Raw genomic sequence first — 55,841 nt, 5'->3', positions numbered from 1 at the left:
ATGCGCTCTTCGAACCCCTTCGCCTCGTCGAAGCGCTTGCGTGACGACGCATAATCCTGCTCGCGCTTCAGTTGCGCGATCTCCGCTTCGAGCTCCTGCATCTCGGGCGGGCGCGACTTCGAACGGATACGTACCCGCGCCGCGGCCTGATCGATAAGATCGATAGCCTTGTCCGGCAGAAAACGCGACGTGATGTAGCGATCCGATAACTCCGCCGCCGCGACGAATGCATCGTCGGCAAAGGTCACCTGATGATGTGCTTCGAGTTTGTCGCGCAAGCCGCGCAGGATCACGATGGTCTGCTCGACCGTCGGCTCGGGCACGAGCACCGGCTGAAAGCGCCGCTCGAGCGCCGCGTCCTTCTCGATGTACTTCTGATACTCGTTGAGCGTCGTCGCACCGATCAAGCTCAGCTCGCCGCGCGCGAGCGCCGGCTTCAGCACATTTGCGATATCGAGTCCGCCTTCGCCGCCGCCCTGGCCCGCACCGACGATCGTATGCAGCTCGTCGATGAACACGATCAGTTCATCCTGCTTGGCCGTGATCTCGTCGATGAGCTGCTTTGCGCGCTCCTCGAATTCGCCGCGATACTTCGCGCCTGCGACCATCGAATTGATGTTGATCTCGACGAGCCGCTTGTTGCGCAGATCCTCGGGCACGTCGTCGTTGACGATGCGTTGCGCGAGTCCTTCGACGATCGCCGTTTTGCCGACGCCCGGCTCGCCGATCAGCACGGGGTTGTTCTTCTTGCGTCGCGCGAGCACTTCGATCGTGCTCTCGATTTCCTGCGCGCGTCCGAGCACCGGATCGAGCTTGCCTTGCCGCGCCATCGCGGTGAGATCGCGGCCGAACTTGTCGAGTGTCGGCGTGCCGGTGGGTGTGTCGACGCGCCCGTCTTCCGCGCCCTTGCCGACGATTTTCACGACCTTCTGACGCAAGGCCTCGGGCGTAACACCGTATTTCTTCAGGAGCGTGCCCGCAATGCTGTCGGGCACGGAAGCAAGACCGATCAGCACATGCTCGGGACCGACATAAGAATGGCCGAGCTCGCGTGACGCCTGAAACGCGAACTGGAACGCCTTCTTGAGACGCGGCGAGATTGTCATCTTCTCGACCGGCGCGTCGGGCTCCGCTTTACCTTTCTGCGCGTGCTCGTCGATATAGCGCTTGATGTCGTCGGGCGAAAGCTTCATCTCCTTGAAGAGCGCCTGAACGACATCGGTGTCGGCGAGCACGTATAGCACCTGTTCGGTGTCGAGCTCGGTCTTCTGCAGTTCGTGCGCTTTTTCTGCGGCACGCTGCAGCAGTTCCATCGTTTGTTCGCTGAAGGCGTCGGTGACATCGACGGATTCGCGCGGCACCGAGGCCACCATGTCTTCGGTATCGTTCTCATCGCCGTGGTCGGGCATGCCGCCCATCAGGCGCGACAGGCCGCCGCCGCCCAATAGCGAGTCGAACGGGTTCAACATGCTCTGATGCCGCATCAACTGGCGGTAGTCGTACTCGCAAATCGACATCGACTTGCGTTGGCCGTTCTGCACGACGGTCACTTGCGCAACCGCGGGCCGGGCATGACAGATTTCGCAAAGGGCTGGCATGATCGAGTATCTCCATGTTCAGGACGGTCGATGTCCGGCCCGAACGATCACGCGCCACGCGATGCAATCGTCGACTCAGGCCGCACCACCGCCAGATGAGCAGTGCATTCCCCTTCATAGGTCTTTTATCGGCCATTCTTCTGATGCGGCTATTCGACGGCCGCGATCGAAACGGAGGCCTCGCTCGTCAACATAAGGAACGTGAGCGTTTCGCGCAAATAGAGTTGTACGGCTGTATCCGTATGGCTCGTATAACCGATCGACACGTCCTGTCCGATGTGCAGTTCATAATCGCCGCCGCGTGTCGAGAGCACGCAGCCGCCCTGAAGCGCGGGCGCCCATACGAGGTCGCCGCTCACGATGCGCTTGATGTGCTGGATGACCGGATATCCGTGATCGCTTGCTTCGGCGAGCGCGGTATAGGCATCTGCGCCGAGGAGCACGGAGTAGGGACCATCGACGCAGGCGAGCCGCAGTTTTTCGAGTGCCTGGCTGATCGCGGCGGGGTAGTCGGCCACATCCGCGGGCAGAAGCGTGGGGGCGTTCGAACTGCCTTCGCGAATGCCGGTGATGCCGGCGGCCGCGAAGCCGTCGAAGATCGCGGCGTCTTCGGCGAGTGCGAGCTCGTTCGCGGCGGTCTTCGCGGGTTGCCAGTCGCCGTCGTTCGAGCCGCGCTCCACGCTGTCGATAGCTTCACGCTGCAGCGTGAAGGGCACGGTGAGTTGCACGAGTTGCTTCACGTCGTAAAGGCTTGCCAGGACGCCTTTCTTCGGCGCTGCGATGTTCGTCTGATGTCCCGTGCCGATGCCCGACAACGCGACGCCGCCGGGACTCTTCACGTCGACGACGCGGCGGCCCGCGAGCGCGCGCTTGAAGGTGCGGGCCACTTCCGCTTCGATCTGCGACCATGCGGCGCCGGAGATCGGCGCAAGCTCTCTATGCAAGTTATTCATCTTGTGATGTTCCTCTGAGTGAGCCAATGTTCAACGTGCCTTCTCGCTCATCCTTTTGCTGGCCTTCGCCGATGGACGACGGCGCGGCGTCCGGGTTCCGGTCGGGAAGCTCGTCGAGCAAATCGCTGGACGGCACGAAGAACAGGCCGCCCGTGACCGCGCGGCTGTAGTCGAGCAGCCGGTCATAGTTGCCCGGTGGCCTGCCGACGAACATGTTCTCCATCATCTGTTCGATCGGCGCGGGCGTGCGCGCATAGCCGATGAAATACGTGCCAAACTCCTTCGATCCCGGCCGGCCGAAAGCCATGTTGTGCCGCAGGATCTTCACTTCCTTGCCGTTCTCGTCGATCGTCGTGAGCGAACTGTGCGAGCAGGAAGGCTTGATCGATTCGTCGAGCTCGACATCGGATAACTTTTCGCGTCCGATGATTCGCTCCTGCTGTTCGACGGTGAGGCCGTTCCATGCATCCAGGTTATGCAAATACTTCTGCACGATCACATAGCTGCCGCCGGCGAACTCGGGATCTTCTTCGTCGATGATCGTGTAATGCGCAGCGCTCTTGCCCGTCGGATTTTCGGTGCCGTCGACGAAGCCCACCATGTCGCGCAAATCGAAGTAGCGAAAGCCATGCACTTCATCGACGACCGTGACTGCATCGCCCAGCTTGTTTAGCATTTGCGATGCAAGCTCGAAGCATAGGTCCATGTGATCGGCGCGGATATGCAGGAGGATGTCGCCGGGCGTTGCAATCGCGCGGCGATCGCCCTGGCCGAACTCGCGAAACGGATGCAGCGATGCGGGACGCGGTGCGCCGAAGAGAAGGTCCCACGCATCGGCGCCGAAGCCGCATACGCATGACAGGTTCGCGGCAGGCGCACGCGTGGCGACCGCGCGCACCAGCGCCGCGATATCGCCGCACCATGAGCGCACGACATCGGCTTTGTCTTTGCCGCGGGCCACGGTCGCGACGATGAAGATCGCGCTTCGGGAAATCGGATTACAGACGGCTTGTGGTTCGGGTGTGTTGTTGGGCATCTGAAGAGTTCGATTGCGTGAGGCGGTTGGTCAAAACGATTTGCAAGTCACGGCGCGCGTCGCTTTTTGAAAAGCGACGCGCGCAGGATCCCAGCGGAGGCACCGGCGCCTTGGAAAAGAAGCATCCGGCTCGAGCGAATGTCTTATCGACCGGGCGTAAAGGTGTGCCCGGAAAGTCGTTCCGTTTCGGTGGTGAACCATGTTTGGGCGTGCCGGCGCGTGGCAACCCAGGAATGATGGGCGCGGTCGTCGAGGTGCTGCCTGATCACGCGCCGGGCCCGTTCGATGCCGTCGCGTATCGCCTCGTCCGGTGTGCGCCATTCCGGTTGCACGGTCTCGGGCCAGGGAGCGAGCACGGGCTTGCCATCGCGATTCACCGACAAGTCCGCGACCCATGCGCCGCGTTCGTTGCGTCGCGCCGCAACCGAGATTTCGAATCCCGCATAGACGTCAAAGGCAGATTCCATCTGGTCCTCCGATGCGGATCAAGGCTGCGATAAAGGCAACCTGAAGATTTATACGATTATATGCTCACGTATTCCACGCGCTTTGAGCGAAAGCAGTGGACTGACGATACACCAACTCGATGCAACGAACACTTCACAAGGCATGGCTTTGTAACATCAGGCCGAGCGCGACGCTGTGATCCTTAGCATCCTTTTGACTGACAGGAGCGACTGTGAAACTGACCGACTTCGACACACTGACGTTCGACTGCTACGGCACGCTGATCGACTGGGAAACGGGAATTTTCGAAGGACTGCGCCCGTTGCTGGAGCGCGTAGCGCCCGCATTGACGCGCGATCAGGTTCTGGAAGCCCATGCGCGTCACGAGTCATCGCAACAGAAGTACACGCCGGGCAAACGCTATCAGGCGCTTCTGGCCATCGTCTATAAGCGGCTGGCCGAAGAGTGGGGCGTGCCCTTCACTCAGGAAGAATGCATTGCCTATGGTCGCTCGATTCGCGAATGGCCCGCCTTCGCGGATTCCGCCGATGCGCTCCGATATCTGAAGCAGCATTACAAACTCGTGATCCTGTCGAATGTCGATAACGAAAGCTTCGCCCATAGCAACGCAAGACTACAGGTGGATTTCGACGCGATCATTACGGCGGAGGATGTCGGATCGTACAAGCCTTCGCCGCGCAATTTCGAATACATGCTGGAAAAGCTAGGCGCACGCGGTATCCGGAAGGAAAAGATTCTGCACACGGCCGAAAGCCTTTTCCACGATCACAAACCCGCGAACGGTTTCGGTCTTGCGTCGTGCTGGATCTATCGCCGTCATTCAAAGCCCGGCTTCGGCGCGACGATGGACCCAGGTTCTCAGCCGAGAATCGACTTCCGCTTCAACAGCATGGCCGAACTGGCGGACGCGCATCGCGAGGCGCTGCACGGAAAGTAACGTCATCGCTAGGGATCGGCACGGCGCGATATAGCGCGTGCCGAATCGAATAAATCGGAAGACTAACTATTATTCGTTTCTCACGCAACTAACTGTCTCTCATTCGCGCCGCCTTCAAACGGAATATGTCATCGCCACAATTCGGCCAGTCATGCGACGAGCCGCCAAAAGACGGCGACTTGCCGCTAAAATTCGAAGATTTTCGCTAGCGTTTCATTTTCTTGTCGTCAAGGCGGCAACAATGCCTATACTCGGAGCTATCCCGTGCCCGTGACCGTCGGCATAATGTGGACCATCAAATGAATATCGCAATACGATCGGCAACCGCAAACATATGAGCGAACAACGAGCAAAACGAGACCCGGAAGGCACGCGACGGCGCATTCTCGAAGCCGCCACCGAGCAATTCACGAAATTCGGCCTCGCGGGCGCGCGGGTCGACGCCATCGCCACGGCGGCGGGCACGAACGAGCGCATGCTTTACTACTACTTCGCAAGCAAGGAAGGGCTGTACGTCGCCGTGCTCGAATCGATGTACGCGCAATTCGCGCAGCGGGAGCAAAGCCTCGAACTCACCGCCATGCAGCCGGCCGATGCGATCCGCGAGCTGGCGCAGTCCATCTGGGCGCATTTGCGGGAAAACCCGCAATGGCTGAGCCTCATCAATAATGAAAATCTGCACGAAGGACGCTATCTGGAGCGTTCGAACCACTTGCGCGAGACCATCTCGCCGGTGGTCGACCTGCTGCGCGTCACGCTCGAGCGTGGCGCGGCAGCGGGGCAGTTCCGTCAGGGCGTCGATCCGCTGGACTTCTACGTGACGCTGGTTGGCATGGGCTACTACATCGTGTCCAACCGCTTCACTATCGATATGTTCACGGGCCGGAATTACGTCGAGCAACGCCATCAGGCGTCGATTTCCGCCATGCATCTCGACATGTTGCTCGCGTACCTGCGTCCGGTGAACTAGGCGGCGGCGCGCGGCTTACCTGATGAAGCCGAGCTGCGCGCTGATCCTGTCGAGAACGGGCTTCTTCTTTTCGTTGAACGCGGCCTTGTTCTGCTGAATCAGGTTGTTGCCCTTCGTGTCGATGGAAATGATCAACGGCCCGAATTCGCGGACGCGATTGATCCACAGGGTTTCGGGCATGCCGAGATCCTGCCACTCCGCGCCTTCGATTTCCTCGACCAGCGTCGCTGCCAGCACTGCGCAGCCGCCGGGAAAAATGGCGTGCACCGCCTTGTGCTCCTCACATCCCGCAGCCGTTTCAGGGCCCATTCCGCCTTTGCCGACGATCAGCTTCACGCCGGTCTGCTCGATGAACTCGCGCTCGAACTTCTCCATCCGCATGCTCGTCGTCGGGCCGATGGACACCATTTCGAAACTGCCGTCGTCCTTCTTCCGGACGATCGGACCCGCGTGAAAGATCGCACCGCCTTCGAGATCGACAGGCAGTTGCCGGCCCTGTTCGATCAGTCGCCTATGCGCGACATCGCGGCACGTCACGAGCCGGCCCGTCAGATAGACGACATCGCCGACCTGGAGATCCTCGAGATCTTCGCTCTTGATGGGGGTCGTCAGAATCTTTTTCACAGCACCACTCCTTCGTGGGAAAGGATTTCATAGGACAGGTCGGCATGAATGCGGATCTTGCCGCGCCGGTGCGCCCAGCAGCCGGTATTGATGGCGACGCCGATGGTCGATGGATGACGCGCCGACGACTCGATGTTGACGCCCATCACGCTGTTATTGCCCTTCAGGCCTTGCGGGCCGATGCCGATCTCGTTGAGTCCGTCCTCCAGCAATTGCTCCATCAGCGCGGCGCGGGGGTTGTCGCTCTTCGAATCGACCGGCCGCAGGATCGCCAGCTTGGACAGGCGCGCCGCGGTCTCGACCGAAGTCGACACGCCGATGCCGACCAGCAGCGGCGGACACGCATTGACGCCGCGCTCCGTGATCACATCCATCACGAATTCGGCCACACCTTCGTAGCCCTGTCCCGGCATCAGCACCTTGGCCGCACCGGGCAGCGTGCAACCGCCGCCGGCCATGTAGACGTCGATGGTGCAGCTATCCTTTTCCGGGACGATGCGCCAGTCCAGCCACGGAATCTGTGTGCCCGTGTTGGTGCCGGTGTTCTTTTCGTCGAACGTCTCGACGGCGTTGTGGCGCAGCGGCCCCATCCGCGTGGCGCCCGCGGTGGCTTCGCGCAGGATTTCCTCCAGCTCGCCGAGCAGCGGAAAGTTCGCGCCGGCCTCGACGAAATACTGAATGACGCCGGTGTCCTGGCAGCTCGGGCGATCCAGCTTGTCGGCCGCTTCCTGATTGCCGTCCATCGAGTCGTAGATCGACTTGGCGAGCGGATTGGTTTCCAGCGTGCGCAACTCGGCGAGCTTTGCCGTCACGTCGCGGGGCAGACGCTTGCCGATATAGGCGGTGAATTTGGCCATCGTGTCCGTCACGGACTGAATGGCGAGTTCCTTATCCATGTTGCATTCCTCTGACAACGTAACGAGATTGGGGGAGGCGTGTTTTCAATGCGCGGCCGCATTGCCGGGCGCGACCGGCGATTTCTGCGTGCGGGCCAGCAAGAGCGTGAGCACGGCGGAGAGCATGAGCAGGCCCGCCACGAAATAGAGTCCGCCGGTGAAGCTGCCGGTCTGATCTTTCACCCAGCCGATCATCGCCGGGCCGGCGAAGCCGCCGAGATTGCCGATCGAATTGATGGTGGCGATGCCCGTCGCGGCCGCGGCACCCGAGAGGAACATCGTCGGCATGGTCCACAGGGGCGGCTTCGCGCAACTGATGCCGATATTCACGAGCGTCAGCGCGGCGATGAGCCCGACGACGCTGTTGGCCATAGCCGCCACCACGAGGCCGATCGCCGCCGCCACGCACGCCAGCACGACGTGCCAGGTGCGCTCGCCGGTGCGGTCGGAATGGCGCGACCAGAAGATCATCGCGACTACGGACACGATCGGCGGAATCGCGTTGAGCAGGCCTGTCGTCATCGACGAAACGCCGAGTTGCCTGATGATCTGGGGCGCCCAGATGCCGAGCGTGTAGAGGCCCGCCGACGTGCCGAAGTAGATCAGCGACAAAGCCAGCACACGCGGATTCGCAAGGCCGCTGATGATGCCGTGCGCGGCGCCCGCCGTGGCTCTGCTCGCGGTTTCCGCATTCATCACGTTGACGAGCCATGCGCGCTCGTCGTCCTTCAGCCACTTCGCCTTTTCGGGCCTGTCGGTCATGTAGAAGAACACGACGACACCCAGAATGAGCGCGGGCACGGCTTCGAGAATGAACATCCATTGCCAGCCGCGCAGACCCATCACGCCGTTCATTTCGAGCAAAGCGGCGGAGAGCGGCGAGCCGAGCGCCGTGGAGATCGGCGCGGCGGCCATGAAGAATGCCGTCACGCCCGCCCGATGCCGCGCTGGAAACCAGTAGCTGAGATACAGGATGATGCCGGGGAAGAAACCCGCTTCCGCCGCGCCGAGCAGAAAACGTATGACGTAGAAGCTGGTCGGCCCTTCGACGAAGGCCATCGCCGCGGAAATGACGCCCCACGTGACCATCACGCGGGCTATCCACAGTCGCGCGCCGACCTTGTGAAGAATGATGTTGGAGGGCACTTCGAACATGAAGTAGCCCCAGAAGAAGATGCCGGCGCCGAAGCCGAGCATCGAGGCGGTGAAGCCCAGGTCCGTCTTCATCGTGAGCGACGCGAAGCCGATGTTGACCCGGTCGATATAAGCGACGAAGTACAGCAGCATGATGAACGGCACGATGCGCCAGGTGATCCTGCGCAGGGTGCGTTTTTCCAGATCGATATCCATCGAATGTCTCCTTGATTCCGATGACCAGTCGAATGTCTTAGCCGTCTTTTGCGGCCTTGCTCTAGTCGGAACCAAGGTTAAAACCGATGGAATCGCGTATGAATCGATCTAGACTAAATACATCCTTGCAAAAAAATCACGAATGAACATGGACTCGGAACTGGGCTTCTTCTGCCTGCTCGTGAAGCAGGGCAGTCTGGCCGCCACCGCGCGCGAGTTGAACCTCACGCCGCCCGCGGTTTCCCGCCGGCTTTCGGCGATGGAAGATCGTCTGGGCGTGCGCCTTCTCAACCGCACGACGCGGCGGATCAGCCTGACGAGCGAGGGCGAGGTCTATTTCGCGAATGCGCAGCGCATCCTGAGCGACATCGACGACATGGAACAGCTCGTTTCCAGCAGCCGGGCCGCGCCGAAAGGACTGCTGCGGGTGAATGCGCCGCTGGGATTCGGGCGCTCGTATATCGGTCCGTCGATCTCGCTGTTCAGCCAGCGTTTTCCCGATGTCGAAGTGCAGTTGCATCTCACCGACCGGCCCATCGGCCTGCCCGACGAGAGCATCGACGTGTCCGTGCGTTTCGGCGAGATGCCGGATTCGCGACTCATCGCGAAGAAGATCGCGTCCAACCGGCGGCTGCTGGTGTCGTCGCCGGGTTATCTCCGTGGCGCGGGCGAACCCGCTCATCCGCATGACCTGACGCATCATCAGTGCATCGTGCTGCGGCAGAACGAATCCGCCTATGGCAACTGGCGCCTGAGCCGCGGCGGGCGCACGGAGACGATCAAGGTGCACGGCAAGCTGAGCACCAACGACGGCGAAGTGGCGCTCAACTGGGCGCTGGAAGGACACGGCATTCTTATGCGCGCGGAATGGGACGTCGCCAAATACCTTCGCAGCGGTCGTCTGGTGCAGGTCCTGAGCGACTACGACACGCCGCCCGCCGACGTCTACGCCGTCTATCCGGAACGCCTGAATCTCTCGGCCAAGGTCGCGTGCTTCGTCGATCACCTGCGCGACTATCTGGGCCAGCATGCCGACGGCCCGACGCGCGTCAGTTCGAACTGGTAGTCCTCATTCGTGCACAAAACTTAATAATGCTTTAAGTTTCGCGCCGGTTTCCGCGCCCGGATGTGAGTAAAGTCCGGTGACATACCCATCTGGAGGACGGAGACATGAAGACCTATCGCATCGCGACCATTCCTGGCGACGGCATTGGCAAGGAGGTCGTGCCCGCTGGCCGTCAAGTGCTGGAGGCGCTGGCACGCAGCACGCATGATTTTGCATTCCAGTTCGAGAATTTCGACTGGGGCGCGGACTACTACCGCGAGCACGGCGTGATGATGCCCGCCGATGGCCTCGACGCCCTTCGCGACAAGGACGCGATCCTATTCGGCTCGGCGGGCGACCCGGACGTGCCCGATCACATCACGCTGTGGGGCCTGCGTCTGAAGATCTGCCAGGGGCTCGACCAGTACGCCAACGTGCGTCCGACGCGCATCCTGCCGGGCATCGACGCGCCGCTCAAGCGCTGCAAGCCGGAGGACCTGAACTGGGTGATCGTGCGCGAAAACTCGGAAGGCGAATATTCGGGCGTCGGCGGCCGCGTGCATCAGGGCCATCCGATCGAGACCGCGACCGATGTTTCGATCCTCACGCGCGCCGGTGTCGAACGCATCATGCGTTTTGCATTCAAACTCGCGCAGGCGCGTCCGCGCAAGCTGCTGACGGTCATCACGAAGAGCAACGCGCAGCGTCACGCGATGGTCATGTGGGACGAGATTGCCGGCGAAATCGCGAAAGAATTTCCCGACGTCAAATGGGACAAGGAACTGGTCGACGCATCGACCGCGCGCATGGTCAACCGTCCCGAGTCGCTCGATACGATCGTCGCCACGAACCTTCATGCCGATATTCTCAGCGACCTCGCCGCCGCGCTCGCGGGCAGCCTCGGCATCGCGCCGACTGGCAACATCGATCCGGAGCGCCGCTATCCGTCGATGTTCGAGCCGATTCACGGTTCCGCCTTCGACATCATGGGCCACGGCCTGGCGAATCCGGTCGGCACGTTCTGGTCGGTGGTGATGCTGCTGGAACATCTCGGCGAATTCGACGCCGCGAAACGCGTGATGCAGGCGATCGAAGCCGTGACCTCCGACAAGTCGCTGCACACGCGCGACCTCGGCGGCGTCGCGACGACCGCGCAAGTGACCGATGCCGTGTGCGCGCTGATCGGCACGAGAGCGGCTCACGCCGCCTGAAAGGAGCCGGGGCCGCGAGCAGAACGCGCAGACGGACGGGGCCCGACTCACGAAGTACCGCTACCCCTTCGAAGCCGGCGCTAGCCGGAGTAAACTGTTTTTGCGGTGTGCTTGCCGCGAAAGGAGGTTGCGATGAGATTCGCCGACATGTTCAAGCGCCCGAAACGCGGCGCCACGGCTGCTCACACCGGTGACGCGGAGCCTCACCACGAGGACCACGCGAAGTCGGTGCAGAAGCAGGCGCGCAAGCTGTGGGACGCGATCGGACGCAATCGCCATAAGAGCGCGAAGTGGTAGTAGCAAGGCGGGCCCGGGAACGAAAGTCCCGGGCCCGAAACGTCTTCAGGCTTTTAGCGCCCTCACCACGACACGCCGACTTTACTCTTGCGTAAAACCCGCGATATAAAGGGATTACTCTTGAATTAAAGTCAACGATGAAAGTCACTCTCGACGAGCTTCAAACCTTTGCGACGGTAGTCGACACAGGCTCCATCACGGCGGCGGCGCAACAACTCGATCAGACGGTATCCGGTGCGAGCCGCACGCTCGGACGGCTCGAAGAGAAGCTGCAGACGACGCTACTGCGCAGAACCACGCGGCGTCTCGAGCTGACGGAGGAGGGCAAGAGCTTCCTGCAGAGTGCGCGCGAGATCATCGGCGCGGTGGAAAGCGCCGAGGAACAGATCGCCGCGCGCCGCGAGCGGCCTTCGGGGCTGCTGCGCGTCGATGCCGCGACGCCGTTCATGCTGCATGTGATCGTGCCGCTCGTCGCGGGATATCGGGAGCGCTATCCGCATGTCGAGCTCGAGTTGAACAGCAATGAAGGCGTGATCGATCTGCTGGAGCGCCGCACCGATGTTGCAATTCGCATCGGCAGGCTGAAGGATTCGACGCTGCACAGCCGCCCGATCGGCAGCAGCCGCATTCGGGTGCTCGCGACGCCGCGGTATCTCGAGACTCACGGTCTTCCGAAGCGCGTCGACGAACTCGCGAATCACTCTCTGCTCGGCTTCACGCAGCCCGAATCGCTCAATGTCTGGCCGCTTTCGGGGCACGACGACGAGCCATACCGGATCACGCCGAGCATCGCTTCATCGAGCGGCGAGACGCTGCGGCATCTCGCGCTGGAGAGCGCGGGCATCGTGTGTCTGTCTGACTTCATGACGCTGCGCGATCGGCGCGACGGCAAGCTCGTGCAGATCCTCGCGCGTCAAACGCAGGAAGTACGGCAACCGATCAGCGCCGTCTACTATCGCAACACGGCGATCTCCGCGCGCATCGCGTCGTTCGTGGACTATCTTGCCGAAGCCGTGAAGGCCACAGAATTCGCGCCGACGGGCCGTCGCTGACGCGTCAGTCTTCCTCAAGCCGCGAACATCGCCGGGTCGATATCAGGGACCGCCTTGAACGCAGGCCTCGCAAAAAAATAGCCCTGCATCAGCGTCACGCCGTTCGCTGCGAAGAAATCTCGCTCTCCACGCGTTTCGATCCCTTCGGCAATGACCCGGATTCCCAGGTCGCGGCATATTGCAAGCACGCCGCACGCGATCCGCTGGCGCACGAAATCCGTGTCGATTCCGCGCACGAGCTCCATGTCGAGCTTGATCAGATCGGGTTGAAAGTCCGCCAGCAGGGTGAGGCCGGAATAGCCCGCGCCGAAGTCGTCGATGGCGGTCTGGAAGCCGAAGCGCTTGTACGCGCGGAATATGTCGACCAGATGCGGCCGGCTGATGATGTTCTCGCCCTCGACCGTCTCGAAGATGATCCGCTCGATCGGAAAGCCGTGCCGCTCGGCCGCCTCGAGCGTGCTGCGGATACAGGCTTCCGGCCGGTAGACGGCGTTCGGCATGAAGTTGATCGACAGAAACCCGTCCATGCTCAACGCGGCGGCCTGGGCGATCGCGGTTGTCCGGCACCGCTGGTCGAAGTGATAGCGATTGGTCGCGTCGACCTGCGCGAGCACCGATCCCGCCGACTCGCCGTTCGGCCCGCGCACGAGCGCTTCGTGCGCGTATGCGCGGCCGGCGGCCATATCGACGATCGGCTGGAAGGCGAATGCGAACTCGAACGGCGTGGCTGTGTCGCTTTTGCAACCGGCACAGCCACGGTTCGGAGCCAATATTTCAGGGATGCTTGCGTCGGACGTCTTCGTCATGCGTGGTGCTCGATCAGTGCAACGAGGGAACCCGTTGTGCGGGCCTGCTCCTGTTTAACGGACGACGCACGCGGATCTTGAGCCCGGCACGAACGGCAAGGCAGCAAGCCCATGCGCTTCGTGTTGCACGCGCTCACTCGATGAGTCGCGGCGAATCAGCGAGCGCATGGGCCGCGCGAGCCGTGTCTCAAACCTGAGCCATGCCGCCGTCGATGAAAAGTTCGATGCCGTTGATGAAGCTCGCCGATTCGGATGCGAGGAAGGCGACTGCCTTGCCGATTTCCTCGGGTTCGCCGAGGCGGCCGAGCGGCACTTGCGAGGCGAGCGCGTCGTACAGGCCTTGACGCGCTTCATCGGGCACGAGACCGCCCAGGCCCGGCGTCCGGACGGGTCCGGGGCTGACGACGTTGACGCGGATGCCGCGATCTTTCAGATCGAGCGCCCACGACCGGGCGAAATTCCGGACTGCCGCCTTGCTGGCGCTGTAGACGCTGAAGCTGGCGGTCCCCGTGACGGACGTGATCGACGAAGTCAGAATGACCGATGCGCCGTCGACGAGCAGCGGCAACGCCTTCTGCACGGTGAACAGCACGCCGCGCACATTCGTGTCGAAGATACGATCGAAGTGCTCTTCGGTGATCGCGCCCAGCGGCATCATGTCTCCACCGCCCGCATTGGCGAACAGGACATCGAGCTTGCCCGCTGTTTCGGCGATTTGGGCGTACACGGCATCCAGGTCGGACAACACCGATGCATCCGCGCGAATCGCGGTGGCCGACGGGCCGATGGCGGCTACGGCTGCATCCAGTTCGGCCTGACGGCGACCCGTAATGAATACGCGCGCGCCTTGCTCCACGAGTTCCTTTGCCGCCGCGAGACCGATGCCCGTGCTGCCGCCGGTGACGAGCGCGATCTTTCCGTTCAGTTGCGTGTTCATGACTTGCTCCAGTTCGAAGTTTTAGAAAGTGCCAGGATTTGCCCGTTGCGTCGCGCCTTCAAGGTCTTCCGATGCGAGTCGCGTTGGGCATGGGTGAACTTTAGCGGCGGTGAGTTTTTTGATAAATGGTGAATAATGAATTGACTATGCACGCGTATGTATAATCGGCGCGGATCATCTACGGGACGCGAATCGAATGGATCAATTGCTGGCAATGCGCGCTTTCTCCCGCGTGGTCGAGGCGGGCAGCTTCACGCGCGCGGCGGACTCGCTCGATATGCCCAACGCGACGATGAGCAAGCTGGTTCAGGAACTCGAAGCGCATCTGGGCGTGCGGCTGTTACAGCGGACGACGCGACGGGTCACGGTAACGCCGGAAGGCCAAGACTATTACGCGAAGGCGACGCGTATTCTCAGAGACCTCGAAGATATCGACTCGTCGTTCAGTGTTGCACGAAGCAATCCGCGCGGCCGTCTGCGCGTCGATGTAGGCGGATTGCCCGCGCGAAACGTGCTGATTCCATTGCTTTCGGATTTCATCGCGCGTTATCCGGACATCAGGATCGATCTGGGCGTGTCCGATCGCCCGGTGGACTTGATAAGCGATAACGTCGACTGTGTCATCCGTGGCGGGCCGTTGGACGACTCGTCGCTCATCGCGCGTCATATCGGCGATGCCGTGATGGTCACATGCGCCACGCCGAAATATCTTAAGCAGTTCGGCGTTCCCGCCTACCCCGAGGAACTGAAGAACGGGCATAAATTGATCAGCTACCTGTCACCGCAAAACGGCAAGGCAATGCCATTCCGGTTCGAGCGTGACGGCGACAGGATCGAGATACAGGCGCAGCGTCATATCGGGATCAACGAAAGCAACGCGCATCTTGCGGCTTCCATCGCGGGACTGGGCATCGTTCAAACCTTTGCCTACGCCGCCAATCCGGCTATTCGCGATGGGTCGCTCGTGGAGATCCTGAAGAAATGGCGTCCGCCGCCTTATCCGTTCCATGTCGTGTATCCGAACAACCGTCACGTGACACACAGGCTTCGGGTGTTCGTCGACTGGCTGCTGGCGTGCTTTCCCGCCGGGGTGCGCGGTACGGACCGGCGCTAGCCTGATTCGACGATCGTTGCCGGCCACGACGCGGCATCCTTTTTGCGCGGGGAGGGTTACGCCTGCATATTGCGGGCATATCGGAGAGCGATCATGAATGAGGATCAGGTGAAGGGCGTCGGGGAGAAGGTCAAAGGTAAGATCAACGAAGGCGTCGGCAAGGTGACGGATGACCCCGTGCAGGAGGCAAAAGGCGACGCCCAGCAGGTCGAGGGCGAAGCACGCAAGGATCTCGGTGACGCCAAAGAGGATCTGAAGGACGCCACTGACGACACGGCGAAGCCCTGACTTGCCGGCCCGTGAAGCCGGGCCGCGTCGATGGCGCGGCCCGGCGCAGCGTGAGCGCCCGCTTCCCGCGGGCGTTTTTTTACTTTCGGAGCGCTGTCAGCCGCCCGTATTCACACGATGAAAGGCGAGACGGTGGCGAGAGACTTGCTTGCACAGTCGCCAACTCCCTCAGCGTTCAGGCTCTTCATGCCGCGACCGTCGTTCTCGACTCAGCTCTTCGCGCTCTGGATTCTCGTCGCCATTTTGTGCGGCCTCCTGACGGCGGTCGTGTGGCTCATGCTTTCGTCAGCGCTCGGCGAGCGCGTCACGACCGCGAAGCAGCAGGCGGCTGCGGCCTGCACGGCGGTCGCATCGCGCTACGATCTGTCGATGCAGCGCCCCGGCGAAACCAACATCGATCTCATGCACGCCGTGCTTGATCTCGTGCTGATCCGCACCGATGGCATCGAAGGCGGTTTCTGGAACGGCACGGCGGCGGCCGGCACGCCCAGCGGCTTTCTGGCCTATGCGTTTCCTACCTACGAAGGCAGCGGCGTGAAGCGCGATATTCCCGAGGCCGAGACGCCGCTCATTCTGCGCACGCTGAGGAAAGCGGGGGGCGCGGGCCAGATGCAGGTCGATGTCGTATCGAGCGGTGCGGATGCCGTCATCGCCGTCGCTTGCCCCGTGCCGCGCCACGCGGGCCTGCTGGCGTGGATGCTCACGCGCGCGCGGCCGCCGCTCGGACCGTACGGCGAGCGTGCCGCGACCATTCTGGTCGGGGTGCTCGCAATCATCGTCGTGCTGGCGTTGTTTCTGGCCGTAGCGCTCAGGCGCTGGAGACGCAACCTCGCGCGGCTGGAACAGGCGCTCGCGCCCGATGGCGGATTCGAGCAGGGCAGGCGGCTCGAACGGCTCGGCGAGCGCGATCTGGACCTTATCGTCGATGCGCTCAATCGCTATGTCGAGCGCGCCGAGCGCCTCCAGCGCGAGGCGAGTGCGCTTGGCACGCAGCTGGCGCAGGCCGAACGATTCGGCGCGCTCGGCAAGATGGCCGCGCAGATTGCGCACGAGATCCGCAACCCCGCGGGCGCGATGCGTCTCAAGGCAGAAAACGCGCTCGCCGGCGACAGCGTGCGCCGCGAAGCCGCGCTGCGAACGATCATCGAGCAGGTGGGGCGCATCGAGGCGCAGGTGACCAGTCTGCTCGCGCTCACGCAGCCGGTGACCGTGAACGCGCGCGCAGTCGATCTGCACGCGTGGCTCGGCGACATCGTGCATACGCATGAACCGGGCGCGGCGAACCGCGACATAGCGTTGCGGGCGGTGATCGAAACGGGCGCGATGCAGCCCGTCTTCGATCCCGCGCAACTGGCGCGTGCGCTCGACAACCTGATCGTGAATGCGCTGCGCCACGCGCCGCCGGGCGGTCACGTGACGGTGCGCGCGACGGGCGCACGATGGACAGAGGGCGAACGCCTCCGGCTGGAAGTGATGGACGATGGTCCCGGCGTGAGCGCAGCCGAGCGCGAGCGTATTTTCGAGCCTTTCGTGACGGGCCGGCCCGATGGCTCCGGTCTCGGCCTCGCCGTGGTGCGCGAGATCGCGTCGGCACATGGAGGCCGCGCGTATCTCGCCGAGGATTCAGAGGTGACATGCTTCGTGATCGACTTGCCATGGCGACCATACTGATCATCGACGACGACGATGCCTTTCGCGAAGGCCTCGCCGAAACCGTGCAGGATCTCGGCCACACGCCGCTCGAAGCGCGCTCGGGCGAAGCGGCGCTGGAACACTTGCGCGAGCGCGGAGCGCCCGACTGCATCTTTCTGGACTTTCGTCTGCCGGGCGCGGACGGTCTCGCCGTGCTCGAATCGCTGCGCGGCATGGAGGGCCTGCAGCACGTGCCTGTCGTGATGCTGACCGCGCATGCGACGAGCGACAACACCATCGGCGCGATGCGGCTCGGCGCGTTCGAGCACCTGACCAAACCCGTCGGCCGTGACGAGATCGCGGTGCTGCTCGGACGCATGCTCGCGGCGCATCCCGATGCGCCTGTCGCCGCAACGTCGGCCTTCGCGGACGAACCGTCGTCCTGCGAGCCGCAACTGCTCGGCGTGAGCGATGCCATGCGCGACGTGCAAAAGCGCCTGGGCCGCGCGGCGGGAACCCGCTCGACCGTGCTCATCACCGGGGAGACGGGCACGGGCAAGGAAGTGGCGGCGCGCGTGCTGCATCGCGCATCGGCGCGGGCGGGCAGGCCGTTCGTGGCCGTGAACTGCGCGGCGATACCGGAGGACTTGCTCGAAAGCGAGCTCTTCGGGCATGGCAAAGGCGCGTTCACCGGCGCACATGCGGAGCGGCGAGGGCGTTTCGAGGAGGCGCACGGCGGAACGCTCTTCCTCGATGAAGTCGGTGACATGCCGCTCGCCATGCAGGCCAAGCTGCTGCGCGTGCTTCAGGAACGGCAGGTCACGCCGCTCGGCACGAACCGGCCCGTCGCTGTCGATGTGCGCATTGTCGCCGCGACGCATCGCGATCTGGCGGCGATGGTCGCGGCGGGAACATTCCGGCAGGATCTGCTGTATCGGCTGAACGTGATCCCGCTGCACTTGCCGCCCCTGCGAGAGCGCGTAGCGGATATCCTCCCGCTCGCGGAGCATTTCCTGTCTACTCCGGGGGCATCGCCCGATGCGGCGCACAAGCGGCTCTCAGCCGATGCGCAGCGCATGCTCGTCACCTTCGGCTGGCCCGGCAACGTGCGTGAACTGGCGAACGCGATCGAGCGGGCGAGCGCACTCGCGCCGGGTGCGTTGCTCACGCGCGAGGACTTCGCTTTCCTCGTCGACACGACCGCCGGCGGCAATGACGCAATCCCAGTCAGCCTCGCCGAACTTCCGCTCAACGACGCACTCGCGCAACTCGAACGCGCGTTGATTGCGCGCGCCCTCGCGCTCACCGACGGCAATCGCGCCGAGGCGGCACGCAGGCTCGGCATCAGCCGTCAATCGCTCTATACGCGGCTCGCGAGCCTCGGGATATCCGGCGCCGATGCCTGAGCGAGTGTCAAGCGATCGGACACCTGGCGTCCGATCGCTTGACACCATTCCTTGCCTCATCCCGCCGATTCCTTGACCAGCAACGTTTTTCGTCCCATGGCATAGCCTTTGCACATCCCTCCACGCCATGTGAGGGAGTGAATCATGCAATCGACATCGACGAAGCGAGTCCGCCGCGACACCGCACGCGTCCTGAGCGCGATCAATCTCGTCGCGCTGCTGGCGACGAGCGCGGGCTGCGTTGCTCAGACTGAACCGCCTGTTGCGGCAGCGGGCTTGGCGCCGCCGCCTGCGCCCCGCATCGGCGCGGCTCCGCTCGTGGAAGGGACGGCCGTCAGCGCGCAAGCCACGGTTTCGCGCTTTCTCATCAACCCGGACGGCGATGTCGACGGCTTCCTGACCGGCGACGGCGCGCTCGTTCACTTCCCGCCGCATATGAGCGCCCAGCTCACGTCGGCGATACGCCCGGGTGACAGCGTGCAGATCGACGGATGGCGCGTTGCGGGCGGCAATCTCGAGGCGCAACGCATCACCGATGCACGCAGCGGCCAGCAACTCACCGATCAGCCGCCCTTGCCGGGCACGCTGCCGCGTGAGCTGCGCGGCGCCGGCCTTTCACGCCTGAGCGCGCAGGGACAAGTGGCGCACATCACCACCGCGCCACGCGGCGAGCCCGACGGCGTGATTCTCGCGGATGGCACCGTCATCAAGCTCACGCCTCCCGTCGCCCAGCAATTCCCGAGGCTCGTTCAATCGGGCGCGCGCGTGTCCGCGCAAGGCTACGGCACGCGCAACCAGTACGGCACCGCGCTCCAGGCGACGTCGTTCGGTTCGCCGGGCAACCTGACCCGGCTCTACGACCGCGTTGCGCCCGGCCCATGAGCGCGTCGGCTGCCGACACGCTTTCATCGACATCAACCGAGGATCAACGACATGCATTGGATCGACCCCGAAAGCCTTCCCGAAACGCGCGGCACGGTGACGCGTTTTCTATTGAACCCGCACGGTGAAATCGACGGGATCGTACTCGGCGCGCGGCAGGCGCTGCAGGTTCATTTTCCGCCTCATCTGTCGCCACAGATCGCGCGACAGGTCGCCGTGGGCGACGAGGTTCGCGTGCGCGGCGTGAAGCCGCGCGGCGCGGACATGATCGCGGCGGTCTCGCTCGCGACGAAGAACGGCAAGGTCATTCTGGACGAAGGCCCGCATCACGACGGCGAAAAGCATCACAAACCGTACGTCGAACACAAGCCGATGGACGCGCTCGGCGAAGTGGTGCTGTCGCTCTTCGGGCCGAAGGGCGAGCTGCGCGGCGCGTTGCTCGACGAAGGCACATCGCTGCGGATGCCGCCGCATGCCGCCGCCGAACTCGCGGCGTATCTCGCGCCGGGCGCGCACGTACACGCGTGGGGGCACGGCATTCGGAACCGTCATGGGCGGACGATCGAAGTGGATGAGATCGCCGAGCTCATCGACGCACCGGTCGCCGGCTGACGCAACACAAGCTGCCGGCCGTGAGCGCGTCCGGGGGCAACCCGAAGCAAACAGGCTTGCAACTCGAGCCCGACAAGAACAGACGTCGCGGATGACCGGCCCATGAATCCTCTCTATGCACTCGAAGGACTCAACTTCTTCATGGCCGATGTCCAGGCGGGGATCGGCCCTTTTCTCGGCGTCTTTCTGCAGGCGCAGGGCTGGCATCCCGAGTCGATCGGTACGGTGATGACCCTCGGCGGCATCGCCGGCATGCTCACGACGTCGCCGGCGGGCGCACTCGTCGATGCGACGCATCACAAGCGCCGCCTCATCGTGGCTGCGGGCGTCATGACGACGCTCGCTTCGCTCGCGCTGTGGGTGTCGCACGACTTCTGGATGGTCGCCGCCTCGCAGGTCCTCACGGCGGTGACCGGTGCCGCGCTCGGGCCGGCGGTCGCGGGCGTGACGCTCGGCATCGTGCGCGAGCGCGGCTTCGACCGGCAGTTCGCGCGCAATCAGATGGCGAATCACGCCGGCAACGTCGTGGGCGCGGCGCTTTCGGGCTGGCTCGGCTGGCGCTTCGGATTCGGTGCGGTGTTCGCGCTCGCGGGCGTATTCGGTGCGATGACGGTCCTCTCGACGCTGCTCATCAGCCGGGATTCGATCGATCACGACAGCGCGCGCGGCCTCGTCGCCTCGTCGTCTTCGTCGTCTTCTTCGGAGCATGAGCACGCGAGCGGCTTTCGCATGTTGCTCGCGTGCAGGCCGTTGCTGTTGCTCGCCGCCGCGCTCGCGATGTTCCACCTCGGCAATGCGGCCATGCTGCCGCTCTATGGCCTCGCCGTCGTCGCCGCGCATCAGGGCGATCCGAGCGCCTTCACCGCGCAGACGATCGTGGTCGCGCAACTCGTGATGGTCGCCGCGGCATTCTTCGCGAACCGGCTGATTCAACGCGCCGGCTACTGGGGCGTCATTTTGATCACTTTCCTTGCGCGGCCGCTGCGCGGACTCGTCGCGGCGATCTTCATCACGGCATGGGGGGTGTGGCCCGTGCAGGCGCTCGACGGCATCGGCGCGGGGCTGCAAAGCGTGGCTGTTCCCGCGCTCGTCGTGCGTTTGCTGCAAGGCACCGGGCGCGTCAATGTCGGGCAGGGCGTCGTGATGACGGTGCAGGGCATCGGTGCCGCGCTCAGCCCCGCGCTGGGCGGCGCGCTCGCACAACATTTCGGCTATGTGAGGGCGTTTCTCGCACTGGGCGCCGTATCGACGGGCTCGCTCGCGCTGTGGCTCTGCTTCGGCGCATCGCTCAAGAAAGCGTGCGGCAATTGCCGCGATTCCGCCAACGATCCGTCGCTTGCCACATGAATCCGATTTTTCTCGCGTGCTTGCCGTGAACCGTGCGAAAGGCTCGCCGCGCAAGCTCTTCTTGCTGATGCATCTGGTTCGCCGTGCGCTTTCGAACGGCAAATGAAACGCGAGCACGGGCGGTGACGCCTTCGTGAGTCGATCGCCTGGCGTGTCGTGCCGCTCACGGCTCCGGTGACGTCGCCGCTTCAGTTGATGGCCAATGCCTGAACCCGTCAACGCGTTCTCCCGCACTAAAGTTTTCCGTCGATCTTCCGTTATCTCATTGTCGGCGCGTCCCGAAGGGTTGCGGCCTGAACACACTCCGAATACCAAAAACACGCCATGAAACTCGTATCGAAGCTCACGCTGCTCGCTTTGCCGATACTCGCTGCCTGCGGCGGCGGGAATGACGACCAGACTTGCGTGTCCGACCTCAGCAATCTGAAGAAAACTTGCGTCGCTACGACTTCCCATGCGTTGCCGGAAGGCGTCTGGTACGGATCGGTGAATTCGTCGCAGTCGGTTGCGGCGCAGACCATCGTTCTCGAAACCGGTCAGTACTACAGCATCTTTACGCAGGGCGGTTCGTTTGTCTGGCTGATCGAGGGCATCATGACGGCAACCGACGGCGCATTCAGCGATCCGGCGACCGTCGGCTTCCACACACTTGGCGCGATTCGCGCTGGATCCCTCTCCGGCAACTTCACCACGAAGAGCGCGCTCACGGCGACCACGAGCCTCTTCGTCGCGCCGGATACGACCGCCACGAACTTCAACGGCAACTACAATGCGACGTACGACACGCCGATCGCCATCAGCGACGTCGCGCGCACGTGGAACAGTGGGGCGGGCGTTGCGCCGGTCTCAACTATCACGTTCGCCACGGACGGCACAGCGAAAGGCGCGCAAAGTGCCTGTACGTTCACCGGCAGCTTCAAACCGCGATCGACGGGCAAGCACCTGCTCGACGGCACGCTGAATTTCGCGGGTTCGTCGTGCGCGCTCAATAACGTGTCGATGTCCGTCGAAGCGACCGTCATAAACGGCCTGCTCACGGTCGTCGGCGTAACCCCGCAACGAGACCAGGCGTTCTATCTGTCGGCCCAGTGAGCGGCGATTCGCTGGTTCGGCCGGCCCGGCGGATTTGCATCTGATCCTTCAGGCAAGCGGAATGCGCGCATCATCGAGCGGGCGCAGCTTGCCCGGATGCACGACGCGGCACAAGGCTTCGACAAAGAAGAAGTCACCGAACATGGTTGCGCCGTCCACGCCGATGTTATGCGGCTTCGAATAGCACGAGTTATGCAGCAGGCCATGTTGGCCGTCCTTCGTGAACTCGTCGCGGCACAGTGCTTCGAGCATCGCCACACCGTGACGCTGCCACTTCGCGGCGGCTTGCGCATCCGGATGCAGACGCGCCATTTCCAGCAGCGCCGATGCCGTTACCGCAGCAGCGGCCGTATCCTTGATCTCCGCATCGCGGCCCGTCGCGTCGAAGTCCCACGGCGGCACCTGGCGGCCATCGAGGCGGCGCAGGTAGTAATCGGCAAGACGCTCGGCGAGATCGAGATACGTGCGCTTGCCCGTCTCGCGCGCGGAGTTGACATAGCCGTAGATCGCCCATGCCTGGCCACGGCTCCACGCGGATTCGTCGAAGGCGCCCTGAAACGTGTAGCCGCGCTTGCGTGCGCCGCTTTCCACGTCGTATTCGACGGCGTGATAAGTCGAGTCGTCATTGCGCACGAATGCGCGCGCGGTCATCTCGGCATGAGCATCGGCGGCGTGCCGGTAGCTGCCGTCGCCGGCGTGATTTGCGGCCCAGTAGAGCAAGGACAGATTCGCCATCGTGTCGATCGCGGACGCGCTTCGGCCGCGCGCATCGGAAAGCGGGCCCCATGACGCGAGATACGCGCCGTCGCGTGTCGTCACGAGCCGCGCACGCAGCTTGTCGGCCGCTTCGAGCGCGATGCGCGCGAACCGTTCGTCGCCCGTGATGTGATGCCCGGGCACCGCGCTGCTGTCGAAGATGAAGCCGATATCGTGCGTGTTCGGGTCCTGTGCGCGCTGCTCGACCAGCAACATGCGGGCACGCGCCCATTCGAGAAAACGCGTCTCGCCCGTATGCAGATACGAGGTCAGCAGGAGCCCTACCCAGAAGCCGCAGAACCAGTTGCCGTGGCTCCATGCGTCGCCGTCGTAGCCTGCGGAAAGCGAGGCGGGCAGACGCACCCATTGGCCATCGGGGCCGGTCACTTGCGGAAATTCGACGCCGAAGGTCAGCTCGTCGGCGGCGACTTTCTGCGCGGTCTTATCGAGAGTCTGGCGAAACAGTCTCGTCTGTTCGTCGGAAAGCGCCAGCGTTTGCGTTGCGTTCGACACGGTGTCTCCTTGAGTTCGTCATGCGCAGGACGATTGTAAAAAGCCCCTGCGCAACGGCGTTAGGATGAAACGCGTGAACTGTTGGACATTTCCGCACCGGCGCGGCGCGCGTGACGAATCAGATATGCAGCTTCTCGAGGCTGCGCCGATAGTCGATCGGTGAGCGGCCGGTGTGCTTGCGAAAGCAGCGGCTGAAATAGGCAGGATCGTCGAAGGAGAGCATGGCGGCGATCTCGGCGACATTCACTTCGGAGTGCAGCAGCAAACGCTTTGCCTCGAGCATCACGCGCTCGCGGATCAGTTTGGGCGCCGTGCTGCCGAGCGCCTGACGGGTCGACTCGTTGAGCGCGCGTTCGGTCACGTTGAGCAGGCGCGCATAGTCCGCCGCTTCGTTGACCGATCGAAAGTGCTTCTCGAGCAGGCTCTTGAAGCGACGAGACAGCAGCACGCTGCGCGATGCGGCGGCATCGCGCATGGCGGCGGCATCGCACATGCGCGCAACCTTGATCAGAAATACATGCAGCCAGGCCCAGATCGCATCCGTGTAGCCGACCTGCTCCTCCTGATACTCCTGGCGGATGCCGTCCATCACGCGCGTCAGTTCGCGCACCTGTGCATCGCTCAGATGCAGGCAGGCACCGAGTTGCTCGAAGTCATAGACGGGTACATCGGTCGCGGTATGACGGTTTTGCACCCGAAACGCAAAGAACTCGGACGAAAAGCTGATCGAATAGCCGAGCGTGTCGGCGGACAGGTCGAGATCGTGGATCTGTCCGGGCGTCATGAAATAGAGCGTATGCGGGCGCACTTCGTAGCGCACCGAATCGATCACGTGAGAGCCGCTGCCCGCGATCACCCACATGACGTGATAGAAGTCATGGCGATGCGGATAGACGAGCGTTGATTTGAGCGCTTCGATCGGCGCGAGATGAAAGTCCGGCGTCTTGACGTGCGCGCCGTATTCGTAGTCCTCGATCCTGATGACCGGAACGTGGCAGCAACATGCGGTATCCAACTGTCTCCTCCTCGTCGTCGGCGATGTGTCTTCGCGCCTGCAGCATGCCCGCGCGATCGCGGGCCGCTGCACGAGTGTAGCCGCGCAGCCAGCGGGGCGTAATTGGCACTTACACCATGCGACGCGCGACGTGCGAGGTCATGCCGCGACGTTGCGCGCCATCATTGCTTCGTCGAAGCGCAGTTCCTTCAACGCGGAAAGCCCGCTCAACACCACGTGGCCGTGCTGATTTCGAACGGTCGTGTCCATCACGAGAATATGCTTGGCGGGCTTTTTCTCGACGACGCAGACGTTGATCGTCGCCGTATCGCCGATATACACCGGCCCGAGAAATCGCAGCTCCTGTCCGACATACGCGAAACCCGGCCCCGTCAGTTCCGTATGCGCCGCCGACACCAGCGCCGCCGTCAGAAGACCATGCACCACGCGCCGGCCGAAGGGCGAGCATTCGGCGAACGCGTCTTCCATGTGCAGCGGATTCAGGTCGCCGGACAGATGCCCGAACGCGTTCACTTCGGCTTCGGTGACCGTATGCACGACCACCTGCGTGCGGCCGATTTCGATATCGTCGAAGCGCAGGAGCGCCGGCCAGTTGTTCGGTTGTGCGCTCATGCGTCTCTCCTCGAAGTCAGTGCAATGCGCCCCTCGACAAAGGCGTCGATCTCTTGCGGCGTATATCCCAGTTCCGCGAGCACCTCGCGGGTATGTTGTCCGTGTTTCGGCGGATGCCGGCGCAGAGGCGGCGCCTCGCCGTCATAGCGCACCGGATGCGCCAGCACGCGCACCGGGCCGGCCTGCTCGTGCTCGAACGACATGATCATCTGATTGTGCGCGACTTGCGGATCGTGCTCGACCTGTTCGTAATCGTTGACCGGCGCGAACCAGATGTCGTGTTCCTCGAAGATGCGCATCCATTCTTCGGTCGTGCGCGTCGTGAGCGTGTCGTAGACAAGGCGGTTGATTTCCTCGCGGCGCATGACATTGTCCTTCGGATGCGTGAACCCGGCGAGTGCGGGACAAGACAGCGCACCGGCGAGCTTCTGGGTCGGCGTGAGCGACATCGCAATGTAGCCGTCCCGCGTCCGGTACACGCCATACGGCGCCGGGTGGAAACGGCTGCCGGTAGGCGGATGCGTGCGCGGCCACAGCGGCCCCTTGTTCATGTAGTACGTGAACGGCTCGATCTGAAGATCGAGCGCGGCGTTGAGCAGGTTGCTCTCGACGCGCGTACCGACGCCCGTGCGCTCGCGCGACTGCAACGCGGCGACCACGCCGAACGCGGCGAGCACGGCGGCATGCTGATCGACGATGGCTGAGCCGACCGGCGTGGGCGGCGACTCCGCATCGCCGGAAAGCATGGTCATGCCGCTCATCGCCTGAAGCAGCAAGTCCTGGCCCGGACGCTTCAGATAAGGTCCGGACGAGCCGTACCCCGTGCACGAACAGTAGACGAGACGCGGGTTGGCCTCATGTACCTGCGCATAACCGAAGCCGAGCTTGTCGAGCACGCCCGGCCGATAGTTTTCGATCAGGACATCGGCCTCACGAATCAGGCGCCAGACGATCTCGCGCGCGGCTTGCTCGCGAAGATCGAGCGAAATGCTGCGTTGATTGCGGTTGCCGAGCAGAAAGAAGACGCTCACGCCTTCGACGAACGCATCCGCCCCGGTCCAGCTACGCTCGAATGCGCCGCCGGGCGGCTCGATCTTGATCACGTCGGCGCCGACATCGGCGAGCATCTGCACGGCGGCTGGGCCTTGCAAGAAGTGCGTGAAACTCAGTACCTTGATGCCTTCCAGCATAAACACTCCCCTCGATGTTTCAGCGCGAATTCACGCGAGCAGCGTGCGCGCGATGATCATGCGTTGTATTTCCGACGTTCCTTCGACAATCTCGAGCACCTTCGCATCGCCGAACGCGCGTGCGACCGGAAACTCGGCCATCACGCCGTAGCCGCCGTGGATCTGCAAGGCCTGGTGCGCCGCCGTCATCGCGTGTTCCGAGGCGAAGAGCTTCGCCTGCGACGCCTGCGTATCGAAGGGCGCGCCCGCATCCTTGAGCGCGGCCGCGTCGTAGAGCATGAGGCGTGCAGCATGCGCATGGGTCGCGATGTCGGCGACCTTGAATTGCAGTCCCTGAAACTCGGCCAGGGGCCGCCCGAACGCGCGACGCTCCTTCATGTATGCGATGGAACGATCGAGCGAGCCTTGCAAGATGCCGAGCGCGAGCGCGCCGATGAGAATGCGGCCCGTGCTGATCTGCGCGAGCGTCTGACGCAGGCCCGCGCCGCGTTCGCCGAGCAGTTGATCGGCGGGAATCGCGCACTGCTCGAAGAACAGCTCATGCGTGATCGAAGCGCGCCAGCCGATCTTGCGCAGCTTGCGGCCCTTGCTGAACCCCGGCGTTCCCTGCGGCACGACGAAGTTGGAAATCTCCTTGCGGCCATCGGGACGCGTGCCCGTCACCGCCGCGATCACCGTGGGGCCGCCTATCTCCGTGCCCGAATTGCTGATGAACGTCTTCGCGCCATCGATGACCCAGCGCTCGCCGTCGAAACGCGCGCGCGTGGCGATGTTGGCCGCATCCGATCCGGCGTCCGGCTCGGAAAGGCCGATGGCCCCGATCTGCGTGCCATCGAGGATGGGCTTCAGGAAGCGCTCTTTCTGAGCGCTCGTGCCATAGTTGGTCAGCAGGCTCGCGACCGTCGCATTGGCCATCAGCGCATTGGCGACGGCGCAATCCACGCGCGCGAGTTCCTCCAGCACGATGACGAACGACAGCCAGTCGCCACCGCCGCCGCCGAATTGTTCGGGATAGGGCAAACCCGTGAAGCCGAGTTCGCAAGCCTGACGCCATAGCGTGTAGGGAAACGCCTCCTGTTCCCAGAGCGTTTCCGACTGCGGCGCGATTTCCTTTTCGGCGAAGCGTCGCACCGCTTCGCGGATCATCGCGTGCTGTTCGCCGAGCCAGTGCGGCTGCTTCAGGCTTGTCATCATGGTGTGAGCGGTGCCGGGTTGGGGCGCGCCGTGCGCCGGGTGAGCTTCTGTTCCATGAATTGGCGCAGCCCGGCGCGCGCGCCTTCGCTCGAAAAGTTGACCGCGTATTGCGCGGCTTCGAAATCGAGTCCCGCCGACAACGGCATGTCGCTCGCGCGATTCAACGCGCGTTTGGCCATCTCGACTGCGAACGGATCGTAGGATGCCAGCGTCGCAGCAAGGGACTGCACCGCATCGAAAAGCGCATCGGGGGCCGCAAGCTCATGGATGAAGCCGAACGCCTCGCATTGCGCCGCGGAAAAACGCCTGCCGCTCATGATGAAGCGCTTGGCGCACGCGAGCCCCATCTTGGCGACGGCGAGTTGCGTGCCGCCCCAGCCGGGCATCGTGTTGAGCGTGATCTCCGGAAACGCGAAGCTCGCATGATTCGATGCCACGATGAAGTCGCACGCGAGCGCCAGCTCGAAGCCGCCGCCGAGCGCATAGCCGTTGACCATCGCGATGGTCGGCTTCGCGCACTCGTGCAGGCGCAGCAAGGCGCGCTGACCGGCGACCATGTCGCGATAGGCGGCGACGCCATCGAGCGAGACGAGCCGTTCTATATCGTTGCCGGCCGCGAATGCCTTCGCACCGCGGCCGGTGACGGCGATCACGCGCGTGGCGTCGTCGGCCGTGGCGTCGTCGATTGCGGCCGTGAGCGCGGCCAGCATCTCGGGCGTGAATGCGTTGAGCTTGTCGGCCCGATTGAGCGTCAGGAGCCGCAAGGTGCCGTGCTGCGAGGCGAGGACGGGGTCCGTGTTGTTCTCCATGGCCTTCACAGCACTTTCAGGTAAGTCTTGCCCGATGCGACGACCACGCCGTCTTGGCGGGTCACGTCGGCGGCGAACACGCACACGTTGCGTTCCTCGTCCTTGTCCTCGAGCGTCAGGCGTGCGGTAACCGTATCGCCGATGAACACCGGTGCGTTGAAGGTGATGTCATAGCGATACGAAACCGCGCCGGGGCTGGGCGCTTTCTGCGCCATCAACCCCATCACCGTCGACAGAAATCCGACCGACAGGCAGCCCTGCGCGATACGCTTCTCGAAGCGCGTGCTCTTTGCATATTCCTCGTTGAGATGCACGGCGTAAAAATCGCCGACGATGCCGGCAAAGCCGTAGATGTCGTATTCGGAGACGGTCTTGGCGAAATCGGCGGTGTCGCCGATTGCATAGCAATCCATATGAGGACGTTTGGCCATGTCGATGAGTCTTCGTTGTCGGTGGAGATGAACGTGACACGGTGCGTTCCGGCACCGTGCCGCCAGCATGGAAGTCACTTTAAAGAGAGGCCACGGCGAACCGGTAGGACGGTTCGCGCGATCTTTTGGACTTTTTTGCAGCGCTTCGCACGAGGCGCGAGCGCACCGTTAAAAAGTCCAAGAAATTCGAAGACTGGTCCTAACGCATCATCGCCACGATCACAAATACTTGCCTCAACCCGCCGGCCTGTGAAAGTTCATCGTCAGTCAGCATCGGGGCGATGCACGTCACACGCGAGGCGGTGTCCATATCGAGCAAGGAGACAACATGAGTTCGCTTTTCAAAGCGCAGAACATGCTGCGCGTGGCGATGAGCGCAGCGCTCGCCGCGATGTGCGTGGCCGCATCGTCCAGCGCGATCGCGCAGGACAAGGTCGTGATGAAACTCGGCCATACGCTCGCGCCCGACAATCACTATCAGCTCACGGCGCAGGTGTTCGCGAAGGAAGTGGCGACACGCACGCATGGTCACATCGAGATCCAGTTGTTTCCGCAGTCGCAGCTCGGCGGCGAAGTGCAGATGGCGCAGGCATTGCGCACCGGCACGCAGGACCTGATGATTTCCGCGCAGGCGCCGATCGACAACACCATCAAGCAATGGCAGATCTTCGACATGCCGTATCTTTTCTCCGGCATGGACGAAGCCAATCGCGTGCTGCAAGGTCCGGTCGGCCGCAAGTATCTCGACATGATGAAGCCGGTGAACATGATCGGACTCACCTGGCTCGCGGTGGGCGAGCGCAACCTCTTCACGACCAAGCGCCCCGTCACCTCGCTTGCCGATATGAAAGACCTCAAGGTGCGCGTGATGCAGAGCCCCGGGTATATCGCGGGCTACAAGGCGCTGGGCGCGAATCCGACGCCGCTCGCCTATAACCAGTTGTTCCTCGCGCTCTCGCAAGGTCTCGTCGATGGCGCCGACACCTCGCCCGAGCAGTTCGTGCAGGACAAGTTCTCCGATATCGCCAAGCATTTCTATGTGACGCACGTGAACTATCTGCCGGTCGTGCTCGCGATGAGCAAGGCGTCATGGGACAAGCTGTCGCCCGCGGATCAGAAGGCGTTCCAGGAATCGGCGAAGATTGCGGCGGACTACGACCTGAAGGAATACAAGCACGAATACGACGACGCGATCGCCACGATGAAGTCCAAGGGCATACAGGTGACGGTCGTCGATACCGCGCCGTGGGCGCAAGCCACCAAGGCCGCGCGCGACGAACTGGTCGCGAAGATTCCGGACGGCCCGGCGCTCTATCAGGAGATCAACACGGCGAGGCAAGCGTCCGCGGTCGCATCGAAATGACGGACGCGAACGACGGTCGAGGCTCGAACCCGGCATCGGAGATGACACGCATGGAAAAGCTCGCGCGCGGCTTGATGTCGGTCGACGACATCGTGCTGAAGATCAATCTGTTCGTCTGTAGCTGCCTGCTGCTCGGGGCGGTGATCGTGGCCGGCCTCGGCGTGATCTTCCGCTTCGTGCTGCACGATTCGCTGTCGTGGTCCGACGAGGTCTCGGCCTATCTGTTCGTATGGCTCACGTGCCTCGGCGCGGCAGCGGGCGTGAAGCTGCGCGCGCATCCGGAAGTGCGCGTGCTGGCCGATCGCGTGCCGGCCGCGTTCGCGCCGTTGCTCAAGGACTTCACGGATTGCGCGATTCTCGCGCTCGGCGCGGTGTTCATGCTGTACGGCACCGACATGCTGGCGCTGATGGGCACCGAAACCGCCGCGTCGATTCCGATCTCGATGGTCTATCCGTACCTCTCGATTCCCGTGTGCGGAGCGCTGCTCGCGTTTCACTCGCTGGTGCGCATCGTCGTCTCGCATCTCGCGCCGCAGGCGCAGACAGACGCCACGCTGGTCGAGGGCGTGTCGGAACATCTCTAGGATAAACATCATGTGGGCAATCGCTTTTGGAGCAGGACTGCTCGGGCTCGGCGTGCCGGTGGCCATCTGCATCGGCATTGCGGCGACGCTCGCGCTGTCGATCAACGGCACGCCGCTGCTCGTGATTCCGCAGCAGTTGTTCTCGAACCTGAACAACGTCGGTCTGCTCGCCATTCCGTTTTTCATGCTGACGGGCGCGATCATGGACTCGGGCGGCGTGTCGAAGCGCATCATCGAGTTCTCGCAGGCACTCGTGGGCTTCATGCGCGGCGGGATCGGTCAGGTGACGATCGTCGCGAGCATGTTCTTCGCGGACCTCTCCGGCTCGGCCACGGCGGACACAGCCGCGATCGGCTCGGTGATGATTCCGGGGATGGTGAAGAAAGGCTATAACCGCGCGTTCGCGGTGGCGCTGCAATCGGCGGCGGGCTCGCTCGGGCTGCTTTCACCGGTGTCGATGAGCATGCTCGTCTATGCGTACACGGCCAACGTTTCGGTCGGCACGATGTTCATCGCCGGCATCATTCCGATGCTGCTCGTCGTGGCGTCGTTCATGATCGTCAATTACGTGACCGCCGTCAGGAACGACTACAGCGCAGTCGAGCCGTTCGATGGGCGCAAGCTGTGGACGACCTTCCGCGAGGCTTTCTGGGCGCTGCTCACGCCGGTCATCATTCTGGGCGGGATTCTCGGCGGCATCTTCACGCCCGTCGAGGCGGGTGTGGTCGCGGCGGTCTATGTGACGCTCGTGAGCGCGTTCATCTTCCGTACGCTCAAGCTCTCGCATTTCAAGGACATTCTGGTGCGCACCTCGGTGAACACCACGCGCGTGTCGTTCCTGCTCGGGCTGGCGTTCGTGCTCGGGCGCTATCTGATCGAGGCGCAGATTCCGCTCCACGTGGCGAACAGTTTTCTTGCAATCACGACGAGCGCAATCGTGTTGCTGATCCTGATCAACCTGTTCCTGATCGCGGCGCATACCGTGCTCGAAACGATCTCGAGCATCGCGGTGGTGATTCCTGTGTTTCTGCCGCTCGTCGTGCAGATGCATATCGACCCGATCGTGTTCGGCGTGATCGTGCTGATCAACTCGGCCATCGGCATCAATCTGCCGCCGATCGGCTTCTGTCTGTTCACGGCCGCGTCGATCGGCGGCGTATCGGTGGAGAAGGCAACACGCGCGATCCTGCCGTTCATCCTGGCGCTGGTGATCGACTTGTTGCTGATCATCTTCTTCCCGCATATTCCGCAGTTCCTGCCGCATCTGCTGGGCGCGAAGTAAGCGGATCACATTCCACGCAGCGCACGCAGGCGCTGCGCCTCACGTCCGTCCGCGCGGCGCTTCGATTTCGAAGCGCCGCGTTTTCACTCGTTACGCAAGCGCAACCACCGCAATCTCGACCAGCAGATGAGGCGCTGCAAGTCTCGCTTCGACGGTCGCGCGCGTCGGCGCGCAGCCTTGCGGCACCCACGCATCCCAGACTTCGTTCATGCCGGCGAAATCGCGCGTGATATCCGCGAGCCACACTTGCGCGGATACGAGGCGCGTCTTGTCGATGCCGGCTTTCTCCAGAAAGCCGTCGATCTTCTCCAGCACTTTCGCGGTTTGCAGCTTCACATCGGGCGTCGGATCGGCGCAGGTCTGCCCGCCGATGAAGACGAGGCCCGCCGCCTTGACGACGCGGCTCATGCGCTGATTGGTGTCGATGCGAACGATATCGCTCATGAAAATCTCTCCGATAAAGGAATGAAAGCGCCGCACGGGCCGACCGGTCCGCGCGCGGCAAGAAGAAAACGGGTTCAGTGAGTGACGAGTTGCGAGCCGCCGACATCCGACGATGCGGTGTCGAGGCCGAAGCGATCGATGGCGAAGGCATCGATCGAAATCGACGGCGCGCCGTCGACCATCAGTTCCGACACGAGCTTGCCGCAGCCCGGCCCGAGCTGAAAACCGCTGCCGCAATAGCCGAACGAGTAGTAGAGATTCGACGCCCGGCGGCTTGCCGAGATCACCGGCAGTTCGTCTTCCGTAAAGGCCTCGACACCGGCCCATGCGCGATTCACCCCGAGATGGCGCAGATGCGGAAAGAGCTCCGTCACGGTGCGCGCGCTCTTCACGAGACGGATGAAATCCACTTCGCCGTGACGATGTGCGAGATCCGCAATGCCGATCAGCTTGCCGCCGATCACCACGGTGCCGTTGTCGAATTGCTTGAACGAGAGCGGCCGGCCGGTCGCGCCGAGCGTCGCGCGGCAGAACGGCGCGACGCGATGCGTGACCATCAGCATCAGGCCTTCGGGATGCACCGGGACCGGTTCGCCCACTTGTTTCGCAAGCTCGCCGGACCAGGCGCCCGCCGTGACGAGCAGCTTTTCCGCGCTGAAGGTGCCGCGCGGCGTGTGCGCGAGCCAGCGCGCACCGCGCTGCTCGATGCGGCGCGCGGGCGTGCCTTCCAGAAAGCGCACGCCGAGCTTCTGCGCGGCGAGGCGAAAGGCGGTCGTGGTTCTGAACGGCAGCGCGTAGCCGTCGCGCTCGACCCAGATGCCGCCCGTGACGTGCCGCGCGAGTGCGGGTTCGAGTTCGAGCACGGTTTCGCGGTCGATTACTTTCTCATGCGTGAAGCCGTGCGATTCGAGCAGCGCGACGCGCGCGCGGCACGCTTCGAGTTCGTCATCGGTTTCGGCGATCTTCAACTGGCCGGAGGCAACGAAGCCGCCGTCCTCGCCGATCAGATCGGTCATGCCGTGCCATATCTCGCGCGACATCAGCGCGAGCGGAATCTCCGGCACGGGGCGCCCGAGCGTGCGCACGCCGCCCGCATTGACGCCCGACGAATGACGCGCGACGTAATCGGCTTCGAGCACGATCACCTTCGCGCCGCGCCGCGCCAGGTGAAACGCGCTGCTCGTGCCGTGCAGCCCGCCGCCGATGACGAGCACGTCCGCTTCCTGCGATTCGGTTGCGTCATTCACCGGCGAGTTCTCCGAGCGTGAGCGGCTTGATCGGCGGACGAATGCGGTAATAGCCGACTTCGGCGGGCGACACCTGGCGCGCATCGGCGATGACTTCCGTCACCGTGAGGCCGCACATGCGGCCCTGGCACGGTCCCATGCCGCACCGTCCGAACGATTTCGCCTGATTCGGTCCCACGCAACCCAGTTCGACGAACTTGCGCAACTCGCCCGCCGTGACTTCCTCGCAGCGGCACACGATGGTCTCGCTGCGCGGAATGCGGTTGACGTCGCGCGGGCGATACAGGCTGTCGAGAAACGGGCGGATGCGCGTGACATCCGCGAGCGCGCGGCGCAGTCCGGCCGCTTCGGCATCGCGCTTCGCACGTTCGACCGCGCCCAGTTGCGCCGCCGCCGCGAGCCCCGCGAGCGTGCCCTGCAGCGCCGCCGCCTGCGCGCCGCCGATGCCGGCGCCATCGCCCGCGACGAAGATGCCGGGTACATCGAGCTCGCCCCACGCATCGACGTTCGGCGTGAAGCACAGCTGGGCGTCGTCCCAGCGATGCGACGCGCGCAACGCCTGCGTGAACTGCGTATTCGGCACGACGCCCTGATGCAGCAGTATCACGTCCGCCTCGATGCGGTGCGCCGTGCCCTGCGTCGTGAAACTGAGCGCCGCCGCATGTTCGACCCGATCCGCGCCGAGGCGCGATTCCACGCGCAGATCGTCGGCTGCTTCGAAGATCGGCACGCCCGCCTCGCGCAGCGTACGGATCAGTTGCAGGCCCTTCGAGAGAAACGGCCACGCGCGCAGCGCCGAGAGCAGGTGGCGCTTCGCGCGCCAGCGGTCTTCGTGGCGCGTGGTATCGACGAGCGCGCGGATCGGCACGCCGGCGCGCACGTATTGCCAGCCGAGCAGATACAGGAGCGGGCCGCAGCCCGCGAGAACCGGCGGCGCGGCGGGCACTTCGCCCGCGCTCTTCAAAAGGATCTGCGCCGCGCCCGCGGTCAGCACGCCGGGCAGCGTCCAGCCGGGAATCGGGAAGGGGCGCTCGAGCGCGCCGCTCGCCAGAATCACGCGCTGTGCGTCGAAGGAGCCGATCTTGCCGTCTTTCAGGAAATTGACGCCGCGCTCGCGCGTGACCTGCCAGACGCTCGCGTTCGTGAGGTGACGCGCGCCGGATGCGGCGAATGCTTCCGCGATGGCGGCGCCCGCCGCGTAGTCCGGCCCGAGAATCTCCTTGCGGCGCGCGTCCGCCTTGCCGATCGCCCGATAAATCTGTCCGCCGACGGCGTCCTGCTCGTCGATCAGCACCGTTTTCAGGCCCGCGCGGGCGGCGCGTGTCGCGGCGCTCATGCCGGCGGGACCGGCGCCGATCACGACGACATCGACGGCTTCCGAAGCGAAATCAGCGGCCATGCGCGTTCTCCAGCGAGGCGTCGATGGGCGCCGCGGGCGGCAGATCGCGTGCGCCTTCCTGCGAACGCACGCGCATGCCGGCTTTCACTTCGACCATGCAGCTCTGGCGGCTCGGCACGCCGTCGATTTCGACGAGGCATTCGAAGCACGCGCCCATCATGCAGTAGGGTGCGCGCGGCGCACCGGAGACGGGCGTCGCACGAAAGCGCGAGATGCCCGCCGCGAAGAGCGCCGCCGCGACGGAGCGGCCCGCGGCCACGGTGAGCGGTCGGTCGTTGAACCAGATTTCGATGGCTGCGGCGCCTTGCTCGCCCGGCAGCGGTTTGAAGAGCGTATGGATCGTCTGGGAAGTCATGGCGAATTCAGTGAGCGGGAGTCAGTTCCGCGGCGTTTTCAAAGCGGCGCGCGGAGAAGCTGGGCAGTTCGTCGGGCATCGGCGCGCCCGAAATCCACGGCGCCACGCGCAGCGCATGCGCGGCCGCGAGCGTCACGCCGCTGTGGCAGGTGACGACGAACGCACCCGGATGCGTCTGCGAGCGGTCGTAGATCGGAAAACCGTCGGGGCTGTAGACGCGCAGCGCGGCCCACATGCGCACGAGGCGCACGTCCTTCAGCATCGGGAAGGCACGCACGCCGCGCCGGGCGATGTCGGAGAGCACGTGCGTCGTCGTGAAATCGTTGAGGCCGACTTCTTCCATCGAATCGCCGAACTGCACGCTGCCTTCGTCGGTCTGGCGCACGTTGAGGGTCGGATAGTGGAGAAACGGCGCGACGCGCTCGGTCACCAGCACCTGGCCGCGATTGGGCGCGACGGGCGCATTCAGCCCGACGAACGGCGCGAGCGCGCGATTGCCGAGGCCGGCGGCCAGCACCACGCGGGCCGCGCGATATGTCCCGCGCCTCGCGTGGACCGTGAAGCCGTTCGCGTCCGGCACGATGCGCTCCGCGCGCTCGCCCGGAACGAGCCGCACGCCGCGTGTCTGCATCGCGGCATGCAGGCCGCGCAGCAGCTTGAGCGGATTCACGTGACCGTCCATCGGCGTATAGCTCGCGCCGATCACGGCCGGCCCGACCTGCGCAATCCGCTCGCGCACTTCGGCGGCGTCGAGCATCTGATACGGGTAGTCGCCAAGCTCGGCATTGAGCGTCGAAAGGCGTTTCTCGCGATCGGCGAGTTCCGCTTCGTTGAAGCAGAAGTGAAAGCCGCCCGGCTGACGCAAGGCCACGTCGATGCCCGTTTCCGCGAGCAACGCATCGGCGAAACCGGGCCAGCGCACGGCCGACGAGCGCGACCAGCGCGCGTAAGGCGAGAGGCCGTAGCCTTTGCCCTGAATCCACACGAGGCCGAAATTGCCGCGCGAAGCGCGAAAGCCGCCGTCGTCCTCGTCGAGCACCGTCACGCGCGCGCCTTCGCGGGCGAGTCCGTAAGCGACGGCCGAGCCGACGAGGCCGCCGCCGAGCACGAGCACGTCGGGGCTGGCGGAACTTGAAAGGGTCATCGGGCTTCTCCGATCAGAATGCGATCCAGCCCGACCATGCGGTCGAGCAGCATCATCAGCAACACGGTGCCGACGATCAGCACCGCCGACACCGATGCGACCAGCGGATCGATCGTCTGCGCGATCTGGTTGTACATGGCGACGGGCAAGGTGGTGGTGCCGGGCGTCGCGACGAAGATCGTCATCGTCAGCTCGTCGAAGCTCTGGATGAACGACAGCACCCATCCGCCCGCGACGCCGGTGCGGATCATCGGCAGGACGACGCGGCGAAACGCGGTGAAGCGGCTCGCGCCGCACGAGAGCGCCGCGCGCTCGGCATCGCGATCGAGGCCGACTGCCGACGACAGCGCGAGCCGCAGCGCATACGGCAGCACGATGATCACGTGCGCCGCGACGAGCGACCAGAACGAGCCGGACAGATGCAGCAGCGACAGGAAGCGCAAAAACGCGATGCCGAGCACGACGGCCGGAATCATCATCGGCGAAAGGAAGAAGCTCGTGAGCGCGGCGCGGCCGGGAAAGCGGTAGCGCGCGATGGCGAGCGCGGCGGGCACCGCGAGCAGCACGCCGATGGTGGCCGCGGCGAAGGCAAGACGGACCGACAGCCAGAACGCAGAGACGATGTCGCCGTTCTCGACGATCGCGCGGAACCAGCGCAGCGACGCGCCGTCGAAGGGCATCGAAATGAAGCCCTTGTCGGTGAAAGCCACGAGCATCACCACGACCAGCGGCGCGAGAATGAAGGTCAGGAAGCAGGCGTTGAAAGTGAGCCCGAGCCAGCCGTTTTCTTTCATGTTCGTTCTCCGCTCAATCGAAAATGTGCCGGAAGCGGCGTTCCGCGAGGCGGCTGCAGCCCATCACGATCGCGACGTTCGCAATCAGCAGCAACACCGCGATGCTCGCGCCGAGCGGCCAGTTGAGCGTGCCGAGGAATTCGTCGTAGGCGGCGGTCGCGACCACTTTCAAGCGTCGTCCGCCGATCAGCGCCGGTGTCGCGAACGCGGAAGCCGACAGCGCGAATACGATGATCGACCCCGAGAGCACGCCCGGCATGATCTGCGGCAGGATCACGCGGCGAAACACCGCGAGCGGCGAGCCGCCGAGCGAGCGGCCGGCCCATTCCATTTGCGGGTCGAGCTTTTGCATCGTCGCCCAGACCGACATCACCATGAAGGGCACGAGCACGTGTGTCAGCGCGATGATGACCCCGGTCATCGTGAAGACGAGGCGCACCGGCTCGTCCGTGATGTGTAGCGCCTGCAGCACGTTGTTCAGGACGCCGTTGTTACCGAGCAGGATCTGCCAGCCGAGCGTGCGCACGACCACCGAAATGAGCAGCGGGCCGAGCACGATCAACAGACACAGCGATTGCCACGGCCGCTTCATGCGCGCGAGCACGATGGTTTCCGGCACGCCCAGCACGATGGACAACAGCGTGACCGCGAAGGCGAGGCCGGCGGTGCGCAGGAAGATGGTGCCGTAGTACGGGTCGCTCACCACTTCCCAGTAGTTTCCGAGCGTGAAGCTCGGCAACACGCCGGCCGTGTCGCTGAACACGCGAAACGACAGCAGCAGCGTGAGCAGCAGCGGCACCAGCAACAAGCCGATGAACAGCAGCAGCGCGGGCCCCGACAACAGCCACGGCGCGGCGCCGGGACGGGCGTCGTCAAGCGTGGCCATTCGCGTTCTCCCGGATATCCTGCGTGAGCACGCGCAGATCGTCATCGGTCCAGTCGAGGCCCACTTCGTCGCCTTCCTCGGGCGGCGGCGCGCCATGATTCGGCTGTGCGACACGCAGCTTGCCGAGCCCGGTTTCGACTTCGAGCAGCCATTGATTGCCGACGAAAACACGCGTCGCGATGCGGCCGCGCACGCGGGCGTTCGCCCCATTGCCGTTCGCAAGGTGGACCTTCTCCGGGCGGATATAGACGTTCACGGCGCCATCGACGTGACGGCCTTCGTGCGGCACGTGCAGCGTCGTGCCGGCGACATCGACGATCGCGCAGCGCGGATTGCGCTGCAACACTTCGCCGGCGAACGCGTTGGTGCGGCCGAGGAAGGTCGAGGTGAACTGCGTGGCGGGGCGCTCGTAGGCGTCGTAAGGTGTGGAAAGCTGTGCAATGGCCCCGCGATGCATCACCGCGATGCGGTCGCTCATGGTCATGGCTTCCACCTGATCGTGCGTGACGAGGATCGTCGTGATGCCGAGGCGCTTCTGGATGGCGCGCAGTTCGATATGCATTTCCTCGCGCAACTTGGCGTCGAGGTTGGACATCGGTTCGTCGAGCAGCAGCAGCTCGGGCTGCATCGCGATGGCGCGCGCGATCGCGACGCGCTGGCGCTGGCCGCCCGACAGTTCCTTCGGAAAGCGATGCCCGAGCCCCTTCAGGCGCACGAGCGCGAGCGCTTCCTCGACGCGCTCTCCGCGTTCCTTGCGCTTCACCTTGCGCATCTCCAGCCCGAAGCCGACGTTGCCCGCCACCGTCATATGCGGGAAGAGCGCGTAGCTCTGAAACACCACGCCGATGCCGCGCTTTTCCGGGCGCTCGTTCGTGATGTCGCGGCCATCGAGCAGGATGCGGCCGGTGGTCGGCGTGACGAAGCCCGCGACCATTTGCAGCGTGGTGGTCTTGCCGCAGCCGGACGGGCCGAGCAGCGACAACAGCTCGCCGCGCTCGACCGAAAGATCGAGCCGTTCGATCGCCGTGAAATCGCCGTAGCGTTTCGAAATGCCTTGCAGAGTCAGAAAGGCCATGCGCCTTGCTCCTTCGTCACGTCAACGGATGCCGGGCCGCGAATCAGCGCTCGACCGAACGATTCCAGCGCTCGGTCCATTCGGTGCGATGCTGGTTGATCGTGGCCCAGTCCATCGCGGTGAGCTTGCTGATCTGGTCGGGACCGTACGGCACGCGGGCGGCGACATCGGGTGTGAGCTTCACCGTCTTGTTGACGGGACCGAGGCCGATGTTCTGCGCCTGCAAGGTCTGCACTTCAGGCGTGAGCAGGTACTGCACGAACTGTTGCGACAACTGCGGCTGCGCATTCTCCGCCACGACGCACGCCGCCACCTGCAACGCGACCGCGCCTTCCTTCGGGTAGATGAACTTGAGCGGAAAGCCGGTGTTCTGCAATGCGACGGCGCGGCCGCTGCCGTAGGGCGCGAGGATGACGTCGCCGGACTGCATCTGGCCGTCCATCTCGCCGGGCGTCGGCGCCCAGGAGAGCACGTTGGGCGCAACCTGCTTCGTCATCTCGGTGAAGCCCGGATCGATGTTCTTCTCGCCGCCGCCGGAGAGGCGCGCCAGCATCACGAGCGTATGCAGGCCGTAGGTATTGGTGATCGGCGGCACGCCGAGCTTGCCCTTGATGCGCTTGTCGGTGAGCGCCTTCCACGAATCGGGCGGCGGCAGCCCGGCTTTCTTGAACGCTTCCTCGTTGTAGCCGATGCCGGTCGCTACCATGCCCACGCCCACCGACGTCTCCCCGAGCTTCGCGAGCGGATAGACGTCTTTCATGATGGGCGCATCGTCGAGCTTCGCGCACAGGTTCATCTGCATCGCCTGATACATGGGGCCGTCGTCCATCACGGCGACATTGATCTGCTGATGGCCCTTCTGCGCCTGCAGCTTGGCGAGCGTGTCGCTCGAATTGCCCGCGACGTAGACGATCTTGACGTTGTGCGCCTTCTCGAACGGCGGAATGATCTTCTGCCGATAAAGCTGCTCGTTCGAGCCGCCGACATTGGCGACATAGAGGGTGGTTTCAGCGTGGGCCAGAAGCGGCACGGCGAGCGCGCCGGTAATCGACAGTCCGGCGAAAGCGGTGCGGGACAGGCAGGACAGACGGCGATGCAGCGTGCTTCTCATGACGATGATCTCCAGTGTTCCGGTACGTGGGGCGCGGGCTGAGGGCCCGTCGATGAAAGCAGTGTCGCGCGGGCGATTCATATCGTCCAATACGAATAAAATACAAACCCATACCTGGTTGATATGGACTGGGGACAGCGAGAATAGGGAAAACACGCAATGAATCTCAAGCACATCGAGGCGTTTCGCGCCGTCATGGTGTCGGGATCGATGACCGCCGCGGCCAAGGCGCTCTTCACGTCGCAGCCCAACGTGAGCCGTCTCATCTCGCAACTCGAGCGCGAAACGGGCTTGCAGTTATTTCAGCGCAGCGGCGTGCGGCTGATTCCGACGAGCGAGGGCACCGCTTTTTTCCGCGAGGTCGAACGTGCATTCGTCGGCTTGCAGGGACTGGCCAATGCGGCCGCGCAGATCCGCAATCTCGGCAGCGGGCGTCTGCGCATCGCGGCGATGCCTTCGGCGGGCATCACGCTCGTGCCGCACGCCATCAAGCGTTTCGTCGAGCTGTATCCGGAAGTCACGGTGTCGCTGCACGTCAACACGTCGGGCACGGTCAACCACTGGACGGCTTCGCAGTTCTGCGATCTGGGTGTCGCCGTGTACGTGAGCGAGGCGTCGGATTGCGAAGTGGAACAGTTGTCGAGCGTCGCCGCGGTGTGCGTGATGCCGGCGGCGCATCGGCTCGCGGCGAAGCGCGTGATCAGGCCGGAGGATCTGGAAGGCGAGTCGTTCATCTCGCTGTGTCACGGCGACGGCACGCGCGCATTGATGGACGAAGTGTTTCAGCGCGCGGGCGTGAAGCGTGTGCTCGCCATCGAGGCGCAGTACACGGCGATGTGCTGCGAGATGGTGCGGCACGGCATGGGCGTGACGCTCGCGCATCCGATCGTCGCGCGCGACTACAGGGGACCGGATACCGCCATCCGTCCGTTTCTGCCGGCGACGCGCTTTCCCACCTATCTGCTGTTTCCTCCGCACAGGCCGCGTGAGCGGCTGGCGTCGGCATTCGTCGAGGTGTTGCGCGGACTGCATGAAGAGTTGCTGGCTGATGTCGTCGCGCCGGCGAAGCGCACGCGCGTGAAGGGGGCATCCGGTCAACGTCCGGCGTAGCATCGTACGAGCCTGCGTGCGCCAACCATCGAGCAGCTTTCGAGCGGCGCCACGCATACCTCGTGATAGCTCGGCCAGATCATCGGAGATCGCGCGCATACCCGATGAGATCTACGCCGCTTCGAAAAGCTGGACGGAAAAGGCTTGTCCGAAGCTGATTCGATACAACGTCCTTCGAAAGGGCGGTCACTTCGCAGCGTGGGAGCAGCCGCAAGCCTTCACGCAGGAACTCCGAGCGAGCTTTAGCCGCTATCGCTGATATTGCAAGGACCACGCAAGAGCGATACGACATGGCGCGAGCTTCGCAAATTTTCGGACCATCCTAAAGTTTCGTCGACTTCGGTCGTAGTTGTTCCTTACCGATCGCACGTCTGCAAGGCACCGCCGATCTCATCTTCTACTGCCGACGACACATCATGGAAATGTCCGCTGTCAGACTCCGAGTGACTGCCTCATCTCTTGAGCGTCAGCGTGGTGCGATGGCGATCACCATGCCTTTCGCATTGATTGCAGCGCTCGCCTTCGGTGCTTTCGCGGTCGATCTGGGGCATGTCTTTCTGGCAAGGACCGAACTGCAAACAGCGGCCGAGGCGTCCGCGCTGACGGGCGCTGGCACGCTGCTGGCCGGCGGTTCGACCCCGAACTGGAGTTCCGCCAGCGCATCGGCTGCGACTGCGGTGAGCCTGAATTCGTCAGATGGCGTCACTCTAAAGAATGCATCGGTGCAGACCGGGTTCTGGAATCTTGCAAACGCGTCATCCGGCCTCAAGGCGACGAACATCACACCGGGCGCCTACGACGCCCCCGCCGTGCAGGTTATCGTGTCCCGAGCCGCGGGACTCAACGGCGGCGCTATTGGTTTCTGGTTTGCCAAGCTATTCGGCGTCGGCAGTGGACCGGCGAGCGCGACGGCGGTAGCCATCGTGGCGGCACCCGGCTATGTCGCCCCCGGCGGGCATTTTCCAGTCGCGATCGGCAAGTGCATTTACAGCCAGTACTGGAACGTCCAGTCGGGTACGCCCGCAATCGATCCCGCTACGGGCAAGCCCTTCACAATCCAGATCGGCAATGGCGCGACCTACCGCGGCTGCGAAGCCGGTCAGTGGACTTCGTTCCAGACCGATAACAACGATGTCACGACGGTGCGGGGACTGATCAGCGGCGGCAATCCGACCGGGCTGAGCATCGGGGATGCGATCTGGATCGAGCCGGGCGTAAAGACTTCCATCTACGCCAACGTGCCATCCAACATTGATGTACTGGTGCCGGTGGTCGAACAGGCCACGACGTCGAGTCAGCCCGTCATCGCCTTCGCAGCTTTCCACATTGACAATGCGACGGGCGGAAGCGGCAAGTACATCGAGGGCCACTTCATCGCCGGCTACAAGATCACGGCGTCTGCCGGTCAGGTCGGACCTTACTATGGCGCATACGTCCCGCCCCGGCTGGCGCGCTGACAACCCACAATGGGCGGCGCCCGAGTTCCATTCTTGGGGCGTCCCACGTCCCGGTCCAGCTAAACCGGCATCGTTGGCCCTGAAGCGCGCCACGCAAGAAAACAGCCCGATCGGCGCGAGCCGAGCGAGCTGTTCTTTGTCATGCGGGCTTTTTTTGCGAGCTAGTCGCAGATCGGTCATCGCTCAACAGTTGCCTTTCTTGCCTTGACCGGGCGGGCAAAAGCCATTGCCGACACCGCCTTGCGGCTTGACTGCAACAGGTGCGGGGTCGGGAACGTACACGGCGCATGCGCTTGTGACGCCGGCGGCGATCAACAGCGCAGCGAGGGCTGCGACTCTCTTCATCATGTTCTCCTGGTTGAAGGGGGCCTGGCGGTTCATCGCCGCCACGTTGGATGCGTTAGAAGTTGAAATTCACGTTGGCCTGACCGGTTGTCGCGGTGACACCCGTCGATTGCGTGGCGCCCGATGCGGCGTCTGCCTCGAGCGTGTATTGGCCGGCTGCGGCCGGTGCGGCGGCGAAGCTCAGAGGCAGCGCAGCAGAGTAGGTGCTGACGATGGGCGCAGCGGCCGGCAACGATAGCGCGTAGACGCCCGTGTCGAGATTCGCGTTGATGGAGCCGATCTCGAACGCGGCCGCATTGACCGGCTGCAACGCACGGACGAGGGCATCGGCGGTCGGCGTCACCTTCCCGCTTACCGTACTCATCGACGACGAAGGCAGCGCGATGGGTGCGTCAGAGGTGGACACAGCCGTGCTCGTGTTGACGACGACCGGCACGGACCGTATGACACCGGTGGCCACGTTGTTCTGGACGATGACTACATCGTAGTTGCCTTGTGTGGAGCTTTGAATGAGCGGCGACAGCACGAATTTGCCGGTGCTGTCGGCGAGGGTGCCCTTGACGACCTTCCCGCCCTGCTCGGCATAGACGGTGGCGCCTGCCTGCGCGCGCGCGACATAACCCGCGATTTGCCCGCTCACGGTCGTCGGCGTTGCTGTCACGACCGGCTTGAGGGCGTAGGAGCCGTTGCCGCGCGTGACGACCGACTTGCACGCGTTGAAGTCGAGCACGAGGTCGACCAGCGTGTTTGGTTGAACAGTGAAGGGCTGGATGATCTTGTAGCCGCTCTGCGTCGCGCTCGGGGTATCGAGCGGCTGCTCGGTGCCGCCGGAGGGCACCACGGAATTGGCAATCGTGTTGCCTGCGTTCGAGGCGAGCACCAGGCGAACCTGCTGGTATTCGCCGGCGGGCAGCGCGCTTTGGCCGAGATCGGCGAGCACGCCGTTGGTCAATGACAGCAGATCGATCTTCTGCGGCGCGGGCAAGGCGACTGTAGTCCAACCCGCGTCGTTGTCGCCCGCCTGTGCGCTCGCATTGACGCGCACCTTTGAAACGGTCACGTAGACGTGATCGAAACCGCAAGACGGCGCGTCCGTTATCGCGACGTGCAGCGTGCCGGACGGCGTGCTAGAAGCGCCATCACTCCCGCCTCCGCCGCAAGCCGCGAGCGCCAAAGGCAGCAGCGCTGCAAGAACCAGCGCTTTCCAAATTTTTCTAGTCATCTTCGCACCCTTTGTTTTTTTATTCGAGGTGGGCGGAAGCTTAGCTTTGAAATCGTCCGACGATTGTAACCGTGAGCTTTAAAACTGTAACTTCTAAAACAACATGTACTGCGGTCATTTCAGCTGGCTGGATCGCAATCCTTAAGCATTTCATAATTTTCTACGCGATACATTCACGCTCCCAGAACGTTGTGTCGAGCGCGCCAAAGTTATCAAAAAAAATATGCGAAGAAATGAGGACCGTTCCAGTCACTTGCAAATCCGGAGAGGTGGACGGCGGTCTGCCACACAAGCGGGCAGTGTCGCGCTGGAATTCGCCATCCTGCTTCCGTTTTTGCTCATGGTGCTAGTTGGCATCGTCGATGTCGGCTTGATGATTTACGACAAGGCAGCGCTTGCCGCCGCAGCGCGCGCGGCAGCCAGAGCCGGGACGATGGTGGCGGTGCCTGCGCTCTCTGCGACCCAGATTTCCGCGGTCGCTAGCGCCAATTGCAATGAGCTTCTCAGTTTCGGGAACGCAGGCAATTCACCAAGCGTTACCGTGAACAATGCAAGCGGGACCAGTCCGGGAAATACACTCACGGTTCGAATTTCTTATACCTATCGGGGCTTGATGCTGGGATCAGTGTTCAGGCGTTGACAGGTCCGGTCGTGCTCAATGCGACAGCGGTGATGACTTACGAATGAGAGCGATGTTCCTGCGCCTGGCGAACAAGACGACTCGATAAAGGCGATGAGTGATTCAAACCGGTTGATTCTCTCGACGCCATGAGCGACGCACGCCCATGCAGCCATCTGGCGCGTGCGTCGTAAGCGTCAGAACTAAGACTTGTTCAAATGAGCAATGACCGCACCCTCCGTCACGTCCGGCGCGGCCGCTCCAATGCTTCCCGCATTCTTCGCGATCCACTCCTTCGCTTTTTGCACGCTCTCATCAATACCCGCCTTGTCCCGACACACAGTCACGGAAAATCCGCCCTCGCCGGTGCGCACGAGCGTGTATGTGACCAAGCCTTTGACACCACCCATCCATTCTTCGACCTCAGCGTTATGCTTCTCGAGCAAATCAAACAATTCTGTCGCGCCCTTTCCGGAATATCGTCTTAGAACAGTTTGCATGATTGGTTCCTCCAATTCAGCAAGATAAGGCGCCCGAGAACATACAACGATGCATTCCGTCTCATCATTGCTCAGTAGCGGCTACGAACACGGCAAGACCGGCCGTCGCCACAACAACCAAGTGTAGTAATCAAGCTGCCTATGTAAAGCAGTTGCTAACCGCTGATTCGCTTTTCGATACCTTGAGTAAGGTAAGCTGATACTCCCAATTTTCGGAGCGGGGCGTGCAGTGAACCCCTGAGGCTGCCTTTCTTCAGTCGAAGCGCTTGCGAATGAATCGGCATGGATTGCCACCATAGACGCCCTCAGGCGCGAGCGAACGATGCACGACGGACAGCGGCGTGACCACGGTGGAACGGCCGATCGTCACGCCCATCTGCACGACGCAGTTCGCCGTGATCCACACGCCGTCTTCGATGACGATCGGCGCGACGCGCAGGTTCATCGTCGTGCTCATCTCATGTGAGCCGGTCGTCAGGAAAGTCCTTTGCGAGATGCAGACATTCGAGCCGATCCGAATGGGCGCCTGGTTATAGATCCACGCATCGGCGCCGAACCAGGAGTGATCGCCGACCACGAGATTCCAGGGCGCTTTGACATGCACAGCGTGCAGGAACCGGCAACCCACGCCGATCTTCGCGCCAAAGAGCCGCAACAACGCCACGCGCAGAGCCGAGAACGGCACGAGCTTGTTACTGATGATGGTGGCTTCGGCGATGAACCATAGCGTCTCGATCAACGTCGAACGGACCTTTACATAGTTGCCCTGGTCGGCGCGACTCAGATCGATGACGCCGCCAGGTTCGCGATCGCGCTCGATGTCGTGCGGAGGAGTTTCAGGCGGCGACACATGCTCGTCGCGAAAGAGTTCCGAGGCCATTTAGAGTTCCCGTTGGGTTCAGGAATTGCGGTTGCGAGAAGTCTGCGTGGAGGGCGCCCAGCACATGCGCCGTGCCTGGAATGCTTCCAGTGCGCCTCTGAGTGTCGAGAGCCGCTGCTCGTCCGTGAGTGATTCGATACGCCGCTTGCCTCGCTCGACGAGCGTATTCCTCAGTTCGACATCCGTGATGAGTCTTCGAAGCGCGTCGGCCATCGTGTCCGGTCTCAGCAGGTCGACGAGAAGGCCCGCGTCGCCGACCTGGTCGCGCAGGTTCACGAGATCGGAATACAGAACCGGGACACCGAGCTGAAACGCCTCGTAGGGCGGCAGGTTCGTCGGACCGAAATAAGTGGGCATGACGAGGGCGATCGACTGGCGATAGAGGCAGGGCACTTCGCCGTCGGGCACGAAGCCGGCAAAGCGGACCCTGTCGGTCAGCCCGAGGTCCGAGGCGACGGAACGAACGTAAGCCAGATTGCCGAAGTCGCGTCCCGAGAAGATGGCACCGGCCTTGATCCCGAAGCGGTCTTCCAGACGGCGGAGTCCGCGCAAGATGTACACGTGGTTCTTGTGCGGCCAGAACTGCGCGGGATAGTAGATGTAGTCGCAGGCCAGGTCATATTTGAGTTTGACGTCGATGAAGCGCTCGGGCCGGGACAACTCTTCCTCCGATAGCATCGTGCCGACGGCGGGACAGAAGGGAATCACATGCACGCGTTCCTCATCGATGCCATAGCGCCGGACCACGTTATCGCGCCCCGCCTGCGAATCGACGACGATGCCTGTCGCCTTCTTTAACGCATGTTGATAGATCTGTTCACGACGCTCGAACTCGCCGTTGGCACGCACCTCGGGAAAGTCCGGGTCGTCCCGGTGCGAAAGGTCCCAGACAGTGAAGAGATAGCTGAACTGCGTGGTCACGAGCGCAAGATAGGACGGGCACGTGAAATAGACGAGATCGGCGCCCATATCCCGCAGCGACCGGTCCAGCCAGCTGGAGTGGAGGTTTCCCATGAGCGGGCGGGACACACTGAGCTGCCGCCACAGCACCTCAAAGCGGGCGAGCGCGCGTTGCCATTTTCGAACCGGAAGGTAATGTGCGTCGAGGCCGCTCCTCTGCAATTCCTCGATTGCCGATTGCCGCGTCGTGACGAAGGTTACGTCGCAGAGCTCAGGCGGCAGACGCCTGAACAGCAGCGCGGCGTTTATTGCCTGCTGAAATCCTCCGCCCGTCGAATTGTCCTGCTCGAGAAGCACCACGATCCGGATCGGCCGAACCCGAAAGCGGTCAACCACGCGATCCACGTCGTTCGCTTGCCCGTGCTCGCCGGCGCCGTGGTGGGCGGGGCCCGGCTCTGCAAGACTACTGTCGTATTCGGGATTTGAAGCGACTCTGTTGAACAGCATATTCTCAGCCCCCGGAAAAGGATGCACAGGTAGACGCTGACAGCGATTTCACGTTTGTCCAACGGTAGCCCGTGTGATATGGACCAGCTCGTTCTGACGGAACTCGGCAAGACGTTGGCTGAACGATGAGCGTGGCGGCTCGATCGGATCATGCATTGCGCGCGCGGACAGCCGGCCAAAAGCTTGATGATTTCCGCCAAGTGAACGGGCGGCGTCAGACGAGCCACTACGATTGCGATTCGAGCGCGGGTCGTGACGCCCCGTGGCAACCGCCATGAAGCTGTCTTGCGCGTTCACGCGGCTCGCGCACGCGTCATGGTTCATCGGAGGATTTTCATTGAAAACGCTCCACATCATTCCGACGATCGAGGCCCGGTCTGGCGGGCCGGCCGAGGCCATCAAGAGAATCGCGGCCGAAATCCGGCGTTGCGGGCACGCCGTGGATGTCGTCTGCCTCGACTCTTCGGCGCATCCGGATAAGTCCGATGACGCGGCGTTCGACAGTGTCATCCGTCTGGGACACCATGCAGGCAAGTATTCATTCAGCTTTCGTCTGGTGCGGTGGCTGATGCAGCACGGCAGGCAATATGATGCGATCGTCGTGGACGGCATCTGGCAGTTTCACAGCGCGGCGGCGATGATCGCACTGCGCTCGCAGGGCGTTCCTTATTACGTGATACCGCACGGCATGCTCGATCCGTGGTTTAACGTCGGTCGTCCGCTGAAGTACACAAAGAAGCTTCTCTATTGGATGTTGGTGGAACGTCACGTTCTCAGCAATGCGCAAGGCGTTCTGTTCACCGCCGATAGCGAGCGCAAACTCGCGCGCAAATCTTTTCCGCTATACCGGGCAAAGGAATTCACGGTGACGTACGGAACCGCGCCGGCGCCTTCGATAGCAAATTCGGACCCGGGGAAATGGCGCACCCGCGCGGATTGGGGAGGCAGGAAAGTCATTCTTTTCCTCGGGCGCATCCATGAAAAGAAGGGCTGCGATCTGCTGATCCGCTCGTTTCACGATCTGAAGGACGCGAGGGACGATTATCAACTCGTCATTGCGGGGCCGGACAATAACGGCCTTGCTCCCAAGCTGCGTCGCGAAGCGGAGCAGCTCGGGCTTGGTGGGCGAATCAGCTGGCTCGATCTCGTCACGGGTAACGACAAGTGGTCCTTGTTGCGAGCAGCCGACGTCCTGGTCTTGCCCTCGCATCAGGAGAATTTCGGCATCGTGGTGGCCGAAGCGCTCGCGTGTGGCGTCCCGGTGCTTCTGACCGACAAGGTCGGCATCTGGCAGGAGGTCGTCGCCGACGGCGCGGGATTCGCGGACGAAGACACACAGCGAGGCATAACCCGGCTCTTTCTGAAATGGACGAACTTGCCAGAAGAGGCGAAGGCGACGATGAGGGCGGCGGCGAAGCAGTGTTTCGATAGCCGCTTTCATATCTCCCACGTTGCGCAAAGCTATATCGCATTGCTATACGGACCGCGACGCGAATCGGTCAACACCTTGCCAGATTCCGTCACCGGCTGACCGGCGAAGGGCGCTCGCCGCTATGCTCGGACTACACGGCGTATCGGGCCTGCGCCTTTGTCGCGTCTCAAGGCGATTCATCGGAAATCATGCTTACATGCCGCTGCGCATGCAGCGGTCCATGTCGAACAATCCCGCCGGGGCACATCATGACGCTACTCGTAGCCGAACAGGACACCGTGGTCGATAAGGAGCTGGAAACCATCGTTCACGACGGCGTCACACTGGCTCTGATCGTCCGGGACTCGTTCTCAAAAGAAGGCATCAACTTCTTTACGCCGCATGAGTACTCGCAGCAACTCGCGCACATGACGCATCCGGCCGGAAAGAAGATTCCCGCTCACGTACACAACGTCGTGGTGCGCGAGGTCAAGTTGACGCAAGAGGTTCTGTTCATCAAGAAAGGCCGCGTGCGTGTCGATTTTTACGGCTCGAATCTGCACTATGTGACGAGCCGCACGCTCGGGCCCGGCGACGTCATCTTGCTGTCCTCGGGCGGGCATGGCTTCGAGATACTCGAAGACGCGGCGTTCATCGAAGTGAAGCAGGGACCCTACGTGGGCGATCAGGACAAGGTGCGATTCGAACCGCGCGTTTAGGCCACAGCGTTTCCGGCGATCAGCTAAAGGATGAAACGCCCCATGCCGCCTTCAGAGCGTTCTTTTGCGCGCGCCCCCGCCTTCTTCCTGAGGCACTGCTTTCGTTACCTGCCATTCGGCGTCGGCAGCTCCGAGGCGCGCGACCGGGAGCGCTATGTCCGCGCAGCACGGTCGGTCGCCTGCAATTCGGTGAGTGCGGCGTTGGGCTTCGCGGTCGTCCTGCTCTCGGTCTCGTTCACGCTGCCATATCTGGGACAAGAGCGCTTCGGCATCTGGATGACGATATCGAGCCTCGCGGTGATGTTATCGGTGCTGGATCTCGGCGTGGCGAACGGACTCGTGAATCTCGTTGCGGATGCGGAATCGTCCGCCGACCGCGACGCGCTGCAGACCATCGTTACGCGGGGCATCATGCTGCTCGCCGTGATCGGCGTCGCCGCGGCGGGGGTACTCGTCGGGCTCGTCTTGCTGCTGGATTTTCAGCGCCTGCTCAAGGTCGAGTCGACGATCGTCGCGAAAGAGACCGTGCTGGCGACGCTCACGTTCATCGGGCTGTTCTGCCTGAACATTCCGCTCGGTGGCGTTAGAAAGGTCTTCGTGGGCTTGCAGCGCGCATGGGAACCGCATACGGCCGCGGCAATCGGATACCTGTGTTCGTTGCCGCTTCTCTATCTCTGTGCGCGCGTGCGCGCACCCATGCCCTATCTCGTCCTGTCCACCTATGGCGTTCAGGTCGCGAGCGCGATGATTCTGCTCGTGCGCCTGCGCCGGGAGGGGATCTTCAGATTCCATCGCGGCATCTGGGCCGGCACCGGTTGGCTCGACTATTCCGTGCTGACGAAGACGGCGGGCATATTTCTCATCGTTCAACTCGGCTTCATATGTGGCAGCGCGTGTGACCCGTTGATCGTCTCGAACATTCTCGGCGCCAAGGAAGTCGCGCGACTGGCCGTCGCACAACGGCTGTTTCAGGTGGTCACCGTTGCAATGTCGATGTTGTCGGGACCATTGTGGGGCTTGTACGCTGATGCCCGATCGCGAGGTGAAAGGACCTTCATCAGGAACACGCTGAAGCTGTCCATGTGCGTGACGACAGGTACCGCCCTGCTGATGAGCGCGCTGATCCTGATAGCGTCGCCGTGGCTCCTGAAGATATGGACGGGCAATCAGCTCGACGTGCCGTTCGAGTTGCGTTGCGCCGCGGCGGTGCTCGCCGTGGTCGACGCGATGGCCAGCGCCTTCGCCATCTTTCTGAACGGCGTGAAGGAATTGCGTCCGCAGTTGCTCGCCGTGCTGGTCTTTTGCACTGTTTCCATTCCGCTCAAGGTTTATCTGCTCACGAAGTTCGGCACGGTGGACTGGGTGATCTGGTCGACCATCATTGCCAGCGTCGCGGTGGACTACTCCGTGTATATCGGCATCTGCAGAAAGCAGATTTTTGCCCATGCTTCGCTGAAGCCGCTGTCGTAGCGCTTCCCACAGGCCTCGAGACGTCATGGTCCAGCTCCGGAGCAAGTGGCAGGCCGCCGGCGAGGCGCTCAAGACGAGACGACGGGCGCTCAAGAAGATCATCGTCGCCTGCTGCGGCGTCTCGGGCGTGGCCGGCGAGGCGCGTCGTGCGCAGGCCGCGAAAAGCGAGCCCACGCAGATTCAGGGTGCAGCCGCTTCGATGCAGCTTGCGGAAAGCCTTGCACCCGACGACAGGATGGTCGTCATCAGGGGGGCGCTGCTTCAGGCGCGCATCGCAGATGTGTCCGGCTTCATCCTGAACGAAGGTCCGATCCAGGGCTACGCGATGTTGCGTCAGTACACCGGAACGCTCACGCGCCTGCTCGTGTCGCAGCATCCGGCAGGCCGTCGCGCGTCGGACATCGCGTGTTATCGGCTCGATCCGGACGATGCGTCGAGTGCGGACAATGGCGGCACGATTATCGTGTCGAAGTCCGGAAAGCGCTGGAAACGCGTGTTCGAGGGCGACATCTACGCGCGCTGGTTCGGTGCGCAAGGTGACGGCATCGCAGATGACGCCGACGCCATCAACCGCGCCGTCGCTTTCGCGGGCGCATGTTATGCGTCGACAGGACGCGCGCAGCGTGTGGTGCTCGATAACGGCACGTTCCGCATCGCAGCCGCATCGGGGACGCTCGCCATTCCTTGTCACGACGACGGCCGCACGAGAAGCGCAAAGGACAAGCGGCTTGCGCCCGAGCCGGCATTGCGCCAGGCTTACTGCGTGGGCGCGTGGCCCGGAGTCAAGGTATGCGGCATCAACGCCGTGGTGAAGGGAGGGTATCGCTACGGCATGGCGGACGCGCGTCAGCCGATCACCTTCGGCCTACTCGATGGACACGACACCGCGTTCGAAGCGGGCCTGGAGAACCTGACTTTCATCGATTGCTTCATGGCTTTCGGTGCGCTTTCCGCGACACTCGCCTGCTGCATCTTCGACAAGCTTCGCTTTCTCGGCTGCGGCATCGGCATCTATGCAGCGGTGCTGGAGCAATGCATGTTCAGCAATATCGAGGCCCAGGGCACGGGCGTGCCGGTTCTCGTCGGAGGGCAATGGGCGGACCGCAACGACGACTATAACGAGCGAGGCGGCTTTGCGGACAAGTGCACCTTCATCAACGTGCGCAACATCTACAGCCGGGCCTATGGCGATGACGAGCGGCGTATCGACACCTGGTTCGACGCCGCGTTCTTCAAGACGCGAAACAACGAGTCGAGACTGAGTGCGCAACTCAACGCCGCGTCGCAGGCGAAGGCTTATCCCTACAGGGGCATCTGCGGTTTCTGCATCAGGGTCATGTCGCGTTATGCGCGCCCGTCGAACGCCAACGTCTTCATGCAGATATCGCACGCGATGTCGCCGCGACCCGCCGTGCTCGTCGATGCATGTCAGTCCGCCGTCTTCAACGGCGTTTATCTGGAGCGCGTCGGCTATCGCGACAGTCCGGCTCGCACGGGACCCGTCGGCGCCGGCTGGAACGACCCGTATCTGGGCGACGGTGTACTCGTTCCGGCATTTGTCGGGACACTCGACGGCGCTTCCTCCGTCTTCGGCGTCAACGTCCAGCAAGCCTACGGCGCATCGGCCGTGGCGTCGGACGGTCCGGTCGCGCCCGTGCAGTCGTGGGATTGCACGCTCACGAATGCGCAGGATCACTTTGCCCTGGGCGCCGCAACGTTCGCCGACGATGTGACGATACAGCGTGGAGCGTTCCGCGCCGTGGAGGAGGTCAGGCATGAGATCGGCGGGCTCGGCCTCTTCAGCATGGATTTCGACGGCGCGAGCTTCGACACCGGTCTGACGCTTCCACGCGACGACAAGGCCCATGCCGTGATCGTGCTCGTGTCGCGTAACGCGGACCGGTCACATCAGGCTTTGTCGGGTCTGTATCTGCTCCATCTGCCACGACGCGGCGCTGGCGAGCCCGCCCGAACGCTGGTATCGGGAAGCGACCTGGTCCGCTTCTCGGTGACCCAGAAAGGAACGCTTGGACTCGTCGCCTCGACCGCGGGCGCGCATCGCGCGCTCATGCTCGGCAATCGCCCTTTCGAATAGCCGCATCGGTGCGCAGGCGAGCGGCGCGCGTGGCGCGAGCAAGGGCTCAGGTAATGACGCGGTCCGACACGTCGCGCTTTTTCTGCAGCTCGATGACGACGCGGCTCTCGAATGCAGCGAGAATCTTCTCCCGCGAGAGATGGGTCGTGGCATAGCTGCGTCCGAGCGAGCCGAGTCGCTCGCGCAGCGCGGGATCGTTCGCCAGATGGACGATCGCTTCCGCCAGGGCGGTCGCATTGCCCGGTTCGGTCACGACGCCGACCGACCGAACGATGTTCCATAGCTCCGTATGTTCCGCGGCGGTCGCGATGACCGGGCGTGCGCTCGACAGCATGCCGCCGAGCTTGGATGGCATCACGATGTCGGCGGCGTCCGCGCGCTGCGGAAGAGCGTGGATGTCCGCAAGCCCCATCAATTCATTGAAGCGCTTGTTCGGCTGCATGTCGATCAGTTTGATGTTCGGAAGCTCCGCCGCCTTGGCGCTCAGATAGTCCTTTGCAGGACCATTGCCGCAAATGACAAACACGATGTCGCGACGATGCACCAGCCTGTGCGCGGCTTCAGGAAGCAGTTCGAGTCCTTGCTTGGCGCCGAGATTTCCGGAATACAGCACGACGATGACATTTTCGCCAATACCCAGCCGGGCGCGAAAAGCGCTGGCTCTGCCGAGCGGGCGGATGCGCCCGGTGTCGACCCAGTTCGGTACGAGAGACAGCTTTTCGTTAGGCACGCCTTTGGCGGCTGCGATTTGCGTCATCGCAGCCGAAGGGGCCGACACTCCGTCCATGCGTGCGAGAAGCGATCGCTCGAACTTGAGGCAAAGCTTCTTCACGGCATTACCCTTGAGCATGCCGAGCTTGAATGCAGCGTCGACTTCATAGTCCTGAATCTGCAGCCAGCACAGTGCGCCGCTCAAGCGCGCAGTGAGCAGTGCAAACGGGCTCGCGAACAAAGGCGGCTCGACCACCCACACGAGATCGGGACGCCAGCGTACGCGGGCGATGGCTGGCAGCGCGGCAGCGAGGGAGAAACTCATCAGGTGAATGAGACGCTTCACGCCATTCGGCCGGCGCGGACACCAGAACGGCACGCGCGTTACCGACACGTCGTTGATCGATTCGGTGGAGAACTTGCGCGCGCTATAACCTTCCTGCACGCGCCAGCCAGGATAATAGGGCGATGCCGTGATCACGCGCACTATATGCCCCTTTCTTGCGAACCACTCGGCCAGCTCGGACGAATACTTCCCGATACCGGAAACCTCGGGAGCATAGTTCAGTGAAATCATGAGGATCTTCATTCGATAGCCTGTATTGGAATTGAATGAAATTTCTTGCTCGCATGCGCGCGTAGAAGAAATCGGCATCAAGCTATCCGGCGAATGGTACAAGCCACTTGTTCACTCCAGCCGACAAAGGCTTGCCGAGACACGCCACCGCTTCGACACCGGGTTCCATTCTTACCGACATGACTCAGGCGACCGACAACATCTTGGCGATTTCCGTCGCGATGTCCTGCATGACAGAGGCGTATGTAAAGTTCTCAACGGCGACGGACACGGGAGACCCGGGGGCTTTCTCGAACCAGGCGTGCTGCGCTGCTTTGTTTGTCCATTGATAAGAACAAGGGTAACAGTCAGAACGGACGCACACCGGATGCGTCGCTCCTATGAAATCGCGCCTCCCGGGCGAGCACCGCTGTCGGGGGCAATGGACCTTATCGGCAAACACATGACCTCGATGAAGCAAGGCATGCACGACGATTCGATGCACGGGGATGGCGTGTCGATATCCGACTACGTTCGGGTCATCATCGATGGCCGTCGTCTCGTATGCGTGGTCGCGCTCGG

56 protein-coding genes and 1 pseudogene (2 of these 57 only partly in view) are annotated in these 55,841 nt (G+C 63.1%); 26 read left to right on the top strand and 31 right to left on the bottom strand.

The window, feature by feature from the left end; genetic code table 11:
• From NCR38_RS22090 to NCR38_RS22075, 4 genes are all read right to left on the bottom strand, one after another.
• Positions 1-1,598 carry the 5' portion of an ATP-dependent Clp protease ATP-binding subunit gene (locus NCR38_RS22090; protein ID WP_061118936.1) on the bottom strand. Its footprint begins 1,180 nt before the window's first position, so only the first 1,598 of its 2,778 coding nucleotides appear in the window; the start codon lies at positions 1,596-1,598; its stop codon lies beyond the left edge, outside the window.
• 149 nt (positions 1,599-1,747) lie between these two features.
• Positions 1,748-2,551: a family 1 encapsulin nanocompartment shell protein gene (locus NCR38_RS22085; RefSeq protein ID WP_061118937.1), complete on the bottom strand. Its 804-nt coding sequence runs from the start codon at positions 2,549-2,551 to the stop codon at positions 1,748-1,750.
• Positions 2,544-3,587 (bottom strand): Dyp-type peroxidase, encoded by a 1,044-nt coding sequence (locus NCR38_RS22080; protein WP_061118938.1) that lies wholly within the window; start codon positions 3,585-3,587, stop codon positions 2,544-2,546. Before NCR38_RS22080 ends, NCR38_RS22085 begins: the two co-directional genes overlap by 8 nt.
• 143 nt (positions 3,588-3,730) lie before the next feature.
• The gene (locus NCR38_RS22075; RefSeq protein ID WP_061118939.1) at positions 3,731-4,054 is read right to left on the bottom strand and encodes a DUF6566 family protein; all 324 of its coding nucleotides are present in this window, start codon (positions 4,052-4,054) and stop codon (positions 3,731-3,733) included.
• A gap of 212 nt (positions 4,055-4,266) precedes the next feature.
• On the opposite strand from NCR38_RS22075, the gene NCR38_RS22070 reads away from it, so the two are divergent.
• A complete protein-coding gene (locus tag NCR38_RS22070) occupies positions 4,267-4,992 on the top strand; it encodes a haloacid dehalogenase type II (protein WP_061118940.1) in 726 nt (241 codons plus the stop codon).
• A gap of 334 nt (positions 4,993-5,326) precedes the next feature.
• Positions 5,327-5,962, top strand: a complete 636-nt coding sequence (locus tag NCR38_RS22065) for a TetR/AcrR family transcriptional regulator (RefSeq protein ID WP_061118941.1) — start codon at positions 5,327-5,329, stop codon at positions 5,960-5,962.
• Positions 5,963-5,977: 15 nt separating this feature from the next.
• Here the strand turns inward: NCR38_RS22065 and ttdB are convergent, their stop codons facing one another.
• The 3 genes from ttdB to NCR38_RS22050 are packed head-to-tail and all read right to left on the bottom strand — an operon-like array spanning position 5,978 to position 8,832.
• On the bottom strand, positions 5,978-6,586 hold the full coding sequence (ttdB, locus tag NCR38_RS22060) for a L(+)-tartrate dehydratase subunit beta (RefSeq protein ID WP_061118942.1): 609 nt from the start codon (positions 6,584-6,586) through the stop codon (positions 5,978-5,980).
• Entirely contained in the window at positions 6,583-7,482 is a 900-nt protein-coding gene (ttdA, locus tag NCR38_RS22055) for a L(+)-tartrate dehydratase subunit alpha (protein WP_061118943.1), read from the bottom strand. Before ttdA ends, ttdB begins: the two co-directional genes overlap by 4 nt.
• A 45-nt stretch (positions 7,483-7,527) precedes the next feature.
• Complete coding sequence (locus NCR38_RS22050; RefSeq protein ID WP_061118944.1) at positions 7,528-8,832, bottom strand: MFS transporter; 1,305 nt, start codon at positions 8,830-8,832, stop codon at positions 7,528-7,530.
• A 142-nt stretch (positions 8,833-8,974) separates the two neighbouring features.
• On the opposite strand from NCR38_RS22050, the gene NCR38_RS22045 reads away from it, so the two are divergent.
• The 4 genes from NCR38_RS22045 (at position 8,975) to NCR38_RS22030 (ending at position 12,437) form a co-directional block, all read left to right on the top strand.
• Positions 8,975-9,898 carry a LysR family transcriptional regulator gene (locus NCR38_RS22045; RefSeq protein ID WP_061118945.1) on the top strand — a complete coding sequence of 308 codons (924 nt, stop codon included), beginning with the start codon at positions 8,975-8,977 and terminating at the stop codon, positions 9,896-9,898.
• A 104-nt stretch (positions 9,899-10,002) separates the two neighbouring features.
• Entirely contained in the window at positions 10,003-11,088 is a 1,086-nt protein-coding gene (locus NCR38_RS22040; RefSeq protein ID WP_061118946.1) for a tartrate dehydrogenase, read from the top strand.
• Between the two features lie 132 nt (positions 11,089-11,220).
• Complete coding sequence (locus NCR38_RS22035; protein ID WP_250477592.1) at positions 11,221-11,385, top strand: hypothetical protein; 165 nt, start codon at positions 11,221-11,223, stop codon at positions 11,383-11,385.
• A 137-nt stretch (positions 11,386-11,522) separates the two neighbouring features.
• Entirely contained in the window at positions 11,523-12,437 is a 915-nt protein-coding gene (locus NCR38_RS22030) for a LysR family transcriptional regulator (RefSeq protein ID WP_061118947.1), read from the top strand.
• A gap of 14 nt (positions 12,438-12,451) precedes the next feature.
• Here NCR38_RS22030 and NCR38_RS22025 read toward each other — a convergent pair whose 3' ends face one another.
• The gene (locus tag NCR38_RS22025; protein WP_250477591.1) at positions 12,452-13,243 is read right to left on the bottom strand and encodes an EAL domain-containing protein; all 792 of its coding nucleotides are present in this window, start codon (positions 13,241-13,243) and stop codon (positions 12,452-12,454) included.
• A gap of 187 nt (positions 13,244-13,430) precedes the next feature.
• Positions 13,431-14,180: a glucose 1-dehydrogenase gene (locus tag NCR38_RS22020; protein ID WP_061118949.1), complete on the bottom strand. Its 750-nt coding sequence runs from the start codon at positions 14,178-14,180 to the stop codon at positions 13,431-13,433.
• 196 nt (positions 14,181-14,376) lie between these two features.
• On the opposite strand from NCR38_RS22020, the gene NCR38_RS22015 reads away from it, so the two are divergent.
• From NCR38_RS22015 to NCR38_RS21980, 8 genes are all read left to right on the top strand, one after another.
• Entirely contained in the window at positions 14,377-15,294 is a 918-nt protein-coding gene (locus tag NCR38_RS22015) for a LysR family transcriptional regulator (protein WP_061118950.1), read from the top strand.
• A 93-nt stretch (positions 15,295-15,387) separates the two neighbouring features.
• Entirely contained in the window at positions 15,388-15,582 is a 195-nt protein-coding gene (locus NCR38_RS22010; RefSeq protein ID WP_061118951.1) for a CsbD family protein, read from the top strand.
• A gap of 186 nt (positions 15,583-15,768) precedes the next feature.
• Positions 15,769-17,253, top strand: coding sequence for a HAMP domain-containing sensor histidine kinase (locus tag NCR38_RS22005; protein ID WP_061118952.1), 1,485 nt, complete (start codon positions 15,769-15,771; stop codon positions 17,251-17,253).
• Complete coding sequence (locus tag NCR38_RS22000) at positions 17,238-18,620, top strand: sigma-54 dependent transcriptional regulator (RefSeq protein ID WP_061118953.1); 1,383 nt, start codon at positions 17,238-17,240, stop codon at positions 18,618-18,620. The genes NCR38_RS22005 and NCR38_RS22000 overlap by 16 nt, the downstream gene beginning before the upstream one ends.
• Before the next feature lie 144 nt (positions 18,621-18,764).
• A complete protein-coding gene (locus tag NCR38_RS21995; RefSeq protein WP_061118954.1) occupies positions 18,765-19,502 on the top strand; it encodes a hypothetical protein in 738 nt (245 codons plus the stop codon).
• A gap of 51 nt (positions 19,503-19,553) precedes the next feature.
• Positions 19,554-20,114: a hypothetical protein gene (locus NCR38_RS21990; protein WP_061118955.1), complete on the top strand. Its 561-nt coding sequence runs from the start codon at positions 19,554-19,556 to the stop codon at positions 20,112-20,114.
• Positions 20,115-20,216: 102 nt separating this feature from the next.
• Positions 20,217-21,461 carry an MFS transporter gene (locus NCR38_RS21985; RefSeq protein WP_250477590.1) on the top strand — a complete coding sequence of 415 codons (1,245 nt, stop codon included), beginning with the start codon at positions 20,217-20,219 and terminating at the stop codon, positions 21,459-21,461.
• Positions 21,462-21,785: 324 nt separating this feature from the next.
• A complete protein-coding gene (locus tag NCR38_RS21980; protein WP_061118957.1) occupies positions 21,786-22,553 on the top strand; it encodes a hypothetical protein in 768 nt (255 codons plus the stop codon).
• Positions 22,554-22,601: 48 nt separating this feature from the next.
• Here the strand turns inward: NCR38_RS21980 and NCR38_RS21975 are convergent, their stop codons facing one another.
• The 7 genes from NCR38_RS21975 to NCR38_RS21945 all read right to left on the bottom strand — a co-directional run bounded on the left by NCR38_RS21975 (position 22,602) and on the right by NCR38_RS21945 (position 29,073).
• Positions 22,602-23,822, bottom strand: a complete 1,221-nt coding sequence (locus tag NCR38_RS21975; protein ID WP_061118958.1) for a glycoside hydrolase family 88 protein — start codon at positions 23,820-23,822, stop codon at positions 22,602-22,604.
• A 118-nt stretch (positions 23,823-23,940) separates the two neighbouring features.
• Entirely contained in the window at positions 23,941-24,837 is an 897-nt protein-coding gene (locus tag NCR38_RS21970; protein WP_061118959.1) for a helix-turn-helix domain-containing protein, read from the bottom strand.
• A gap of 138 nt (positions 24,838-24,975) precedes the next feature.
• Positions 24,976-25,449, bottom strand: coding sequence for a MaoC family dehydratase (locus NCR38_RS21965; protein ID WP_061118960.1), 474 nt, complete (start codon positions 25,447-25,449; stop codon positions 24,976-24,978).
• Entirely contained in the window at positions 25,446-26,639 is a 1,194-nt protein-coding gene (locus NCR38_RS21960) for a CaiB/BaiF CoA-transferase family protein (RefSeq protein WP_061118961.1), read from the bottom strand. The genes NCR38_RS21965 and NCR38_RS21960 overlap by 4 nt, the downstream gene beginning before the upstream one ends.
• Before the next feature lie 30 nt (positions 26,640-26,669).
• On the bottom strand, positions 26,670-27,833 hold the full coding sequence (locus NCR38_RS21955) for an acyl-CoA dehydrogenase family protein (RefSeq protein WP_086961182.1): 1,164 nt from the start codon (positions 27,831-27,833) through the stop codon (positions 26,670-26,672).
• Entirely contained in the window at positions 27,830-28,642 is an 813-nt protein-coding gene (locus tag NCR38_RS21950) for an enoyl-CoA hydratase/isomerase family protein (RefSeq protein WP_061118962.1), read from the bottom strand. The genes NCR38_RS21955 and NCR38_RS21950 overlap by 4 nt, the downstream gene beginning before the upstream one ends.
• Positions 28,643-28,647: 5 nt before the next feature.
• A complete protein-coding gene (locus NCR38_RS21945) occupies positions 28,648-29,073 on the bottom strand; it encodes a MaoC family dehydratase (protein ID WP_061118963.1) in 426 nt (141 codons plus the stop codon).
• 328 nt (positions 29,074-29,401) lie between these two features.
• Between NCR38_RS21945 and NCR38_RS21940 the strand changes: the two genes are divergently transcribed.
• From NCR38_RS21940 to NCR38_RS21930, 3 genes are read left to right on the top strand one after another with little or no spacing between them, the layout of a single operon-like run.
• Positions 29,402-30,436, top strand: coding sequence for a TRAP transporter substrate-binding protein (locus tag NCR38_RS21940; RefSeq protein WP_250477589.1), 1,035 nt, complete (start codon positions 29,402-29,404; stop codon positions 30,434-30,436).
• A 50-nt stretch (positions 30,437-30,486) separates the two neighbouring features.
• Positions 30,487-31,020 carry a TRAP transporter small permease gene (locus NCR38_RS21935; protein ID WP_061119076.1) on the top strand — a complete coding sequence of 178 codons (534 nt, stop codon included), beginning with the start codon at positions 30,487-30,489 and terminating at the stop codon, positions 31,018-31,020.
• Between the two features lie 10 nt (positions 31,021-31,030).
• Entirely contained in the window at positions 31,031-32,302 is a 1,272-nt protein-coding gene (locus NCR38_RS21930) for a TRAP transporter large permease (RefSeq protein WP_061118965.1), read from the top strand.
• Positions 32,303-32,392: 90 nt separating this feature from the next.
• Here the strand turns inward: NCR38_RS21930 and NCR38_RS21925 are convergent, their stop codons facing one another.
• From NCR38_RS21925 to NCR38_RS21885, 9 genes are all read right to left on the bottom strand, one after another.
• Complete coding sequence (locus NCR38_RS21925) at positions 32,393-32,746, bottom strand: RidA family protein (RefSeq protein WP_061118966.1); 354 nt, start codon at positions 32,744-32,746, stop codon at positions 32,393-32,395.
• 74 nt (positions 32,747-32,820) lie between these two features.
• Positions 32,821-33,993, bottom strand: a complete 1,173-nt coding sequence (locus NCR38_RS21920) for an FAD-binding oxidoreductase (protein ID WP_061118967.1) — start codon at positions 33,991-33,993, stop codon at positions 32,821-32,823.
• A complete protein-coding gene (locus tag NCR38_RS21915; RefSeq protein ID WP_061118968.1) occupies positions 33,986-35,392 on the bottom strand; it encodes an NAD(P)/FAD-dependent oxidoreductase in 1,407 nt (468 codons plus the stop codon). Before NCR38_RS21915 ends, NCR38_RS21920 begins: the two co-directional genes overlap by 8 nt.
• Positions 35,382-35,747, bottom strand: a complete 366-nt coding sequence (locus NCR38_RS21910; protein WP_250477588.1) for a (2Fe-2S)-binding protein — start codon at positions 35,745-35,747, stop codon at positions 35,382-35,384. Before NCR38_RS21910 ends, NCR38_RS21915 begins: the two co-directional genes overlap by 11 nt.
• A 7-nt stretch (positions 35,748-35,754) precedes the next feature.
• Entirely contained in the window at positions 35,755-36,891 is a 1,137-nt protein-coding gene (locus tag NCR38_RS21905) for an FAD-binding oxidoreductase (RefSeq protein WP_061118970.1), read from the bottom strand.
• Complete coding sequence (locus NCR38_RS21900; protein ID WP_061118971.1) at positions 36,888-37,685, bottom strand: ABC transporter permease; 798 nt, start codon at positions 37,683-37,685, stop codon at positions 36,888-36,890. Before NCR38_RS21900 ends, NCR38_RS21905 begins: the two co-directional genes overlap by 4 nt.
• A gap of 13 nt (positions 37,686-37,698) precedes the next feature.
• Positions 37,699-38,571, bottom strand: a complete 873-nt coding sequence (locus NCR38_RS21895; RefSeq protein ID WP_061118972.1) for an ABC transporter permease — start codon at positions 38,569-38,571, stop codon at positions 37,699-37,701.
• Entirely contained in the window at positions 38,558-39,646 is a 1,089-nt protein-coding gene (locus NCR38_RS21890; protein ID WP_250477587.1) for an ABC transporter ATP-binding protein, read from the bottom strand. The genes NCR38_RS21895 and NCR38_RS21890 overlap by 14 nt, the downstream gene beginning before the upstream one ends.
• Positions 39,647-39,689: 43 nt before the next feature.
• The gene (locus tag NCR38_RS21885; RefSeq protein ID WP_061118974.1) at positions 39,690-40,757 is read right to left on the bottom strand and encodes an ABC transporter substrate-binding protein; all 1,068 of its coding nucleotides are present in this window, start codon (positions 40,755-40,757) and stop codon (positions 39,690-39,692) included.
• 159 nt (positions 40,758-40,916) lie between these two features.
• Between NCR38_RS21885 and NCR38_RS21880 the strand changes: the two genes are divergently transcribed.
• The 3 genes and pseudogenes from NCR38_RS21880 (at position 40,917) to NCR38_RS21870 (ending at position 43,324) form a co-directional block, all read left to right on the top strand.
• On the top strand, positions 40,917-41,867 hold the full coding sequence (locus tag NCR38_RS21880; RefSeq protein WP_061118975.1) for a LysR substrate-binding domain-containing protein: 951 nt from the start codon (positions 40,917-40,919) through the stop codon (positions 41,865-41,867).
• 88 nt (positions 41,868-41,955) lie between these two features.
• Positions 41,956-42,126, top strand: a pseudogene (locus NCR38_RS21875) (epoxide hydrolase); the annotation flags it as partial.
• Between the two features lie 220 nt (positions 42,127-42,346).
• Positions 42,347-43,324: a TadG family pilus assembly protein gene (locus NCR38_RS21870; RefSeq protein WP_250477586.1), complete on the top strand. Its 978-nt coding sequence runs from the start codon at positions 42,347-42,349 to the stop codon at positions 43,322-43,324.
• A 183-nt stretch (positions 43,325-43,507) separates the two neighbouring features.
• On the opposite strand, the gene NCR38_RS21865 is transcribed toward NCR38_RS21870, so the two are convergent.
• Together NCR38_RS21865 and NCR38_RS21860 are read right to left on the bottom strand one after the other, a co-directional pair.
• Positions 43,508-43,705 carry a hypothetical protein gene (locus NCR38_RS21865; protein ID WP_061118976.1) on the bottom strand — a complete coding sequence of 66 codons (198 nt, stop codon included), beginning with the start codon at positions 43,703-43,705 and terminating at the stop codon, positions 43,508-43,510.
• A gap of 19 nt (positions 43,706-43,724) precedes the next feature.
• The gene (locus NCR38_RS21860) at positions 43,725-44,891 is read right to left on the bottom strand and encodes a DUF4382 domain-containing protein (protein WP_061118977.1); all 1,167 of its coding nucleotides are present in this window, start codon (positions 44,889-44,891) and stop codon (positions 43,725-43,727) included.
• Between the two features lie 223 nt (positions 44,892-45,114).
• Here NCR38_RS21860 and NCR38_RS21855 point away from each other — a divergent pair, with 223 nt between their 5' ends.
• On the top strand, positions 45,115-45,531 hold the full coding sequence (locus tag NCR38_RS21855) for a pilus assembly protein (protein WP_311765932.1): 417 nt from the start codon (positions 45,115-45,117) through the stop codon (positions 45,529-45,531).
• A 182-nt stretch (positions 45,532-45,713) separates the two neighbouring features.
• Here NCR38_RS21855 and NCR38_RS21850 read toward each other — a convergent pair whose 3' ends face one another.
• The 3 genes from NCR38_RS21850 to NCR38_RS21840 form a co-directional block, all read right to left on the bottom strand.
• Positions 45,714-46,010: a hypothetical protein gene (locus tag NCR38_RS21850; protein ID WP_061119079.1), complete on the bottom strand. Its 297-nt coding sequence runs from the start codon at positions 46,008-46,010 to the stop codon at positions 45,714-45,716.
• Positions 46,011-46,263: 253 nt separating this feature from the next.
• On the bottom strand, positions 46,264-46,890 hold the full coding sequence (locus NCR38_RS21845; protein ID WP_143756354.1) for a putative colanic acid biosynthesis acetyltransferase: 627 nt from the start codon (positions 46,888-46,890) through the stop codon (positions 46,264-46,266).
• 18 nt (positions 46,891-46,908) lie between these two features.
• Positions 46,909-48,297 carry a glycosyltransferase family 1 protein gene (locus NCR38_RS21840; RefSeq protein ID WP_086961192.1) on the bottom strand — a complete coding sequence of 463 codons (1,389 nt, stop codon included), beginning with the start codon at positions 48,295-48,297 and terminating at the stop codon, positions 46,909-46,911.
• Positions 48,298-48,559: 262 nt separating this feature from the next.
• Here NCR38_RS21840 and NCR38_RS21835 point away from each other — a divergent pair, with 262 nt between their 5' ends.
• From NCR38_RS21835 to NCR38_RS21820, 4 genes are all read left to right on the top strand, one after another.
• Entirely contained in the window at positions 48,560-49,828 is a 1,269-nt protein-coding gene (locus NCR38_RS21835; RefSeq protein ID WP_250477584.1) for a glycosyltransferase, read from the top strand.
• Positions 49,829-49,977: 149 nt separating this feature from the next.
• A complete protein-coding gene (locus NCR38_RS21830; RefSeq protein WP_061118978.1) occupies positions 49,978-50,427 on the top strand; it encodes a hypothetical protein in 450 nt (149 codons plus the stop codon).
• Positions 50,428-50,469: 42 nt separating this feature from the next.
• Positions 50,470-51,897, top strand: a complete 1,428-nt coding sequence (locus NCR38_RS21825) for a lipopolysaccharide biosynthesis protein (RefSeq protein ID WP_250477583.1) — start codon at positions 50,470-50,472, stop codon at positions 51,895-51,897.
• A 25-nt stretch (positions 51,898-51,922) separates the two neighbouring features.
• Entirely contained in the window at positions 51,923-53,992 is a 2,070-nt protein-coding gene (locus NCR38_RS21820; RefSeq protein ID WP_061118980.1) for a hypothetical protein, read from the top strand.
• 46 nt (positions 53,993-54,038) lie between these two features.
• Here NCR38_RS21820 and NCR38_RS21815 read toward each other — a convergent pair whose 3' ends face one another.
• The gene (locus NCR38_RS21815) at positions 54,039-55,280 is read right to left on the bottom strand and encodes a glycosyltransferase WbuB (protein WP_250477582.1); all 1,242 of its coding nucleotides are present in this window, start codon (positions 55,278-55,280) and stop codon (positions 54,039-54,041) included.
• A 442-nt stretch (positions 55,281-55,722) separates the two neighbouring features.
• Between NCR38_RS21815 and NCR38_RS21810 the strand changes: the two genes are divergently transcribed.
• Positions 55,723-55,841, top strand: the beginning of a protein-coding gene (locus tag NCR38_RS21810; protein WP_061119083.1) for a polysaccharide biosynthesis tyrosine autokinase. The gene runs 2,128 nt beyond the window's last position; only the first 119 of its 2,247 coding nucleotides appear in the window; the start codon lies at positions 55,723-55,725; its stop codon lies off the right edge, out of view.

This window comes from Caballeronia sp. INML1, assembly GCF_023631085.1.
Taxonomy (GTDB): Bacteria; Pseudomonadota; Gammaproteobacteria; order Burkholderiales; family Burkholderiaceae; genus Caballeronia; species Caballeronia turbans.
This window is presented reverse-complemented; position numbering and strand designations above follow the sequence as displayed.

Excerpts from the sequence above, each read along its gene's own strand:
- NCR38_RS21965 (WP_061118960.1), bottom strand. The coding sequence starts at position 25,449 with ATGAGCGCACAACCGAACAACTGGCCGGCGCTCCTGCGCTTCGACGAT.
- NCR38_RS22080 (WP_061118938.1), bottom strand. The coding sequence starts at position 3,587 with ATGCCCAACAACACACCCGAACCACAAGCCGTCTGTAATCCGATTTCC.
- NCR38_RS21990 (WP_061118955.1), top strand. The coding sequence starts at position 19,554 with ATGCATTGGATCGACCCCGAAAGCCTTCCCGAAACGCGCGGCACGGTG.
- NCR38_RS22085 (WP_061118937.1), bottom strand. The coding sequence starts at position 2,551 with ATGAATAACTTGCATAGAGAGCTTGCGCCGATCTCCGGCGCCGCATGG.
- NCR38_RS21940 (WP_250477589.1), top strand. The coding sequence starts at position 29,402 with ATGAGTTCGCTTTTCAAAGCGCAGAACATGCTGCGCGTGGCGATGAGC.
- NCR38_RS21850 (WP_061119079.1), bottom strand. The coding sequence starts at position 46,010 with ATGCAAACTGTTCTAAGACGATATTCCGGAAAGGGCGCGACAGAATTG.
- NCR38_RS21995 (WP_061118954.1), top strand. The coding sequence starts at position 18,765 with ATGCAATCGACATCGACGAAGCGAGTCCGCCGCGACACCGCACGCGTC.
- NCR38_RS21905 (WP_061118970.1), bottom strand. The coding sequence starts at position 36,891 with ATGACCCTTTCAAGTTCCGCCAGCCCCGACGTGCTCGTGCTCGGCGGC.
- NCR38_RS22035 (WP_250477592.1), top strand. The coding sequence starts at position 11,221 with ATGAGATTCGCCGACATGTTCAAGCGCCCGAAACGCGGCGCCACGGCT.
- NCR38_RS22005 (WP_061118952.1), top strand. The coding sequence starts at position 15,769 with ATGCCGCGACCGTCGTTCTCGACTCAGCTCTTCGCGCTCTGGATTCTC.
- NCR38_RS21865 (WP_061118976.1), bottom strand. The coding sequence starts at position 43,705 with ATGAACCGCCAGGCCCCCTTCAACCAGGAGAACATGATGAAGAGAGTC.
- NCR38_RS21935 (WP_061119076.1), top strand. The coding sequence starts at position 30,487 with ATGGAAAAGCTCGCGCGCGGCTTGATGTCGGTCGACGACATCGTGCTG.
- NCR38_RS22000 (WP_061118953.1), top strand. The coding sequence starts at position 17,238 with ATGGCGACCATACTGATCATCGACGACGACGATGCCTTTCGCGAAGGC.
- ttdA (WP_061118943.1), bottom strand. The coding sequence starts at position 7,482 with ATGGATAAGGAACTCGCCATTCAGTCCGTGACGGACACGATGGCCAAA.
- NCR38_RS22015 (WP_061118950.1), top strand. The coding sequence starts at position 14,377 with ATGGATCAATTGCTGGCAATGCGCGCTTTCTCCCGCGTGGTCGAGGCG.
- NCR38_RS21830 (WP_061118978.1), top strand. The coding sequence starts at position 49,978 with ATGACGCTACTCGTAGCCGAACAGGACACCGTGGTCGATAAGGAGCTG.
- NCR38_RS21980 (WP_061118957.1), top strand. The coding sequence starts at position 21,786 with ATGAAACTCGTATCGAAGCTCACGCTGCTCGCTTTGCCGATACTCGCT.
- NCR38_RS21945 (WP_061118963.1), bottom strand. The coding sequence starts at position 29,073 with ATGGCCAAACGTCCTCATATGGATTGCTATGCAATCGGCGACACCGCC.
- NCR38_RS22050 (WP_061118944.1), bottom strand. The coding sequence starts at position 8,832 with ATGGATATCGATCTGGAAAAACGCACCCTGCGCAGGATCACCTGGCGC.
- NCR38_RS21960 (WP_061118961.1), bottom strand. The coding sequence starts at position 26,639 with ATGCTGGAAGGCATCAAGGTACTGAGTTTCACGCACTTCTTGCAAGGC.
- NCR38_RS22045 (WP_061118945.1), top strand. The coding sequence starts at position 8,975 with ATGAACATGGACTCGGAACTGGGCTTCTTCTGCCTGCTCGTGAAGCAG.
- NCR38_RS21925 (WP_061118966.1), bottom strand. The coding sequence starts at position 32,746 with ATGAGCGATATCGTTCGCATCGACACCAATCAGCGCATGAGCCGCGTC.
- NCR38_RS22075 (WP_061118939.1), bottom strand. The coding sequence starts at position 4,054 with ATGGAATCTGCCTTTGACGTCTATGCGGGATTCGAAATCTCGGTTGCG.
- NCR38_RS21845 (WP_143756354.1), bottom strand. The coding sequence starts at position 46,890 with ATGGCCTCGGAACTCTTTCGCGACGAGCATGTGTCGCCGCCTGAAACT.
- NCR38_RS21910 (WP_250477588.1), bottom strand. The coding sequence starts at position 35,747 with ATGACTTCCCAGACGATCCATACGCTCTTCAAACCGCTGCCGGGCGAG.
- NCR38_RS21950 (WP_061118962.1), bottom strand. The coding sequence starts at position 28,642 with ATGGAGAACAACACGGACCCCGTCCTCGCCTCGCAGCACGGCACCTTG.
- NCR38_RS21885 (WP_061118974.1), bottom strand. The coding sequence starts at position 40,757 with ATGAGAAGCACGCTGCATCGCCGTCTGTCCTGCCTGTCCCGCACCGCT.
- NCR38_RS21955 (WP_086961182.1), bottom strand. The coding sequence starts at position 27,833 with ATGATGACAAGCCTGAAGCAGCCGCACTGGCTCGGCGAACAGCACGCG.
- NCR38_RS21815 (WP_250477582.1), bottom strand. The coding sequence starts at position 55,280 with ATGATTTCACTGAACTATGCTCCCGAGGTTTCCGGTATCGGGAAGTAT.
- NCR38_RS21880 (WP_061118975.1), top strand. The coding sequence starts at position 40,917 with ATGAATCTCAAGCACATCGAGGCGTTTCGCGCCGTCATGGTGTCGGGA.
- NCR38_RS21985 (WP_250477590.1), top strand. The coding sequence starts at position 20,217 with ATGAATCCTCTCTATGCACTCGAAGGACTCAACTTCTTCATGGCCGAT.
- NCR38_RS22040 (WP_061118946.1), top strand. The coding sequence starts at position 10,003 with ATGAAGACCTATCGCATCGCGACCATTCCTGGCGACGGCATTGGCAAG.
- NCR38_RS21930 (WP_061118965.1), top strand. The coding sequence starts at position 31,031 with ATGTGGGCAATCGCTTTTGGAGCAGGACTGCTCGGGCTCGGCGTGCCG.
- NCR38_RS21870 (WP_250477586.1), top strand. The coding sequence starts at position 42,347 with ATGGCGATCACCATGCCTTTCGCATTGATTGCAGCGCTCGCCTTCGGT.
- NCR38_RS21820 (WP_061118980.1), top strand. The coding sequence starts at position 51,923 with ATGGTCCAGCTCCGGAGCAAGTGGCAGGCCGCCGGCGAGGCGCTCAAG.
- NCR38_RS21895 (WP_061118972.1), bottom strand. The coding sequence starts at position 38,571 with ATGGCCACGCTTGACGACGCCCGTCCCGGCGCCGCGCCGTGGCTGTTG.
- NCR38_RS22030 (WP_061118947.1), top strand. The coding sequence starts at position 11,523 with ATGAAAGTCACTCTCGACGAGCTTCAAACCTTTGCGACGGTAGTCGAC.
- NCR38_RS21840 (WP_086961192.1), bottom strand. The coding sequence starts at position 48,297 with ATGCTGTTCAACAGAGTCGCTTCAAATCCCGAATACGACAGTAGTCTT.
- NCR38_RS22025 (WP_250477591.1), bottom strand. The coding sequence starts at position 13,243 with ATGACGAAGACGTCCGACGCAAGCATCCCTGAAATATTGGCTCCGAAC.
- NCR38_RS21890 (WP_250477587.1), bottom strand. The coding sequence starts at position 39,646 with ATGGCCTTTCTGACTCTGCAAGGCATTTCGAAACGCTACGGCGATTTC.
- NCR38_RS22065 (WP_061118941.1), top strand. The coding sequence starts at position 5,327 with ATGAGCGAACAACGAGCAAAACGAGACCCGGAAGGCACGCGACGGCGC.
- NCR38_RS21915 (WP_061118968.1), bottom strand. The coding sequence starts at position 35,392 with ATGGCCGCTGATTTCGCTTCGGAAGCCGTCGATGTCGTCGTGATCGGC.
- NCR38_RS21855 (WP_311765932.1), top strand. The coding sequence starts at position 45,115 with ATGCGAAGAAATGAGGACCGTTCCAGTCACTTGCAAATCCGGAGAGGT.
- NCR38_RS22010 (WP_061118951.1), top strand. The coding sequence starts at position 15,388 with ATGAATGAGGATCAGGTGAAGGGCGTCGGGGAGAAGGTCAAAGGTAAG.
- NCR38_RS21860 (WP_061118977.1), bottom strand. The coding sequence starts at position 44,891 with ATGACTAGAAAAATTTGGAAAGCGCTGGTTCTTGCAGCGCTGCTGCCT.
- NCR38_RS21900 (WP_061118971.1), bottom strand. The coding sequence starts at position 37,685 with ATGAAAGAAAACGGCTGGCTCGGGCTCACTTTCAACGCCTGCTTCCTG.
- NCR38_RS21825 (WP_250477583.1), top strand. The coding sequence starts at position 50,470 with ATGCCGCCTTCAGAGCGTTCTTTTGCGCGCGCCCCCGCCTTCTTCCTG.
- NCR38_RS22020 (WP_061118949.1), bottom strand. The coding sequence starts at position 14,180 with ATGAACACGCAACTGAACGGAAAGATCGCGCTCGTCACCGGCGGCAGC.